Below are 51,169 nucleotides of genomic sequence, written 5' to 3'. Positions count from 1 at the left end.
GCTGCCGCGCCTGCTCGACCGCGCCGCGCTTGAACTCTTCGCTGTATCGTCTTCTCTTCGACATGAACACTCCTTTTGCCCAGTATCGGGCTTTTTAGAAGCGTCCGTAAAATCGGGGTAGAACCCTATGGCTGTCTTGGACAGCGATATCTTCCAGCTCAATCAACATCGGGAGGAGTTGGAATCGGCGCTACATGTGCTTTTCCCTGACGCGGAAATCATGAGCCGGGTACTCAATAAGGAAACAACGTACCAGTATGCCCAGGCAGCCGGGCTGAAAGTCCCAACCACCGTGACGCCAGAGTGCTGGGGCGATGTGGAGGCGATCGACAAGGAGTTGAAGTTTCCTGTCGTCATTAAATGGTCGGACCGTGCGACTATCGGCCCACAGCTCAGGGCCCGTGGCCAGGAGTTGAAGAAGGTGCAGTTTGCGACGCATCGTGAAGATCTGCTTGAGAAGATGAAGGAGTTCCGAGAGTTCGGCGCCTTTCCAATGGTTCAGGAATACTGTCGAGGGCCAGTGCTTGGGCAGATGGTCCTGGCGGAAGAGGGGAGGGAAAGGCTGAGATTCCAGCACCTTCAGGTGCATGAGTTTCCGTGTGATGGCGGCAATGCGACCATTTGCCGTGGGCTTGGACTACACGAGCACGGGGAGTGCTGGGAGGGGACGCGGGCCCTATTGAAAGAATTGCAATGGACTGGACCCGCCCTGGTCGAGTACCGGTATGACGCCCAAGAAGGGACATATACGTTGTTGGAAGTTAATGGTCGTTTCTGGGGAAGTCAGCCGCTCGCGTTTCGGTCGGGCGTACATTTTGCCCACGGTTTGTTGAGACTGGGCACAGAGGCGGGACGATGGGACTCGGTGCCAGTGCAGACGCGAACAGCGATATTTCTGTATCCGGAGATCAAGGGCGTGGTGGCGGTGCTCCGAGGACGCAGCGGGTTGGCCGGGGAAGAGAGTTGGTGGTTTCGAGCCCGATATTTGGGTGAGTTCCTGTCGCGTGTGACGGTCCCGAGAACGATTTTTTACGTGTTCTGGTGGCGAGACCCATGGCCGAGCGTGATGGATTCCGTACATAGCCTTACAGGGGGTTTCAGGAGGGCGGCGAAAGGTGGCGCCGAGTTTCTCGGGCGCATCATAGGCCGTTTTAGGTCGGCTTGATTGAGTGTGATGAAATCTCTGGAACGCAAACGGCGGTCTAAATGTCTTGGTAGTTGACCGTGTGAAGGTTTGTAGGAAAAATGGATATTTCCACGCATGATCAGCCACGTTTTTTGGCTGAAGACTGGGGACGGGAGAGGTGATGCCTTTAGCTTCGGATGATCAGTCGGTAAACCTCCTTTGGACCGCCGGTTGGGATTCCACCTACCGTCTTTTGGATCTGGTGCTTGTTAAGAAAAAAACAGTACATCCATTCTATATCTTATCTACAAGCCGGGAATCCACTCTTCTTGAGTTGGAGACGATGCAGCGTATTAAGTATCTTGTCGGGGAGGTGTCTTCTCTGGCATATGAAAGAATACGTCCAGTAGTAATTGTTTCTAAGAATGATATCGAGGAATATTCGGATATATCGTCAAAATATGAAAAGCTTTCCAGTATAAGGCCTCTAGGAAAGCAGTATGAGACTTTTTCTCGTTTTGTCGAGCAATATGGGGTTGAGGGCTTAGAACTAGGGGTAGAGCATGGGTGCGGAGCATACTACTTTCTGAAGGATGTTGTGGAAAGGGTCTTCACGAGTGACGGAGATCAGTATTGGAGGTTGCCGCTAGATCATCGTGGAGACTTAACTCTATTTCGATACTATAGGATGCCTTTGTTGTTCACGAGGAAAACTGAGATGCTGGAGGCTTCGAAGGAGTTTGGATTTGCTCACATTATGCATGAGACATGGTTTTGTCACAAGCCGAAACGAGGAAAGCCTTGCGGCAAATGTTATCCTTGTTGGGTGACAATGCGATCTGGAATGATTGAAAGGATACCTGCGAACAGACGTGTTAGGCACCATATTAACAACGTGCTCCGACCAATCTATTATGCCATAGTCAGGCGGCGCGACCTTTAACCATCTGAGTGAACAAGTTTAGTTATTACCCGACAGTCGGGGCCTCCGGCTTCGTCGATTATGCCGCCTCGCCTGAGGCGGATTCATCCTCCTGAGGGTAGGCTACGCCTTCACCAAGGGATATTCCGTGTGCTGAAGGGGCAGTGCCCGTTGTCAAACCAGCACCTCCCCCGGCCCCGGATGGCTCAGAAATCCCAACGGACTCGCCGTCAGCCCGTACGCACCGGACTGAAACACCACCACCAGATCCCCCACGTCCGCCCGCGGCAGATCCATGCGGTCGGCGAGCATGTCCAGTGGCGTGCACAGTGGCCCGGTTACGGTGGCGTTCTCCTCCGGGGGCACATCCATGCGGTTGCCGATGGCGACCGGGTAGTTCTTGCGGATGACCTGGCCGAAGTTTCCCGAGGCCGCCAGGTGGTGGTGCAAGCCGCCGTCGGTGATGAGATAGGTGTGGCCGCGGGAGACTTTACGGTCAATGACCCGGGCAACGTAGACGCCGGCCTCACCGACCATGTAGCGCCCGAGCTCCATCACCAGCTTTGTCTTGCCCAGGCGCCGGTGAGCGGTTTCGACGTGATCGTGCAGGTGTTCGCCCACAGCGGCCAGGTCGATGGGCTGGTCTCCCGGGAAATAGGGGATGCCAAGGCCGCCGCCGATGTTCAGAAAGGTCAGGGGTTCCCGCGCCTCTTCGGCCAGGCGGTAGGCCAGGTCGAACGTCTTGTCGTGCGCCTCGAACAGCGACTCCGCGCGCAGGTTCTGGGATCCGGTGAAGATATGGAAGCCCTGGAACGCCAGATCCAGCTCGCGGATGCGGCCGAGCATGTCGGGAACCAGTTCCGCATCCACGCCGAACACCTTGGGCCCGCCGCCCATCTTCATCCCCGAGGCCTTCAGCTCGAAGTCCGGATTGACCCGCACGGCGACCCTGGGCCTATGCCCATGCTGCTCGCCGAGTCTTGCCAGGCGCTCCATTTCGCCGAACGACTCGAGATTGATGGTGATGCCGGTGGTGAGTGCCTGTGCCAGCTCTCCATCGCGTTTGCCCGGGCCGGCGAAGCTGATTTCCGATGGCGGCGTGCCGGTGTCCAGGGCCACCTGCAGCTCTCCGGCCGACGCGACATCAATGCCATCAACGAGCCCGGCCAGATGGTGAACCACGGCCGGCATCGGGTTCGCCTTCATGGCGTAGTGCAGCTCGATCGCTCCCGGCAGCTGGGCGCGCAGCTCCGCAATCCGGTTGCTGATGAGCTGGCGGTCGTAGGCGTAGAACGGTGTGCCCCCAACGCGTGTGGCGAGCGTGGTCAGCGGCACCCCGCCCACCTGCAGCACGCCGTCCACAGCCGGGAACTGCGTCATGAGGATATGTGTCGGGCGCTCCCTCGTCATGGCCGGTCTCCTGCGAACAGTGCTTTCAGCGGCTCCCTCAACCCCTTGCGGTCGATCTTGCCATTGGCGTTGCGTGGCAGCGGATCCCGCCAGGCCTCCACGTGCGCCGGCACCATGAACGTGGGGAGGTCGCGTTTACAGGCAGCGATCAGCGCCTCGGTGTCCAGGGTGGCCTGGTCGCGGCCCTGGGCGACGAGCACGATGGCCTCGCCCAGCGTCGGGTGTGGCACACCCAGGGCTACCGCTTCGGCAACCAGTCCAGTGGCATAGACCACTTCTTCGACCTCGCTGGGGCTGACCCGATAGCCTGACGTCTTGATCATCTCGTCCCGCCGGCCGACGAAATAGAGAAAGCCGTCGTCATCCATGCGTACGGTGTCCCCGGACCACACCGCGAGCTCAGGGGTGGTGATGCCCTGGCTGCGTGGTGGCAATGGCCGGAATCGCTCCGCGGTCTTTTCCGGGGCGTTCCAGTAACCCATGGAGACGAGCGCGCCCCGGTGGACAAGCTCCCCCGGTTCGTTCGGCGCACACGGGGAGCCATCCTCCCGCAGCACCATGATCTCCGCATTGGGAATGGCCTTGCCCATGGAGTCGGGGCGACGGTCCACCTCCTCGGGTGGGAGGTAAGTCGATCGGAACGCCTCCGTGAGCCCGTACATCAGGTAGACCTGCGTTCGCGGGAGTGACGCCCGCAGGGCCTGTACTGTGGTCCGCGGCATGGCACCGCCGGAGTTGGTGATATAGCGCAGGTGGTCGGTCACGTGCCCGGGCCAGTCGAGCTGTGCAAGCTGGATCCATAGTGGCGGGACCGCCGCCAGGCCGGTGATCTGTTCGCGCTCGACGGCGCGGAGCACATCCCGCGGTAACAGATAGTTCATGAGCGAGACGCTGGCGCCGGTGTGAAAGGCCGTAGTCAGCTGGCTCAGCCCATAGTCGAAACTCAGGGGGAGGGCGGCCAGCAGGCGGTCATCTTCGCGATTATCGAGATAGCTCGCCACGCTGCGGGCCCCTGCCACCATGTTGCGGTGTGAGAGCACCACGCCTTTGGGCTGCCCGGTGCTGCCCGAGGTGTAAAGAATGGCTGCCATGTCCGTATCGATACGGCGGCATGGTCGCTGCCGGCTGTCGGCCGTCCAGTCGCCCCAGGCAACCGTGTGCAAGCCTTGTGGCGTTTCGGCGGGCACGCCGTCAGTCACAATCACCGTATGCAGGTCATGACAGCGGCGCAGCTCCTCGCTCAGTTGGCTGAGGCGGTTTGCGGAGGTGATCAGCACGCGCACGTTGCAGTCACGCAGGATGTAGCCAACCTGTGGCGGTTTCAGCAGCGGATTGACCGGCACGAACACGCCGCCGGCAGCGGCTGCGCTGAACAGACCGACAACGGCCTCCGGACGTTTCTCCAGATACACCGCTACCCGCTCATCGCGTGTCAGCCCCAGTCCATTCAGTTCGTGAGCGACGGTGCGGATGGTGTCCGCCAACTGTCCGAAATTCTGACGATGGTCCTTGTGGCTGAGCGCCGGGTTCCCCGGAGCCCGTTCGGCAGAGCGTAGAATCAGGTCATGAATGAGATCGGCCATCAGGCGGTACGGTTCCTTGAGTCCATGATCTGTAGTGTATGGGCCTCTCCGGGGGTTGCCTACACCCGGATGATGCCTGATGACGGAGCAAAGCCCCGGGCCGCACCCGGGGCTTCTGTGTGTACAGCCATTGCGTCCGCTTCAGGCACTGCGGCGCCGGGCGAAGGCGGTCAGGGCCAACAGGCCGAGCCCCAGCATCCCCAGTGTGGCTGGCTCCGGTACGCTGGTGTAATCGGTGATCTTCATCTGGAATGAAGGCCGGGTGTCAGCCGTGCCCTCCGGGAAGAATCCGGTCCCGGAGATACCCTGCTCATAGTCGATGTCGGAGAGCCACCAGTAGTCCGCCCCGTCGATCGGCCCAGTGAGCGTCTCGCCCCCCAGCTGGATGGTCGAGTTCTCCTCTGCCGAACCTGCCACCCGGAGCAGGATGTCAGCAGCGCTATCCAGCTCGAAACCATCGTGCGACACCGAGTCGTTGAAACCAATGCCCTCGACGGCGAAGTTGAGAACGTCGTCCACGAGAGACAGCGAGAACGAGAACCGATCGACCAGCGGACCATCCTCGAGTCCCTGGGCAACCGGTTGACTCTGGCCCCCTTCAGTCAGCCCGATGCTCCAGTTGTTGGGCCGGTACTCGCCCTTGGCTTCGGCGAGCACATCGAATGCGTTTCGTGCGTCAAGGAACTCACCATCACTGTCGAACGCGTTGCTGACCATCAAGCTTCCCGCCATTGCCGTACCGGCATAGGCGGACGCCGCAACGAAAATGCCGAAAGCGGTCGCCGCCTTCATGCCCGAGTGCCTTCTGCGGTGCTGGGTCATGTACCCCCCTTGCGAATGCGTTGTTCTTTTTTGCGCGAGTGCACGGCTCTTGTGCAGGCACCAGAGCTGTGCGCGGCGACACAAAGCAAGAACCTCGCCAGAGTTGCGTCCCCGGTCTATGGGGCGGGTTTGCGAGGGGGGCGCCGTCTCACGTTTGCGACACTGTAAAGTAATTCGACGCCCCGACTGATCCTGCCTGGCAGCGGTCAGGAGCTGGCCGCATGACGCACGGCGACACCCGATTGCGCATGATCACGGTCCAGCCACAGTCCCAGCATCATCAGCACCCACACCAACTCGCCATAGTAGGCCGCGTGCTGGTCGCGTTGCAGGTCCATGAGACGGTCAAGGAACGCGCCCCGGAACCAGCCGTGCCGGCGCAGGCTGCCCAGTGCGTCGCCCGCCATTTCCTGCAGGACCGGTGTGTCGCGCATCCAGACGCCAAACGGCAGACCGAAGCCGTGCTTCTTCTTCTGGATGATGGTGTCCGGCAGAAAGCCGCGCATCGCATCCTTGTAGAAGCAGCGGAGCTGTGCCCGACGGACCTGCAACTCTGGTGGTATCCGGCACGACAGGTCCACGACGCGGTCATTCAGCATGGGAAAGTGCACGTCCGCCCCGGCCAGCGCGGCGGTTCGGCTTACCTTGCAGAGGTCGTTGTCGGCGAGGACGTACTGCCAGTCCAGGTACATCATTCGGTGCAGTGGGTCGCCTTGCCCCGGGGCCGAGTAAACGGCCCGCTGCCGGGCCATCGGTAAGGCGGGGTCGACCTCGGCGAGGAAGTCGGCGTTGAACAGCTCGGCCGGATCGTGGCGATGGAGGAAGTTGTAGCTCTGCAGCCGATCCGGCAGCGGAATCCGGGCCTGTTCGACATAGCGCCGGACCTTGCGTGCGCCCGGGAGTGCCCCCAGTGGGCCGAGCGCCAGGGGCTCCACCACTCCGCGACGGAGCCCGCCGGGGATCCGGCCATACGCCTCGAAGATCTGTTGTTTGCCATAGGGCGGGTTGCCGCCGAAGAGTTCATCGCCGCCGTCACCGGCCAGCATGAGCTCAATGCCGTTCTCGACAGCGCGCCGGGCACAGTGGTAAGCCGGTATCGCTGAAGAGTTTCCGAAAGGCTGATCATAGGCCGCCGCGATCTTCGGAACCGTCGCGGCCACGTCGTCGGGGGTGACGTAGTATTCACGCAGGTCCAGCCCGAAGTGGTCGCGGGCTGCTCGGGCATATTCGATCTCGTCGTAGCCCGGCGCGTCGAACCCGATGGCATAGGCCACGGCAGGATCCTGTTGCGCCTTTGACAGCATCCCGGCCACCGTGGAGCTGTCCAGGCCTCCACTCAGGAATGCTGCGGTGTGCGCGTCTGCCGCGGCGTCGCCGACGGACTGTGCCAGCGCGGCACGCAGTTCCTCGGCGAGTTCCTCCGGTGTGGCGCGCCGGTCCGGGGCGAATGTCGGGGCCCACCACTGGCGGACGGTTGACTTGCCATCGCCCCAGTCCAGCGCGTGGGCCGGGCGCAGGCGCCCGATCTCTTCGTAGATGGAGTCGGGGCTCGGAATGGCATGATGGTAGACGTAGTGGTAGACGGACTGAGTGCTTAACCGTGCATCCACGCCCGGGTGGCTGATGACCGCATCCAGCGTCGAGCCGAAGACCAGGCAGTCGCCCGAGTCGGTGTGGAACAGCGGCATCCGTCCCATGCGGTCCGTGGCGAGCAGTGCCGTCCCCGCGCCGGGGGCCAGCACGGCCAGGACGAAAGGTCCCTCGAGCTGAGCGAGCATGTCCGGGCCGTTGGTCTGCCAGGCATCCAGCAGTGCGGTTCCGTGTCCCGACTGCCGGGCAATCGCCTCCAGGGCGCCCGATTTCCAGCGCGGAGCCCCGGCGATGAGTGCCAGAGTGCCGTTGTCGCCATGCGCGATGTCACCGCCAAGGGCTGCGCCGCCACAGTTGCCGCCGCCCAGGGTGCTCAGCGTGGCCCGCGGGCCCCCCGCCAGAGCAGCACCCATTTCATTGGCATCGCCCCCCCGAGTGCTCGGGCCCAGCCAGCCACAGATCCCCCCCAGCATGCGCGCGTCTCCCTGTTCAGTGGTCTGCGATTGATCCGGCCAGACCGGAGGCTGATAATGCTCTTCAGATGATAGTAAACCTTCCCGGGCTCTTCAGGGCGCGAAAGACAATAGAGATGCTTTGATGGCAACGCTTGATGAAGTGAAGCAGGTAATTGACGACGTGTTGCAACTCAATGGCCGGGTGCGTCAGTTCGACCGCACGACCGGGTTGCTGGGCGAGGTGCCGGAGTTCGACTCCATGGCCGTGGTTTCGCTGGTAACGCAGCTTGAGGAGCATTTCGGCATTGCCGTGGACGATGAAGAGATCAGTGCCGAAACCTTTGAAACCGTGGGTTCGCTGACGGATTTCGTCGACCGCAAGCTGGCGGAGTAGCCGGGCGGCAGAAGCAGGGGTGGAGTGCGTTGGAACCGCAGTTCATTCGGGGGGCGACCGGTTCGCTGTTCATCATGTACCGCGCTGCTGCGGGGGGCGAGGCGAGGGGCGTTGTCCTGATCGTTCCGCCTTTTGCCGAGGAGCTCAACAAATCCCGGCGCATGCTGGCCCTGGCCGCCCGGGCCCTGAATGCAAGGGGCTACGCGACCGTTCTCCCGGATGTCCATGGCACCGGTGACAGCGCCGGTGACTTTGGTGAGGCGGACTGGACGGGCTGGCTGGATGACCTCGCCACGACGCTTGCCTGGCTGCGCCAGCGCCATACCGCGCCGCTCCACATCCTGGCGCTGCGCGCGGGTGCCCTGCTGGCGTCGGATCTGCTGGCCCGTGAGTCGTTACGGCCCGAGACCCTGGTGCTCTGGAACCCCGTGCTGCAGGGGCAGCAGGCGCTGACGCAGTTTCTGCGCCTGAGCGTCGCCGGCAACCTCGCCGGTGGTGGCGGGGAGACCACGGCGGTGCTGCGCCAGAGGTTGGAGGCCGGTGAATCACTTGAAATTGCCGGCTACACCCTGCCCCCGCGGGTCGCGAGCGGCCTTGATGCAGCCGTGCTGGCTCCCGCGCCGGAATCGCTGCCCCGGCGCCTGCTCTGGCTGGAGGTCAGCACGCGCGACGAGCCGGCCCTGTCACCGGCCAGCCAGCGAGCGATTCCCGCCTGGGAGGCCGCCGGGGTGGCGGTCACAAGTGAGGCGGTGCGTGGCGACGCCTTCTGGAATACCGCCGAGCTGGTAGATGCCCCGGCACTGGTTGCCGCAACGGAAGCGGCGTTCTGAATGGTCACCGACGAGCACGCACGCGTTCTGGACTGTGGCGGTGATCGCCTGCCGGCCATTCTGCACGCCCCGGAGTCGGTGCATGCGCGTCTCGGCGTTGTCGTTGTGGTTGGCGGGCCACAGTACCGCGTCGGGAGCCATCGCCAGTTTCTGCTGCTGGCGCGGCACCTGGCGGCACAGGGGATCCCCGTGCTGCGTTTTGACTACCGCGGCATGGGCGATGCCGAGGGTGAGTACCGGGGGTTTGAGCACGCGGGGCCAGACGTCACTGTTGCCGTGGATGAACTGACGGCGGCCTATCCCGACCTGGACGGTGTCGTACTGTGGGGGCTGTGCGATGCCGCCTGCGTCGCCATTCGCCACGCGCCGGACGACGACCGGGTGACCGGCGTCGTGCTGCTGAATCCTTGGGTCCGCACCGAGGCTGGCAGCGCCCGGGCCGTGGTGCGGCATTACTACCGGCGGCGTGTGCTCAGCCCCGACTTCTGGCGCAAGCTGGCCAAGGGCGGGATCAACCCGCTGCGTGTGGTGCGGGGCTTTCTGAGCCTCGTACGCCGCAGTCGTGGGGAGGCATCGACACCACTCTCTCTGCCGGAGCGCATGGCCAACGACTTTGCCCGCTTCCGGGGCAGGGTGTTGCTGATTCTCAGCGGCAACGATCTGACGGCGGACGAGTTCCGCGACACGGTAGCCGCTTCGTCGCGGTGGCGGGAGTTGCTGGCCCGACCCGGTGTGTCCCGCGTGGATCTGGCCGACGCGAACCATACCTTCTCCCGGCAGCAATGGCGCGACGAGGTATCACGTTGCACCGCGGAATGGATTGTTGAGGCCAGGGCCGAACAGCCATAGGCCGTGTGAGCCGTGCCCGCACGCCCGCGCCGGATGCCGCTACAGGCGGCCCTCGACCTGGTCTTCCGGTAGCAGCCCCTTGATGTCGTACAGAATCCCTGAGTCGTTCAGGTGCGCACGTATCGCCGCGGCACCCATGGCGGCGAATTCGCGGTGACCCACGGCGAGTATGATCGCGTCGTAGACACCAAGCTGCGGGGATGCGACCGGGGTGATGGCGTATTCCGACTCCGCTTCGGCCGCGTCCACCCACGGGTCATGCACCTCGACCTGCGCATTGAATGCGCCGAGTTCGCGGATGACGTCGACGGCCCGGGTGTTGCGCAGATCCGGGCAGTTCTCCTTGAAGGTCAGGCCAAGCACGAGAATGCGTGCGCCCACGATGCTGCGTCCGCGCTCGGCCATCAGCTGCAGTACCCGGGTGGCAACGAAACGGCCCATGCCGTCGTTGGTCCGGCGTCCGGCGAGAATCATCTCCGGGTGGTGGCCGATGGCCTGGGCCTTGTGCGTCAGGTAATAGGGGTCCACGCCGATGCAGTGGCCACCCACCAGCCCGGGCTTGAACGGCAGGAAGTTCCATTTGGTGCCCGCTGCTTCGAGGACCGCCTGGGTGTCCAGGCCGAGGCGGCTGAACAGCATGGCCAGTTCGTTGATCAGCGCGATGTTCACGTCCCGCTGGGTGTTCTCGATGACCTTGGCGGCCTCGGCAACGCGGATGCTGCGGGTCTTGTGTGTGCCGGCGGTGATGATGCTGGCGTACAGGGCATCGACAAAATCGGCAGCGGCGGGGGTGGAGCCCGCCGTGACCTTGACGATGTCGAGCACCGTGTGCGCCTTGTCGCCGGGGTTCATCCGTTCGGGGCTGTAACCCGCGTAGAAGTCCCGGTTGAAGCGCAGGCCGGACACCGATTCCAGCAGTGGCACACAGTCCTCCTCCGTGGCCCCCGGGTAGACGGTTGACTCGTAGATCACCACATCGCCGGGTGAGAGTACGCGGCCAACGGTCTCACTGGCGCGGATCAGGGGCCCCATGTCCGGCCGTTTGTAGCCGTCTATGGGGGTGGGCACGGTGACGATGTAGACATTGCAGCCGGCGATGTCCTCCGCCTCGTTGGTGAATGTCAGCGCGGACGCGGAACGCAGTTGTTCGGTGTTCACCTCGCGCGTGCGGTCATGCCCTGCTCGCAGGGCGTCGATCCGTTCGCGACTGACGTCGAATCCCGTCACCGGGTAGCGCTCGGCGAACGCCACCGCCAGGGGCAGCCCCACGTAGCCAAGCCCGATCACCGCAATGCGGCTGGTGTCCAGTGCGGGTGGAGCGATGGCAGTGTTCATCATCGTTGTCACGCCCTACTGCAGGAGGCTGAGCAGGCCGCAGGCGTCCACGACCATCTTTTGCTGGAGCGGCGCCGGCGGCAGTCTCCGGAACTGGCGATGTGCGACGAGCATGACCAGCACGTCGGCTTCCTCCAGTGCCCGTTCTACCCCGACGTGCTCGACGCCAAGCTCGAGCAGGGCCGCCGGCAGCCCGCGCCGGGCATACGGCTCCACCGCGAGGATCCGGCCGACCTTCTCCCGGGCAAGAGTCTGGGTGATGCGCAGGGCCGGGCTCTCGCGCAGATCGTCCACATCCGACTTGTAGGCCAGCCCCAGGCAGGCGATCACCGGGTCCCGCAGCCGCTCCGCCCGCGCACGGACCTGTGTGATCACGTGATCGGGTTTGCCGTCGTTCACTTCGCGCGAGATGCGGATCAGCCGTGACTGCTCCGGCGCCGAGTCGACGATGAACCAGGGGTCCACGGCGATGCAGTGTCCGCCCACGCCGGGGCCGGGCATGAGAATGTTCACGCGCGGATGCCGGTTGGCGAGCTGGATGAGTTCCCAGACGTTGATGCCGAGCCGATCACAGATCACGGAGAGCTCGTTGGCCAGGGCGATATTCACGTCCCGGAACGTGTTCTCGGTAAGTTTCGCCATCTCGGCGGTGCGTGCCGTGGTGGCCAGGACGTCGCCGGAGACAAACTGGCGGTAGAACGCCGTAGCGGCCTCGGTGGCGGCCTCGTCGAGCCCGCCAACCACCCGGTCGTTGGTGACCAGCTCCTGGATGATGCGGCCGGGCAGGACGCGTTCCGGGCAATGGGCGATGCGCACCTGTCCCTCGCTGAGGTCGGGGCGTGCCTCGCCGATCCACTGCGCAACCCGCTCGGTGGTGCCCACGGGGCTGGTGGATTCCAGTATCACCAGGTTGCCCGGTTTGAGGACAGCCGCCATGCGGCGTGTTGCCGCCTCCACGCAGCTGAGGTCCGGCCGTTTGTCCTCACCGAACGGGGTCGGCACGGCGAGGATGAACACGTCCGCCTCTTCGGGGTCGGTGGATGCGCTGAGTTGCCGGCTCTGCACCGCAGAGCGGACCAGGATGTCCAGTTCCGGCTCGACGATGTGTATGTCACCGCGGTTGATGGTTGCCACCACGTCCGGATTCACGTCCACGCCGTGGACCTGAAAACCCCGGGTGGCCAGCAGGCTGGCCGTGGGCAGGCCGATGTAACCCAGGCCCATCACGGTCACGGACTGGTGCAGAAAGTCCTCGTTCAATGGTGTTCCTCCAGCAGGCGTTCCACGATCCGGCCGGCGGCGTGGCCGTCGCCGTAGGGGTTGTGTGCACGCGCCATGCGCTCGTACCAGGCGGGGTCGTCCAGCAGGAGTTCGGTCTCCGCGACAATCCGCTCCACGTCCGTGCCCACCAGCCTGACGGTGCCGGCCTCGACGGCTTCCGGGCGCTCGGTCGTGTCGCGGGTGACCAGCACGGGCTTGCCCAGGGAGGGGGCCTCCTCCTGGATGCCGCCGGAGTCCGTGATCACAATGTCCGCCCGGTCCAGCAGCCCGACAAACGGCAGGTAATCCATGGGTGGCAGCAGGTGCACGTGCGGGTGTTCCCCCAGTGCTGCGCGCACGGGGCCGAGCACGTTGGGGTTCAGGTGAACGGGGTAGACCACCTGCACGTCCGGCCGGTCCGCCAGGTGCCGCAGCGCCTCGCACAGGCGCTGGAAGCCCCTGCCGAAGCTCTCGCGCCGATGGCCGGTGACCACGATGAGCCGCCGCTCCGGGGCGAGGCTCGCCAGGTCGGGATTCTCCGGGGTTACTATGTCGGCACTGCCGCGCAGGCGGGCGACGATGGTCAGCAGTGCGTCGACCACGGTGTTGCCGGTGACGGTGATGCGCTCCGGGGCGACACCTTCGCGCAGCAGATTGTCCCGCGCCCCGTTGGTGGGCGCGAAGTGCAGGTCCGTGAGGGCACCGGCCAGGCAGCGGTTCATTTCCTCCGGCCACGGTGAGTACCGGTTGCCCGTGCGCAGGCCGGCCTCCACGTGGCCGACGGGAACGCGCTGGTAATAGGCCGCCAGCGCTGCCGCGAATGTTGTAGTGGTATCGCCGTGGACGAGAACGCGGTCGGGGCGCTCCGCCTCGATGACCGGGCCCAGGCCCTGAAGCAGCGCCGCGGTCACGCCGGTGAGATCCTGCCCCGGCTGCATGACGCCAAGGTCGTGGTCGGGTTCGATCCGGAACAGCGCCAATACCTGATCCAGCATCTCCCGATGCTGTCCGGTAACACAGATGCGCGCATCTATGCCTGGCGTTTGCGACAGTCGCCGTACAACCGGGGCCATCTTGATGGCCTCTGGCCGTGTGCCGAATACCGTTAGTATCTTGATGGCCTGCCCAACCCTTGGCGCTATCGCCCGTGTCGCTCCGCGTGATGCCTCGCTGCGAGACAGGCGAAGAACACAGGTCGTTTGTATCTGACCAGGCGCTGGTCACGTCAGTGTCGCGTGATGCGCCACATGCTCGCTGACGGCCCCGTTGGTCGTTGTTGTCGAGGCCGCCAGCATGTCGCATGCACCCACGCGACATGCAGCAAGAACGGTGCCGGACTGTACGAAGCCCCGAGTGGCGGGGCATGATCGGGAACCGGGCCGTGCATATGGCCTTGTTGTGTAAAGAAAGCTGACGCTGCCGCTGATGAACCGAGGACGTTGCCAATGTGGTGGAGCGTGTTCGAGCGATTGCTGTTTCCGCCCGCTGGCCCTTTGTTTCTGGTGATCCTGGGGCTTTTGCTGCGGCCCTGGCGGATGGGGTGGTGGTTGGTTGTCGCGGGTGTCGGTTTTCTTTACGCATTCAGTACGCCATTGGTGAGCACCCTGCTTGTGGCCCCGCTGGAGCGCGTGGACCCCCTGGCGATTGAGGATGCGGCTGAAGCCGATGACGCCGTGATGGTCGTGCTCGCGGGCGGGTGGTTCGAGCATGCGCCCGAGTACGATGGCCCCATGGCAAACCAGTGGAGCCTGGAGCGCGCCCACTATGCAGGCCACCTGGCGCGGGAGCTGGACGTGCCCGTGCTGGTCTCGGGCGGCCCGGGCGAGGCCGAGGCACTCGCGCGCGTACTGGAGACCGGTCTGGGTGTGGCGGTGGAGTGGCTCGATAATGATAGTCGCAATACCCAGCAGAACGCCTCCAACAGCGCTGCGATACTGGCTGCTGAAGATTACGCCACCGTGATCCTGGTCACCAAGGCACTCCATTTTCCCCGGGCATTGGCGGCCTTTGAACGCGCCGGCGTCGAGGCAGTCATTCCTGCCCCGACCGGCTACTTTCACCGCCCGGACCCCGAGGCCGGCCCCAGCCCCTGGGATGTCGTTCCCAGTGTCCCCGCGCTCACCCGCAGCGCCATGGCGTTGCACGAATACGTGGGCCGTGTCTGGTACCGGGTACGCTACTGACGCGGGTACCGGTGCTCTGTCAGAACCGGTACAGCAGGCCCAGTGTGGCGAGTTGGATATCGCCCTCACCGGTGGTGTCGGAATCGCCCACGTTCGAGAAATGCATCAGCGATCCACGGATCGACCAGTCCCGGGTTACGTGGTACCGCCCGCTGACGCCGACATTCGGCACCCCCTGGTTTTCCGTCTCGCGGCGGGAGTCTTCCTCAGTGACTGCGTCGACGTCGCGTCGCGTCTTCAGGTAAGCCAGCCCGGCGGAGAAGTCCAGTTGCCAGCGCTCCGCCACCGGCAGGGTGGCAATCAGCCGGGCGCCGTAACCGGACGTCTCCATGGTGTCGGTGCGCACGGTGGCATCACCGGAGCGGAGCCGGGCCTCGTGCTCGCCGAGGTCGAAATAGTTGAATTCCAGCGCGAGGTGGCGGGTGATGGCGGCGCCGGCTGACAGCATGAACGCAAAGCTATCGTCGTCGCTCGAGACGCGTAGCTCGGTGCCATCGGCAATCGCGCGCAGGTCCCGCTCGGCGTCGTCGAGGTCCACGAAGGAATAGCCCAGGTCCGCTCCCAGATAGTAGTGCGGGCGGTCGGCAGCGATGGCCTCCGCCGTGACCAGGAACAGCCCGGAAACAAGCACTGCGGCAAACCGATTGATGTGCATCATTTGTTCTTCCTTGTTGAGAGACCGTGCTCACTGGTGATCGTAGTCCCTTTCGCCGGGTTGGTCGCTGTTGGCAGGCTTTACACCTGACGTGCGCCGTTCGTCGGTTTCTGCTCAGAAGCTGTTGACTCACGGGGTGTGGCCACCTTCTTGCATCTGCCTCGATCGTCGAAGCAAGGCTGTGATCAGGAGTTGGCGCAATGAAAAGAACAAGTACGCGGCTTGGCGTGTGTTTCGCTCTTTGTATCGGCCTGGGAACGGCGCCAGCGGCGTTCTCGGCCGGCTTCATGTCCATGACCAACGGCGAGATCGAGAGGGAGCGGCAGGCCATCATGGCGATGTACGGCTCCACGACCGACCCAGGGTCCGATTACGACGGCGGCACGACGAACCCGGGTGGCTCCGACGGGACCGACAACCCGCGTGACGGGCAAAGCAATCCGGTACCGGAGCCGGGTTCACTGATGCTTTTCGGTGCGGGAATGGTCGCTTTGGGCTACGTGGTACTGCGACGCAAACCGGTGTAACCCGCTCAGATCCGTTTCAAGCCCCGCACCGGCCGGTGCGGGGCTTCGCACCTCCCGCTGGCCGCCCTCCTGTGCACACCTGCCAACGGGGCTCGCCATGCCGGACGACGGCCCGTCGTGGTGTGGTGTATCGTTAATATAATCGTTACCTGGGCGATGACCACAGGAGGCCCATTGCCGCAGCCTGAATTCGAACAACGCTGGCGGCAGCGCTTCAGCGAACGCGGTGCGCGGCTGGATGATGATGCCGGCATTGCCGGGTGGACCCCCACGGGGCTGCAGGCGCGCGTGCGCCAGTTCCGCGCGCTGTGGGAAGCGCAGCAACGGGAACCAGGCCTGTGGCTCGATATCGGTTGTGGCGCCGGCACGTACACGCGGCTCCTGCACGCCCATGGCCATGAACCGGTGGGGCTGGATTACGCGCTGCCGTCGCTGAAGAAGGCCGCCCAGCGGGGCGGCGGGAGTGCGCTCGGTTGGGCGTCGGCCGACATCCGCAGACTACCCCTGCGGGATGGCCAGGCGGATGGCATTCTGTGTTTTGGGGTCATGCAGGCATTGTCCGACCCGACGCCGGCCCTGACCGAGTTGTTCCGTGTGCTCCGGCCGGGAGGGGAACTCTGGGTGGATGCGCTGAATGCCCGCTGCGCCCCCACGATCCTGTCCGAGTGGCGCCGGCGCCGGCGCCGCCAGCCAGCCCATCTCCGCTATGACCACCCGCAGGCCTTTCGACGGGCGGCGCAGGCCGCGGGGCTCGAGATAACGGCGCTGGAGTGGCTGCCCATTGTTCCGGGTTCGCTACAGCCGCTGGCTGGCCTCGTGGAGAGTCGCCCGGCGCGCATGCTGATGCGCGCTGCGCCGCCGCTGGGTTCGACGCTGAGCCACTCGTTCATTCTGAGGGCGAAGCGCCCCTGTCGGGAAGCTTGACAGTTGATGGCCGATGTTTCGCTTGTTCAATGTAGCAATCTGTTATATAGATTCATAATCAAAGGCATAGGGCGTTACTCTGGTCGCGGCAGGAGTCTTGCAAGGTCTTCAGCGGGCGGCGCTGACGCCACCAGGGGTCGCGTTTGCGGATTCCGTCGAATAACCCGAATAACGAGTACGAGGGTGGGGTATGGATGACAACAGGCTTCCGGATAATCATCGCCAGGGCGATGCGCCCCACCCGAGTCCCGTGAGCGGATCGGACGGGCCGCGAAGCCTGTCACGCCGCCGGTTTGGTGTCGCCGCCGTATCGGCCTCCGTGATCATGAGTTTGCATGCTCAGCCTCTCCGTGCGGCTGCCAATTGCACGCCTTCGGGGTGGGTGTCCGGTAACACGTCCCTGCACCCTGAGCTCGACAGCTGTGGCGGGCTGACTCCCGGTTACTGGCGCACGCATGTCTACTGGCCGGCGCAGTTTCAGCGCGGCAGCTGCCTCGACAGCAGTGGCGCTACCGGTGGCGGAACGGAACCGTGCACCAATGGTGTCTACTATGAGCAGGGCGACAGCCTTTTCTGGGACTCATTCTCCGGCGGGGAAGGTGGTGGCTTCGGATACTGGAAGGACGACGAGTACCGATCGAAGAGCCTGCTGGAAGTGCTCTACGAAGACGAAGGCTCTCTGGGCTGGCACGGTGTTGCCGCGCTGCTCAATGCGGCTGATAATCGCATTCCGCTGACCCTCACCGAGGTGGAGGCGATGTTCAGCGCCGCGCTACTGGGCGAAGACTACATCAACCCCTATCTTCCGGAGCCAATGACGCCGGAGCAGGTTCGGCGGTTCTTCGAGGCCACGTATGAAGGGCAGCAGAGCTGGGGGCCGTAGGCGCGGCGCACCAGCTTTGCCTGCGCCGACAGTGATACATGGGTGACATGGCTCGTCCCGATCAGCGTTTCGTTCTCGACCCGGCTGTGCTCTGGCGTCAGATGGACGGCGAGGCCGTGGTGTTTCTGCCCGCCAGTGGCGATACGCACCGTCTGGATCGGTTTGCCACGAACGTGCTCGCGGTGCTCGAAGGCCACACCGCCGGGCTGGATGCGGAGACGGTGCTGCCCTTGATGCGACACGGCGCGGTGGATGACGAGCCCGTGTCAGTGGATGACGTGGCCGCCGTGCTGCAGGATTTCCGGCGGCTCGGACTTGTGGAGCAGCCGGCGTCGTGAGGCTCGCGGAGATCCCCGAGGCGCAGTTGCGCCACAGGCTTGCCGGGCCGGAGGGCGTCACGCTGGTCACCGGACCGTTCAGCACCCGAATCCGCAGCCCTGTTGCGAGCGTGGCGCGCGGTCTGGCAGACCTGTATGGAGATGTCCGTGTCGAGCCTGACGCCGACTGGGCCGATTTTCACGTCCAGGTCAGAGCGCCCCGCACGCCCCGGCGCTGGTTCCGGCCGCAGGTTCTGTTCCTCTCCGAGGGCCGCAGTGTCTTCAAGCCGCTGGCATTCCATCAGGCGTTCCCGATGCTCGAATGGGGGCTCAACTGGTGTGTGACCGCCAACGTGAAACACCATTTGCTGTTCCATGCGGCGGTTGTTGCACGGGAGGACCGGGCGCTGATTCTGCCGGCACCACCCGGCTCCGGAAAAAGCACCTTATGTGCCGGACTGGTGGCCAGTGGCTGGCGCCTGCTGTCGGACGAGCTTGCCATAGTGGACGTGGAAGCCGGCACGCTGACGGGCCTGGCGCGGCCTGTCAGCCTGAAGAACGCGTCGATCGAGGTGATTCGGTCATTTGCCCCTGACGCATTCGTCAGCGACCCCTGCCACGATACACTCAAGGGCACGGTGGCCCACTTGCGTCCACCCCGCGCCAGCGTGGACCGGGCACTGGCCCCCGTGCGGCCCGCCTGGGTCGTTTTCCCCCGATTCGAGCCTGGTGCGGAAACACGGCTGACGCCACGGGTACGCACCTCGGCTTTCATGGAACTGGCCCGGAACGCCTTCAATTACACGGTGCTTGGCCGGCTGGGTTTCCGACGCACGGCGGACCTGATCGAGCGCAGCGTATGCTATGACTTCACCTACAGCCGCCTGGACGAAGCCGTTGCCACGTTCAATGCCATGGAGCCTCCCTCCGCCTGATCTGCTGGCGTCCTGTCTGGCGCAGCCAGCCCGGCTGGCTGCGCTGTCACTGAGGCAGTGGGCGCGGGTGCTGGTCCAGGCGCGGGAGGCTTCCCTGCTGGGCACCGTATGCCATCTGGCGGAGACGCACGGGGGGCTGGAGTCCGTGCCCGAGCCCGTGCGCGGCCACCTCTGGGGCGGCCGCATGGCCGCTGAGCGTAACGCCGAGGCCATACTGTGGGAGCTGCGCTGTCTGCAGCGCGAGCTGGGGTGGGTGAAGATGCAGCCCGCGCTGCTCAAGGGAGCCGCCTACGTGGCGGCGCAGACCCCCAACGCGCCGGGCCGTTTGTGTAATGACGTGGACATCCTGGTTCCGCGCGCCGAGATCGACCGCGCGGAAACGGCGCTGCGCTGGATGGGCTGGATGACCACCCATCTCACGGCCTATGATCAGCGCTACTATCGGGAATGGATGCACGAGCTGCCACCCATGGAGCACATGCGCCGCGGCAGCACACTGGACGTCCACCACAATATCCTGCCCGAGACCGTACGCAGGCAGCCGGATGCAACCAGGCTGCTGGCCCAGGCGCGCCCCCTGGGCGACGGCTCCGGTGCGAGCGTTCTGGCACCGCATCACATGGCGATCCATTGTGCCGTGCACCTGTTTTCCGATGGTGAGTGGGAGACCGCGATCCGTGACCTTTACGATTTCCACTGTCTGGTCAAGGGGTTCAGTGCCGAACAGGGGGAGCTCTTCTGGGACGCCCTGCTTGATGAGGCGGACGCCCTAGCCGTGTCGGTTTACGTGCACCATGCGCTGCGCTGCTCCAGGCACCTGTTGGGCACGCGCGTACCCGGCCGCGTGATCAGTGCGCTGTCGGCACAGGCGCCAGGGCGCCTCCGGCAGTGGGCCCTGGACTGGGTGTTCCTGCATGCGGCCAGCCACCGTTTTACCAGCAGGCGCCCGGTGCGGCATGCCATCAGCCGCCTGGCCCTGTTGTGGCGTTCACACTGGATAAAGATGCCGCCACTCCTGTTGCTGCGTCATCTGTTCTACAAGGCGTTCCTGGCCCCCCGTGATGACGCGGCGGACGCGGTGAAGGAACAGGGAGCCGGGCGACATGGCTAGTGGGTCCGTGGCCAGTTCCCCACAGGGGGGCAGTGACGCCGTTGGCGTGCCGGCGGGCTACGGAACGGCACGCCTGCTGTTGTTGTTCAGTGCCGTGGGGATCATTTACGGGTCGCTGTATCCGTTCCGGTTCGAGTTCGCGCCCATGGCGTTATCCGATGCGGCCGAGGTGTTGCTCACCGACTGGCGCGGCGAATTCCGCCCCGTCAATGTGCTCACGAATGTCCTGCTGTTCGTGCCGTATGGGTTGTTCGGCGCCGTGGCGCTGGCCGCATGGCACTGGCTGCCCCGCTGGCTGTTGCTCTACCTGTCTGCCGCCGTGATCGCTTTCGGGCTGCAGGTGGCACAGCTGTGGTTGCCCGGTCGGGTGCCGACCTTTGCTGATGGTGCGATCAACATGGTTGGCACGGTGGCGGGTGCGACCATTGCCCGCCTGCCGGGCGTGCACGCGCTGATGACCCACACGGGACGGCACGCCCGCCAGGCACTGGCCCTGCCGTTTCTGCTGATGCTCTGCTGGGTGGCGTATCGGTGGTTTCCGTTTGTGCCGAGTGTCGATGTGTTTTCCATCAAGGACGGGTTGCGGCCGCTGTTGCTTGAGCCGGAGCTGCGCCCACTGGATGCCTTCCATAACGCGGTGGCGTGGATCGTCTTTGCCTGTCTGTGGGAGCAGTGTCGGCTGTCGTGGTGGTGGCTCTGGCTGGTGATTCCGGGCGTTGTCGTTGCACAGGTCGGCATCACGGCCAATCCCCTTGTCCTGCACAATGTGATGGGTGCGGCGGCGGCCCTGCTGGTATGGACCGGGTTGCGCTACGGTTTCCGCCGGCCGATCGAGCCCGTGATCCTGCTGTTGCTTGCCATGCTCGTGGTCCAGGGGCTGCGCCCGTTCGAGTTAGCGCAGGGGGCGTTTCTATGGTTACCGTTCCAGGGGTTTCTGCACGGCAACATGACCGTGAATCTGCTGAGCCTCATCGAAAAGCTCTTTCTCTACGGCAGCCTGGTGTGGTTGACCCTGGAGGCAAGCCAGAGCCGTGTCACGGCGCTATTGCTTCCTGCGGTCATGGTGGCCGGGATTGAAATCGCGCAGATCTGGATTGCCTCGCGTACGGCGGAAATCACCGATCCACTGTTGTGCGTTGCCTTCTGGGGGGTGGCGATGGTCGCGTGGCGGCCTTACGCCCAACGGCGCCAGGCGGCGGTCACGAGTCCGTGAGTTGCACGGTATCCAGGTAGAGCCTGTGCGGCTGCTCCAGATTCGTGGTGAAGATGGCCAGCTCCACGATGCGATTCAGTCTCATGGTGCGCTCGGATGGGGCCTGCTGGACGTCCTCGACCGGAATGCGGATGTCGTTCCAGCCCGGAAGGAGCTGAAAGCGCCGGTTGAAACGATCATCGTAGGCCCCCCCGCGACTGAGATGGATGTCATCGCGGATGGACACCGTGACGATCAGGGGCACGGGCTCCGCGTTGTATATGCTCAGACTCAGGGCCTCGAAGTCGGACCAGTCGCCCAGGGAGCGTCGCATGGTTGTGCCAGCGAAGCGCGCCGGCGGAAGGTCGACGCGGAGCGAGCCGTGCCCCCCCCGGGTAACACCGTCATCCTGCTGTCCCCTGGACCAGCGGCGGTGCTCGAACGCCGTGCTGAAATCCGAGAGCACCGGGAACTGCAGTCGAGCAACGCCACGATCCCATAGTGAGGTCACCGGTGCCTGCAGCTCGAGGAAGAGCACCACTGCCACGAGGCCGCCGATGCTTCGCCGCTTGGCGCCGGCCGGCGCCGCCAGCGCGACCGCGATGGCGGCGCCCAGGACGTTCTGCCAGACGTCGCGGAACCCGGCCGTGCGATCGAAAAGCGGCTGAACAAGCTCGATGCTGGCGCCAAGCAGCAGGGCAATGGCCAACACCGCGATGCCGCGTTTGGCAAAACTGTATCGCTGCAGTACCGGTGCCTGGAGTATGAGCCAACCCAGGAGCGCGAAATACAGGAGATGGCCGAAGATGTGGATCTCCGGGGCGAAGACCTGTCGCCATGCGCCGAGATCGATGAAAAACAACGGGGTCATGCCGGCAACGACGGCAAGAGCAAGGTAGTTGCGGGCGTTCATGCGCACGGTATGTGGGCAACCTGTCCGGTTGGTTGATCGTTTAACGTGCCCCGGTCCGCAGGGGAATACAAGCGCGGAGACCAGCGTGGATGCCGACGCAGGCAAGGCAGGCAAAGGATACTCGATACGGGTCCACTGCTGAAAGGGAGAGGCGCACGTCCTGATCGCGGCACCGCCGAGTCCGTCCGCGACGTGCCCCCTGCATGTTGCTTTTCAACGACATTCCCGGGGGCGGTGCCATGCCTGGGATCGAGAGGGTTTCATGCGGGAAGCGGCGGCCGGGAGTGTCGCTGTGTGATTACAGTTTGATCGCCTCCCTCGGAGCGGCGAAACGGATTCGCCAGAATGACCATTCCAAAAACAACAACTTACGACCCTGGCGCAAAAATTGCTTTAGCCGGTTGACTTCGCGCGCGCGCGATGCGAGCGGGGTACTGGCCGATGGCGGCGCCTTGGCGCCATAGGGTAGCCGTCGGTGTCCTTTTCCGTGGGGGGTACCACAATGAACAATCTTTCCGCGATCTACCATGAATCGCTGCTTGCCCAGTGTGCGCAGGATCCCGGCGCCGTCCAGGATGCGCTTCGTCTGCGTTACCAGGTGTACTGTCTTGAGCGTGGCTATGAGGATTACTCGCGTTTTCCTGATCACATGGAAACCGATGAGTATGACGACGCAGCCACACACGTGCTTGTCCGCAATCGATCAGACGGGACCACTGTCGGGACGTCCCGACTGGTGTTCGACGACGGCCACGGATTGCCGATACGAACCCATGGGTCGCGCAGTGTCGAGCAGCAACTCGCTCGCACCCGCCAGTTGAACCCGTCCTGTCGCATTGCCGAGGTGTCCCGTTTTGCCGTCACCCGTACCTTTTCGACATTAATGAGCCAGCAGCAGTCCGTAATGGTCAGCTCCCGTCACGTGACAATGGGGCTGGTGGCGTTGCTGTTCCGGCAGAGTTGGGAGTCCGGCGTGACGCACTGGACGGCGCTGCTGAATGCTGCGCTGATCCGTTTTTTCACCCGCGTTGGCATTCATTTTCAGCCCATCGGCCCGGTCATCAATCACCGCGGTGCTCGTCAGCCGGTCATGGCCAGCCTGGATGCCTTGTGGTCCGGAGTAAAGGCCGAGGGGACTGCGCTGGCCCGTTTGGCAGGGCAGTTGGTCGAGGCGGACGCTGGGCGGTCGGATCCGCGTCGACCGGTGCGGGGCGAGCGTCGGGGGCCTGCGCCGATGATCGAGGATCGCATCGCGTAATCGCCTGCGCTCCGGTTCCGGCCGTCTGGTGTGGCCGACCCTGGTCGGTCGCACCGGTGGCGAGGGGGCGATCAGGCAGGGAGTGTGACCTGTTCCGCAGGCTGCCCCGGCCGTTTCTGCTCTTGTGAGGAGCGGCGGGACAGGTCACTGTTGATTGGCTTGTCGCACCGTATGACGGTAGTCCCGGCAACACCGCGTCCGATTCAATACCGGCGGTTTCGCTCCCATGCGATGGCCGTTCGCACGATGGTCTCCAGGTCGTCGTACTTCGGCGTCCAGGCGAGGTGCCGTCGGATACGATCCGCGTTGGCCACGAGTCGTGCCGGATCCCCGGGGCGTCGGTTGGTATAGGTGGTGTTCAGCGGAGCGCCAGCAACTCGTTCGACCGTTGTCAGTACGTCCCGCACGCTGTAGCCATGGCCGTAGCCACAGTTCAGGGTAAGCGATCTGCCGCCACCACGCAGATGATCCAGGGCCAGTACATGAGCGTCGGCCAGGTCCTCCACGTGGATGAAATCGCGAACGCAGGTGCCGTCCGGCGTGGGGTAGTCGGTACCGAACACACGCATCCCGTTGCGCACGCCGACTGCTGCCTCCGCGGCGACCTTGATCAGCAGGGTGGCGTTAGGTGTGGACTGCCCGATGCGCCCGTCCGGTGCGCAGCCGGCGACGTTGAAGTAGCGAAGGGTGAGGTGCTCCAGTTCACCGGCGGTGGCCAGGTCCTCCAGCACCCATTCCGTGGCCAGCTTTGAGCGCCCGTAAGGGTTGATGGGGTTGAGCGGGCTGTCCTCCGCCACGGTATCGCCAGACGCCTCGCCGTAGACCGCGGCGGTGGACGAGAACACCACCTGTCTCACGCCGTTGGCAACACAGGCTTCCAGCAGGATGCGGCTGCTGTTGGTGTTGTTGCGGTAGTATTTCAGCGGATCGGCGACGGACTCCGGTACGACGGTGTGGGCCGCGAAGTGCATCAGCGTGCCGACGGCGTAGTGCTGCATGAGATCGTTGACCAGTCCGGCATCACCGGTATCCCCGACCACCAGCTCCGCGCCCTCCACGGCTTCGCGAAAGCCGGTGGAGAGGTTGTCCAGCACGATGACCCGTTCGCCGCGCTGCACGAGCTGCCGCGTGACGTGGCTGCCGATGTACCCGGCCCCCCCGGTGACCAGAACAGACGATGCGCTCACGCCCTTCCCCCGCGTTGGTTGTCGTGACCAGACGTCATTATGGGGAGCGTGTATGGCCCCCGCAATGCGGGGAGCGGGCGACAACCTGCCCCAGCTACTGACGCCCCTCGCGTACCTGCGCTGTATTGTCTATACTTCCGCGCTTGCAGCGCAGCATTTACTGCTTGGCGATGTTCGGTAGTTGACAGCGACGCTGCTTCTGGCGCAAAGTACCGCGCTCCAAAATCAGGAGGGGTTCCCGAGCGGCCAAAGGGGGCAGACTGTAAATCTGCTGGCACAGCCTTCGGAGGTTCGAATCCTCCCCCCTCCACCAAATTCGAGAGTGCAGGGCGCTCGAAGCGCCGGCACGGAGCGGCCGCCCGGTGGCGGTACGGGGCACTGACCTTCGGTCGGTGCCTATTGCTCGTTCAGGGAGTTTCGGGTGTCCGGCAGCGATGCGCGCCGCCACTCATGTAGCTCGCGGGTGTAGTTCAACGGTAGAACCTCAGCCTTCCAAGCTGATGATGTGGGTTCGATTCCCATCACCCGCTCCAGAAAGAAGGCGTTGCACTGCCGGCGCCGCGAGAGTTGAACAGGGCCCATATAGCTCAGAGGTAGAGCACTCCCTTGGTAAGGGAGAGGTCGGCGGTTCAAATCCGCCTATGGGCTCCATTAGTTGGTAGAAGCGTGTCCGTGACGAACCGTGGCTGCGGTTCCTGGCGAAGCAAAGGAAAGTCCGGGAGATCTCCATGTCCAAGAGCAAGTTTGAGCGTAGTAAGCCGCACTGCAACGTGGGAACGATTGGTCACGTTGACCATGGTAAGACGACGCTGACTGCAGCCATGACGAAGGTGATGGGTGAGCAGTCTGGTGGTGACGTTCGCGCGTTTGACCAGATTGACAATGCGCCGGAGGAGAAGGCGCGTGGTATCACGATTGCGACGGCGCACGTGGAGTACGAGTCGAGCGAGCGTCACTATGCGCACGTGGACTGCCCGGGTCACGCGGACTATGTGAAGAACATGATCACGGGTGCGGCGCAGATGGACGGTGCGATTCTGGTGGTGTCGGCGGCGGACGGTCCGATGCCGCAGACGCGCGAGCACATTCTGCTGAGTCGCCAGGTTGGTGTTCCGTTCATTGTGGTGTATCTGAACAAGGCGGACATGGTCGACGATCCGGAGCTGCTGGAGCTCGTGGAGATGGAGGTTCGTGATCTGCTGAGCCAGTACGATTTCCCGGGCGACGACACGCCGATCATCACGGGTTCGGCGCTGAAGGCGCTGGAGGGTGACACCTCGGAGATTGGCGCGCCGTCGATCGTGAAGCTGGTCGAGGCGATGGACGCGTTCATTCCGACGCCGGACCGTCCGGTGGATCAGCCGTTCCTGATGCCGATCGAGGACGTGTTCTCGATTTCGGGTCGCGGCACGGTGGTGACGGGTCGTGTTGAGCGTGGTGTTGTGAAGACCGGCGAGGAAGTCGAGATCGTTGGCATTCGCCCGACGGTGAAGACGGTTTGCACGGGTGTTGAGATGTTCCGCAAGCTGCTGGACCAGGGCGAGGCGGGTGACAACATTGGTGCGCTGCTGCGTGGCACGAAGCGTGATGATGTCGAGCGTGGTCAGGTGCTGTGCAAGCCGGGTTCGATCACGCCGCACACGAAGTTCGAGTGCGAGGTGTACATTCTGTCGAAGGACGAGGGTGGTCGTCACACGCCGTTCTTCAACGGGTATCGTCCGCAGTTTTACTTCCGTACGACGGACGTGACGGGTTCTTGCGAGCTGCCGTCGGGTACGGAGATGGTGATGCCGGGTGACAACGTGCAGATGACGGTGTCGCTGATTGCTCCGATCGCGATGGAAGACGGTCTGCGTTTTGCCATCCGCGAAGGCGGCCGCACCGTCGGTGCCGGCGTGGTCTCCAAGATCATCGACTGATCGGAGCCTGCGTAACGCGGAACAATCAGGTAGACTACAGGGCGCGAGACGGGCATGACCCGCTCGCGCCTTGGCTGCTTGGGTTCCGTGTAGCAACGTTCAACAGGCCAGTAGCTCAATTGGCAGAGCAGCGGTCTCCAAAACCGCAGGTTGGGGGTTCGAGTCCCTCCTGGCCTGCCACTCAACAGGATGGCAGGGCGTGTCGCCGTCAAGGCGCTTCCCGATCGGAGTCCCACGGAACCGATGAAGTCCAAGTCAAACACCGAAAACTCGCCGGCTGACACCATCAAGCTGGTGGCAGCGCTCGTGATCCTCGGGGCCGGGATCTTCGGCTTCTACATCTACGAGGATCAGCCGCAGCTGTTCCGGGTGCTTGGCATTCTTGCCGTTGGCGCGGTCGCCGTGGGTATTGCGGTTACCACCAACCCGGGCGCGAATCTCTGGCGGTTCATGCAGGATTCCCGCACCGAGGTGCGCAAGGTGGTCTGGCCGACCCGGCAGGAGACCGTGCAGACGACGATCATCGTGCTGATTGTTGTGGTCCTGGTGGCAATCTTTCTATGGCTGATGGACATGTTCTTCCTTTGGGCTGTCCAGCAGCTGCTCAATCCGGGAGGCTGAGGGCATGACGATGCGCTGGTATGTGGTTCACGCCTATTCCGGGTTCGAAAACAAGGTCAAGCAGGCCATTGAAGAGCGCGTCAAGCGCGCCGGTCTGGAAGAGAAGTTCGGTGACATTCTCGTGCCCACCGAAGAGGTGGTCGAGATTCGCGGCGGGCAGAAGCGCCGCAGTGAGCGGAAGTTCTTCCCCGGTTACGTGCTGGTTCGCATGGAAATGGACGACGAGACCTGGCACCTGGTGAAGGAAGTGCCTAGGGTCATGGGGTTCATTGGCGGGCGCAGTGATCGGCCGGCGCCGATTTCCGATCGCGAAGCCGATCAGATCCTCAACCGGGTGCAGGAAGGCGTTGAGAAGCCGCGTCCGAAGGTGCTGTTCGAGGTGGGCGAGGTCGTGCGGGTCATCGATGGTCCGTTCACCGATTTCAACGGCGCCGTGGAAGAAGTGAACTACGAAAAGAGCCGCCTGCGGGTGGCCGTCCTGATCTTCGGTCGCTCCACGCCGGTGGAGTTGGGCTTCGATCAGGTCGAGAAAACCTGAGCCTGACGCTCGGGTAGAGCGCCGGATCGGGTTCACCCGTTCCGGCGTTGCGTATTTGAACCGGGGAGCCGAAAAGGCGTTCGCACCCACATCAGGAGGCTTTCATGGCCAAGAAGGTTTCAGCTTACATCAAGCTGCAAGTGAAGGCCGGTCAGGCCAACCCGTCGCCGCCCGTCGGCCCCGCGCTGGGTCAGCACGGCGTGAACATCATGGAGTTCTGTAAGGCGTTCAACGCCCAGACCCAGGAGATGGAGCCGGGCCTGCCGATTCCCGTGGTGATTACGGTCTACTCCGACCGCAGCTTCACGTTCATCACCAAGACCCCGCCGGCGGCGATCCTTCTCAAGAAGGCGGCCGGCATCAAGAGTGGTTCCGGTGTGCCGAACAAGAACAAGGTCGGCACGGTGACGCGTGAGCAGCTCGAGGAGATTGCACGCACCAAGGAGCCGGACCTGTCCGCCTCCGACATGGATGCGGCCGTTCGCACCATCGCCGGTAGTGCGCGGAGCATGGGTCTCGAGGTTGAGGGGGTCGAATAATGGCTAAGCTGACCAAGCGCCAGAAAGTGTTCGCCGAGAAGGTCGAGCGCGGCAAGCTGTACCCTGCCGAAGATGCGTTTGCACTGCTGAAGGATCTGCCGGCGCCTCGCTTCTCGGAGACGGTTGAAGTGGCGGTGAACCTGGGTGTTGATCCGCGGAAGTCCGATCAGATCGTGCGCGGTTCCACCGTACTGCCCAACGGCACCGGCAAGAGCGTGCGGGTTGCGGTCTTCGCCCAGGGCGACAAGGCCGAAGCCGCGAAGGAAGCCGGGGCCGACGTGGTCGGCATGGACGACCTTGCCGAACAGATCAAGGGCGGAGACCTGGACTTCAACGTGGTCATTGCCAGCCCTGATACCATGGGTACCGTGGGCAAGCTGGGAACGATTCTCGGCCCGCGCGGTCTCATGCCGAACCCGAAAGTCGGGACGGTTGCTCAGGATGTGGCCGCGGCGGTGAAGAACGCCAAGGCCGGTCAGGTGCGGTATCGCACCGACAAGAAAGGCATCATCCATGCCGGTATCGGCAAGATTGACTTTACGCCCCAGCAGCTGCGCGAGAACCTGGAAGCGCTGGTCTCCGACCTGAACAAGGCCAAGCCGGCGGCTGCCAAGGGCATTTACATGAAGAAGGTGACAGTGGCGTCCACCATGGGTCCGGGGATTGCCCTGGATCTGTCGTCGCTGAGCACCTGAACCAGATCCGCATCGGGTGATGGCGCTGCCATCGCCCGCGCGGTGTCTTGAGGCTGTCGGAAAGCGGCAGCCGTCAGAGACCGCTTGGCGCGGCTCCGGCCGCTTAATCGATCACCCCGGTGGTCGGCCAGCGTAGACGGTGCAGCCCCGGGCAGATCAATGCTGCGGAAGGCGACCGTTCAACCCCGAAAGGGGCGAGCCGGATTATCCGGCTCACACGCGCCTCGGCAACGTGTCGTTGTCGGGGGTCATGGCCAGGTTCCAGGAGGACATTCCCAATGCCAATGAGTCTGGAACAGAAAAAGGCGATGACCGCGGAAGTCAATGCGGTCGCCCAATCGGCCCACTCGGCCGTTGCTGCGGAGTACCGCGGTATCAAGGCGACCGAGATGGACAGCCTGCGCGCCCAGGCACGCAATCAGGGGGTCTACCTTCGGGTGGTCAAGAACTCGATTGCGCGTCGGGCTGTTGAAGGGACGGACTTCGAATGCATGACGGAGGAGTTCTCCGGTCCGCTGATGCTCGCATTCTCCCAGGAGGATCCGGGTTCTGCAGCGCGGCTGGTGAAGTCCTACGCCAAGGAGAACAACAAGCTTGTTCCGAAGTTCGTCTCCATCAGTGGTTCAGTCTACCCGGCCTCCGAACTGGAGCGTCTGGCGAGCCTGCCCACGCGCGACGAGGCTATCAGCAAGCTGATGGCGACCATGAAGGCGCCGACCCAGAAGCTGGCAACCACCTTGAACGAGGTGCCCGGCAAACTGGTGCGGACCCTGGCCGCTGTTCGCGACGCCAAAGAGGCGGGCTGATCGACTTCCGGTTTTCGTCTGATTCTTTCATTACGCAGTCAAAGCCCGAAGGGGCTGATCTGACCGTTTAAACGCAGGAGTTTCAAAATGGCCGTTTCCAAAGAGGACATCCTCGAGACGATCGGTAACATGAGCGTCCTCGAGATCGTTGATCTCATCGAGGCGATGGAAGAGAAGTTCGGCGTCACTGCTGCTGCCGCCGTGGCCGCTGCGCCTGCCGCCGCTGGTGGTGGTGAAGCTGAAGCCGCCGAAGAGAAGACCGAGTTCGACGTCATCCTGAGCAGCTTCGGTGACAACAAGGTCGGCGTGATCAAGGCCGTTCGCGGCATCACCGGCCTGGGCCTGAAGGAAGCCAAGGAAGTCGTCGAAGGCGCTCCGTCCCCGCTCAAGGAAGGCGCGAGCAAGGACGAAGCCGAAGAGATGAAGAGCAAGCTGGAAGAGGCTGGCGCTTCCGTCGAGATCAAGTAAGACTTGACGGCAGAGAGCGTTAGCAAGCTGTGATCGGGATCGGCTGGTGGCCCAGTGGCCGCCGGCCTTTTCCCGTTTCTGGGACAACCGGATGTCCGAGCGGGTTTAAAGTTACGTGCTTCGGCCGTTGTGGCCTGAGTGCGGAAGTTTAAACAACTGTCTCGTTCCCCGGACGAACATGGGTGAGGAACCTCGATGGCCTATTCGTTCACCGAAAAGAAGCGTATCCGCAAGGATTTCGGCAAGATCCCCAATATTCTGGAGGTCCCCTATCTTCTAGCGACGCAGCTGGATTCCTATCACCAGTTCCTGCAACTGGACTCCAACCCGGATCAGCGTGACGAAGGCGGTCTGCATGCCGCGTTCCGTTCCGTGTTTCCGATCAGCAGCTATTCGGGCTCCGCGGCGTTGGAGTACGTGAACTACCGTATCGGTACGCCCGTGTTCGACGTCAAGGAGTGCCAGCTCCGCGGCATGACCTACGCGGCGCCGCTGCGCGCCCTGGTGCGTCTCGTCATTTATGACAAGGACGCCAAGACGGTCAAGGACGTCAAGGAGCAGGAAGTCTACATGGGCGAACTGCCGCTCATGACCGAGAACGGCACGTTCGTGGTGAACGGCACCGAGCGCGTCATCGTCAACCAGCTGCACCGCTCGCCCGGTGTGTTCTTCGACCACGACAAGGGCAAGACGCACTCTTCGGGCAAGCTGCTGTTCTCCGCGCGGGTGATTCCCTATCGCGGCTCCTGGCTCGATTTCGAGTTCGATCCCAAGGACAACATCTTCGTGCGCATCGACCGTCGCCGGAAGCTGCCGGCGACCATTCTGCTGCGCGCGCTGGGCTACGGCCCGGAAGAGATCCTGGATCTCTTCTTCGAAAAGAACACGTTCCACTTCAAGACGGACAGCGTGGTCCTGGACCTGGTCCCGGAGCGGCTGCGTGGCGAGACCGCCCAGTTCCCCATCGAGCTCAACGGCGAGGTGCTGGTGGAGCAGGGGCGGCGCGTAACCGCGCGGCACATCCGCCAAATGGAAAAGGCGGAAATGAAGCAGCTCACGGTGCCGGAAGAGTACCTGGAAGGCCGCATTCTGGCCCATGACGTGGTCGACGCCTCCACCGGCGAAGTGATTGCCGAAGCCAACGCCGAGCTGACGCCCGACAGCATCCAGGCCATGCGCGATGCCGGTATCAAGAAGATCGATACCCTGTTCGTGAACGACCTGGACCAGGGGCCGTACGTGTCCAACACGCTGCGGATCGATACCACGCGCACGCAGCTGGAATCGCTGGTCGAGATCTACCGCATGATGCGGCCCGGCGAGCCGCCGACGAAGGATGCCGCCGAGAGCCTGTTCCAGAACCTGTTCTTCTCGGAAGACCGGTACGACCTCTCCGCCGTGGGCCGGATGAAGTTCAATCTCCGGGTCGGTCGCGACGAAGTGACCGGTTCGGGCACCCTGAGCAACGACGACATCATCGACGTGCTCAAGGCGATGATCGACATCCGCAACGGCAAGGACACGGTCGATGACATCGACCACCTGGGGAACCGCCGCATCCGCTCCGTTGGCGAGATGGCGGAGAATGTCTTCCGGGTCGGCCTGGTGCGTGTGGAGCGCGCGGTGCGCGAGCGGCTGAGCCTGGCCGAGAGCGAGGGGCTGATGCCCCAGGAACTGATCAATGCCAAGCCGGTGGCGGCGGCGATCAAGGAGTTCTTTGGCTCCTCCCAGCTGTCGCAGTTCATGGACCAGAACAATCCGCTCTCCGAGGTGACCCACAAGCGCCGGGTCTCCGCTCTCGGGCCGGGTGGTCTCACACGTGAGCGCGCCGGCTTCGAAGTCCGCGACGTGCATCCGACCCACTACGGCCGGGTCTGCCCGATCGAGACGCCGGAAGGGCCGAACATCGGTCTGATCAACTCGCTGGCGTGCTACGCCCGCACCAACCGTTACGGCTTCCTGGAGACGCCGTACCGGCGGGTGGTGGACGGACAGGTCACGTCCCAGGTGGACTACCTGTCGGCGATCGAGGAGTCGCGCTACATCATCGCCCAGGCCAACGCCCGGCTGGACGAGAACGGCAACCTGGCGGACGACCTGATCTCGATCCGGCACCAGAACGAATTCGGCATGTCCACGCCGGACAAGATCCAGTACATGGACGTGTCGCCGAAGCAGACCGTCTCCGTGGCCGCGGCGCTGGTGCCGTTCCTGGAGCACGACGACGCCAACCGCGCGCTCATGGGCGCCAACATGCAGCGCCAGGCGGTGCCGACGCTGCGGGGCGAGAAGCCGCTGGTGGGGACCGGCATGGAACGTGCCGTGGCCACCGACTCCGGTGTCACCGTGGTGGCGCGCCGGGGCGGAGTGGTCGAGTCCGTGGACGCCGCGCGGGCCGTCATCCGTGTCAACGACGACGAGACGGCGCCGGGCGAGCCGGGTGTGGATATCTACAACCTCACCAAGTACACGCGCTCGAACCAGAACACCTGCATCAACCAGAAATCGCTGGTGAACGTGGGTGACGTGGTGGCCACCGGTGACGTGCTGGCCGACGGCCCGAGCACGGACATGGGCGAGCTGGCGCTGGGGCAGAACATGCTCATCGCCTTCATGCCCTGGAACGGTTACAACTTCGAGGACTCCATCCTCATCTCCGAGCGGGTGGTTCAGGAGGATCGTTACACCACGATCCACATCGAGGAGCTCACCTGCGTCGCCCGGGATACCAAACTCGGGCCGGAGGAGATCACCGCGGATATCCCCAACGTGGGCGAGTCCGCCCTGTCCAAGCTGGACGAGGCCGGTATTGTCTACATCGGGGCCGAGGTGAAGGCGGGTGACATCCTGGTCGGCAAGGTGACGCCCAAGGGCGAGAGCCAGCTGACGCCGGAGGAGAAACTCCTGCGCGCCATCTTCGGCGAGAAGGCGTCGGACGTGAAGGATACCTCCTCCCGGGTGTCCTCGGGCATGGACGGCACGGTCATCGACGTGCAGGTCTTCACCCGGGACGGCGTGGAGAAGGACTCCCGTGCGCTGTCCATCGAGCGCGAGGCGCTGGCGAAGATCCGCAAGGATCTGGACGACCAGTACCGCATCTTCGAGGACGACGCCTTCCAGCGCGTGCAGTCGGCCATTGTCGGCCTGGAAGCCGAAGGCGGCCCGAACGGCCTGAAGTCCGGCAACAAGGTCTCCGAGAAATACCTGGAGACGCTGGATCGGGACAAGTGGTTCGAGATCCGTCTGAAGGACGAGTCCGCGAACGAACTCCTGGAGCGGGTGCAGCAGCAGCTGAAGTCCCAGCAGGAGGCGTTCGAGCAGCACTTCGAGGAGAAGAAGGGCAAGATCACCCAGGGGGATGACCTCGCTCCCGGTGTGCTCAAGATGGTCAAGGTCTACCTGGCGGTGAAGCGCCGTTTCCAGGCCGGTGACAAGATGGCCGGGCGCCACGGGAACAAGGGCGTCATCTCCATGATCGTGCCCCAGGAGGACATGCCGTTCGACAAGGACGGCCGTCCCGTGGACGTGGTGCTCAGCCCACTGGGTGTGCCATCACGCATGAATGTGGGGCAGGTGCTCGAGGTCCATCTGGGCTGGGCGGCCAAGGAGTTGGGGCGCAAGCTCGCCAATATGCTGGACGCCAAGGCCAAGGTGGACGAGCTGCGTCAGGAACTGGATGCCATCTACAACCACAGTGGCCAGACCGTGGACCTGGCGAACCTCAGCGACGAAGAGGTGGTTCGCCTGTGTGGCAACCTTCGCGGCGGGGTGCCCATGGCAACGCCGGTGTTCGATGGTGCCAACGAGGATGAGATCAAGTACATGCTGCGCCAGGCGGGGCTTCCGGAGTCCGGTCAGACCACGCTCTTCGATGGGCGCACGGGCGATGCGTTTGACCGCCCTGTGACCGTGGGCTACATGTACATGCTTAAGCTCAACCACCTCATCGACGACAAGGTGCACGCCCGTTCCACCGGGCCGTACTCGCTGGTCACCCAGCAGCCGCTGGGCGGTAAGGCGCAGTTCGGCGGGCAGCGGTTTGGTGAGATGGAAGTCTGGGCGCTGGAGGCCTACGGTGCGGCGTATACGCTGCAGGAGATGCTGACGGTGAAATCCGATGACGTGAACGGCCGGACACAGATGTACAAGAACATCGTGGACGGCAATCATGAAATGAAGGCCGGTATGCCCGAGTCCTTCAACGTGTTGATCAAGGAGATCCGCTCCCTCGGTATCAATATCGAGCTGGAACAGGACTGATCACCACAAGCGCACCGCTGCCGGGGGAAACCCGGCAGCGGCGTCAGCATTCACGAACGAGGTTGGCGGACGAACGGCTATGAAAGACCTTCTCAATCTGTTCAAGCAGGCCGGCGGACAGCCGGATGATTTCGACTCCATCCGGATCAAGCTGGCTTCGCCGGAAATGATCCGGTCCTGGTCATTCGGTGAAGTAAAGAAGCCGGAGACCATCAATTACCGTACCTTCAAGCCGGAGCGCGACGGCCTGTTCTGCGCCAAGATCTTCGGTCCGGTGAAGGATTACGAGTGCCTGTGCGGCAAGTACAAGCGGCTCAAGCATCGCGGCGTGGTCTGCGAGAAGTGCGGCGTCGAGGTGACGCTGGCCAAGGTGCGCCGCGAGCGCATGGGCCACATCGACCTGGCCAGCCCGGTTGCACACATCTGGTACCTGAAGTCCCTGCCCAGCCGCATCGGTCTGCTGCTGGACATGACCCTGCGCGACATCGAGCGCGTTCTCTACTTCGAGGCGTTCATCGTCATCGATCCGGGCATGACGCCGCTGGAGCGCGGCCAGCTCCTCACCGACGAGGGCTACCTGGACGCGGTGGAGCAGTACGGCGACGAGTTCGACGCCCGCATGGGCGCGGAGGCGGTGAAGGAGCTGCTGTCGAGCGTGGAGCTTCAGGAAGAGCAGCAGAAGCTGCGCGAGGAGCTCAACGCCACCAACTCCGACACCAAGATCAAGCGGCTGTCCAAGCGGCTGAAGATCGTTGAGGCGTTCATCGAGTCCGGCAACAAGCCGGAGTGGATGGTGCTGGACGTGCTGCCGGTGCTGCCGCCGGATCTGCGGCCGCTCGTGCCGCTGGACGGCGGTCGCTTCGCCACCAGTGATCTGAACGATCTGTACCGGCGGGTGATCAACCGCAACAACCGCCTCAAGCGGCTGCTGGAGCTGAACGCCCCGGACATCATCGTGCGCAACGAAAAGCGCATGCTGCAGGAGTCCGTGGACGCATTGCTGGACAACGGCCGCCGCGGTCGCGCCATTACCGGCACCAACAAGCGTCCGCTGAAGTCCCTGGCCGACATGATCAAGGGCAAGCAGGGCCGTTTCCGGCAGAACCTGCTCGGCAAGCGCGTTGACTACTCCGGTCGCTCCGTGATCGTGGTGGGTCCGACCCTGCGTCTGCACCAGTGCGGGCTGCCCAAGCGCATGGCGCTGGAGCTGTTCAAGCCGTTCATTTTCTCCAAGCTGCAGCGGCTCGGGTTGGCGACCACCATCAAGGCGGCCAAGAAGATGGTCGAGCGCGAGGCGCCGGAAGTCTGGGACATCCTCGAAGATGTCATCCGGGAGCACCCGGTGCTTCTCAACCGTGCGCCGACCCTGCACAGGCTGGGTATCCAGGCGTTCGAGCCGGTGCTGATCGAGGGCAAGGCCATCCAGCTGCATCCGCTGGTCTGCACCGCCTACAACGCCGACTTCGACGGCGACCAGATGGCCGTGCACGTGCCCCTGTCTCTGGAGGCGCAGCTGGAATCCCGCGCCCTGATGATGGCGACCAACAACATCCTGTCGCCCGCCAGCGGTGATCCCATCATCGTGCCGTCCCAGGACGTGGTGCTGGGCCTGTACTACATGTCCCGCCACCGGGTGAACGCGTCCGGCGAGGGCACGCGCTTCTCCGACCTGAATGAGGTCCACCGGGCCTACGACAGCGGTCAGGTGGGTCTGCAGGCGGCCGTGCAGGTGCGTATCAAGGAGACGGTGATCGAGGAGGACGGTTCGCGCCGCGAGACCATTACCCGTTACGACACCACCGTTGGCCGTGCGCTGATCTACCGCATCATGCCGGAAGGCCTGCCGTTCGAGCTGGTGAACCGTGAGATGAACAAGAAGTCGATCTCCGCCACCATCAACGCCTGCTACCGCGATGTGGGCCTGAAGGAGACGGTGATCTTCGCCGACCAGCTCATGTACATGGGCTTCCACTTCTCCACCCGGGCCGCCGTGTCCATCGGCGTGAATGACATGGTCATCCCGGAGGAAAAGGGCGGCATTCTCGGCGGTGCCGAGGAAGAGGTGAAGGACATCGAGGAACAGTACGCCTCGGGTCTGGTTACCAACGGCGAGCGGTACAACAAGGTGGTCGACATCTGGTCCCGCACCAACGACCAGGTGGCCAAGGCCATGATGGACAAACTCGGCACGGAAGCCGTGGTGGACGCCGAGGGCAACGAGGTGCGGCAGTCGTCGTTCAACTCCATCTTCATGATGGCCGATTCCGGCGCCCGTGGTTCTGCTGCCCAGATCCGCCAGCTCTCCGGGATGCGTGGTCTGATGGCCAAGCCGGATGGCTCCATTATCGAGACCCCGATCACGGCGAACTTCCGTGAAGGCCTGAACGTGCTGCAGTACTTCATCTCCACGCACGGCGCCCGTAAGGGTCTGGCGGATACGGCGCTCAAGACCGCCAACTCCGGTTACCTGACCCGCCGTCTCGTGGATGTCGCTCAGGACCTGGTGGTCACCGAGCACGACTGCGGTACCGAGAACGGTGTCTACATGTCGCCCATCATCGAAGGTGGTGACGTGGTGGAACCGCTGCGCGAGCGCGTGCTGGGCCGTGTGCTCTGCAACGACGTGCTCGACAGCGAGAGCCAGGAAGTGGCCCTGCCCGCCGGTACCCTGCTCGACGAAGCGCTGGTCGACCAGATGGAAACCATGGGTGTGGACGAGGTGAAGGTGCGCTCGCCCATCACCTGTAACACCCGTCACGGTGTGTGCTCCATGTGTTACGGCCGCGATCTGGCCCGCGGGCATCAGGTCAACGTGGGCGAATCCGTGGGCGTCATCGCCGCGCAGTCCATCGGTGAGCCGGGTACGCAGCTGACCATGCGCACGTTCCACATCGGTGGTGCGGCTTCTCGTGCCGCCGCCGTGAGCGACGTGGAAGTCAAGTCGGCCGGTCGTGTGCGGTTCCACAAGCTGAACACCATTCAGCACCACTCGGGCAACCTGGTTGTGGTCTCCCGTTCCGGCGAGATCACGGTCATGGACGAGCAGGGCCGTGAGCGTGAGCGCTACAAGGTTCCTTACGGTGCCACGGTGCCGGTGAACGAGGGCGATGCGGTGGAAGCCAACCAGGTGGTCGCTACCTGGGATCCGCACACCCACCCGATTGTCACCGAGGTGCGCGGTCGCCTGCGGTTCTTCGACTTCATCGAAGGCGTGACCGTGAATCGCCAGGTGGACGAGATCACCGGCCTGTCCAGTCTCGAGATCACCGATCCGAAGACCCGCGGCAACCAGGAGTATGACAGTCAGCTCCCGGGCGCCAAGAAGGACGAGCGCGTGGCCGCCAAGGACATGCGGCCGATGATCAAGCTGGTGGATGATGACGGCAAGGACGTCATGATCCCCGGCACGGACATCCCGGCGCAGTACTACCTGCCGGCGGGCGCGATCATCAGCGTGGAAGACAACGCTGACGTGGACGTCGGTGACGTGCTGGCGAGGATTCCGCAGGAGTCTTCCAAGACCCGTGACATTACCGGTGGTCTGCCCCGTGTTGCCGATCTGTTCGAGGCGCGCAAGCCGAAGGAGCCGGCGATCCTCGCCGAGATCTCCGGCACCGTCTCGTTCGGCAAGGAGACCAAGGGCAAGCAGCGCCTGATCATCACGCCGCAGGAGGGTGACAGCTACGAGGAGCTGATTCCCAAGTGGCGCAACATCAACGTGTTCGAAGGCGAGCACGTGGAGCGCGGTGAGGTGGTTGCCGACGGTGAGCCGAGCCCGCACGACATCCTGCGTCTGCTGGGCGTGCCGGCGCTTGCCGCGTACGTCGTCAAGGAAATCCAGGACGTCTACCGGCTGCAGGGCGTGAAGATCAACGACAAGCACATTGAAGTGATCATCCGCCAGATGCTGCGCAAGGCCGAGGTCACGGACTCCGGCGACAGCACGCTGCTGCGAGGTGAGCAGGTCGATCGTGCCACCGCGGACGAGATCAACGACGAGCTCGCCATCGGCGAGAAGGCACCGGTGTATTACCAGCCGGTCCTGCTCGGCATTACCAAGGCGTCGCTGTCCACCGAGTCGTTCATCTCGGCGGCCTCCTTCCAGGAGACGACGCGGGTTCTCACCGAAGCGTCGGTACGCGGTGGCAAGGACGATCTCCGCGGACTCAAGGAGAACGTCATCGTGGGCCGGCTCATTCCGGCGGGCACCGGGTTCGCCTACCACGAGGAGCGGCGCCGGCAACGGCAGATGGGTCTGCCGACCTCTGCGGCAGATGCCGAAGCCGAGCTGGCTTCGGAACTTGCCGAGAGCGACAGTGAAGCAACGGAGCGTAGCGAGACGCCGGACGAGTAACACGGCGTTTTGCCGCGGGCCCGCCGGCCTGAAGGGCGGGCCCGTTATTGCCTTCGGAAACCCCCGTCAGCCAAGGGTTTGGTTGACAGGGGGACCCTGTCTGCCTACAATTGCGCACCTTCGACAGGCCGGCTCGTTCGGCCTGTCGTTTGTTTACAGCTTGGAGTGAACGAATTAATGGCTACGATCAATCAGTTGGTCCGCAAGGGACGCCGTAGCAAGACCGCGAAAAGCAACGTGCCGGCGCTCGAGGCCAGTCCCCAGCGTCGCGGCGTATGCACGCGTGTTTACACTACCACGCCGAAGAAGCCGAACTCGGCCCTGCGTAAGGTCGCGCGTGTGCGTCTGACCAACGGTTACGAAGTCGCCTCCTATATCGGTGGTGAAGGTCATAACCTCCAGGAGCATTCGGTCGTTCTGATCCGCGGCGGTCGTGTAAAGGACTTGCCCGGTGTGCGTTATCACACGGTTCGTGGCGCGCTGGACACTGCTGGTGTCGACAAGCGCCGCCAGGGCCGTTCCAAGTACGGTACCAAGAGGCCCAAGGGCTAGTCGGTTCCGTCCCAGTATTCTGAAAGGCTTCGGGTAATATCATGCCGAGAAGACGTGAAGTTCCCAAACGTAAAGTCCTTCCCGATCCCAAATTCGGGAGTGAGCTGCTGGCGAAGTTCGTCAACATGCTCATGAGTGACGGCAAGAAGTCCGTCGCCGAGCGGATCGTGTACAACGCGCTGGACGAGATCCAGGCCAAGGGAAGCGCAGAGCCTGTCGCGACCCTGGAGCAGGCGCTGGAGAACATCCGCCCGACGGTCGAGGTGAAGTCGCGTCGCGTTGGCGGTGCCACGTACCAGGTGCCGGTGGAAGTCCGTCCCGATCGGCGTAACACGCTTGCCATGCGCTGGCTGATCGAGGCCGCGCGCAAGCGCAGCGAAAAGACGATGTCCCAGCGCCTGTCCGGCGAGGTTCGGGATGCCGCGGAGAGTCGCGGCACCGCGGTGAAAAAGCGTGAAGACACGCACCGCATGGCCGAAGCCAACAAGGCGTTTTCTCACTATCGCTGGTAACAGCAAGGGTAATTACCGTGCCACGCAAGACTCCAATCGAGCGCTATCGCAATATCGGCATCATGGCGCACATCGATGCCGGCAAGACCACCGTCACCGAGCGCATCCTGTTCTATACCGGGATCTCCCACAAGATGGGGGAGACCCACGATGGTGCGTCGGTCATGGACTGGATGAGCCAAGAGCAGGAGCGTGGCATCACGATCACCTCCGCCGCTACGACGACCTTCTGGCGGGGGATGGATCAGCAGTACCCCGAGACGCGTATCAACATCATCGACACGCCCGGGCACGTTGATTTCACCATCGAGGTGGAGCGCTCGCTGCGGGTGCTCGATGGCGCCGTTTGTGTGCTGGACGCCAATGCGGGCGTGGAGCCGCAGACCGAGACCGTCTGGCGGCAGGCGAACAAGTACGGGGTCCCGCGCCTCGTGTTCGTCAACAAGATGGACAAGATGGGTGCAGACTACTACCGCTGCATCGACATGGTGCGGAACCGGCTCGGCGCCCATGCCGTGCCGCTGCAGCTCTCCATCGGAGCCGAGGATGAGTTCGCCGGTGTCGTGGATCTCCTGCGGATGCAGGCGATCTACTGGAACGCCGATGATGCGGGGGTCACCTACGAGACCGCCGATATCCCGGACGACCTCAAGGAAACCGCGGAGAAGTATCGCGAAGAACTCGTCGAGGCCGCGGCCGAGGCCGACGAAGAGCTCATGAACAAGTACCTTGAAGGTGAGCTGACCGACGACGACATTCGTGCTGGTCTGCGCAAGCGCACCATCGCCAACGAAATCGTCCCCATTACCTGCGGTACGGCGTTCAAGAACAAGGGTGTTCAGGCTCTGCTGGATGCGGTCATCGAGTATCTGCCCAACCCGTGGGAGGTTCCCGCGGTTGAGGGTGAGCTGGACAACGGCGAGAAGGCGGAGCGGCATCCGGACGACGAAGAGCCGTTCGCCGCGCTGGCGTTCAAGATCGCGACTGACCCTTATGTCGGCACGCTGACGTTCTTCCGCGTCTACTCCGGTGTAATCAGCTCCGGTGACCAGATCTACAATCCGGTCAAGGGCAAGAAGGAGCGTGTGGGTCGGCTTGTGCAGATGCACTCCAACGATCGCCAGGAGATCAAGGAAGTACGCGCGGGTGATATCGCCGCCGCCGTTGGTCTCAAGGACGTGACGACCGGTGACACGCTGTGCGCTGCTGGCAGTCACATCACGCTGGAGCGGATGGAGTTTCCGGACCCGGTTATCTCTGTGGCCGTGGAGCCGAAGTCCAAGGCGGACCAGGAGAAGATGGGCATGGCCCTGGGCAAGCTCGCCCAAGAGGATCCGTCCTTCCAGGTGCGTACCGACGAAGAATCCGGCCAGACCATTATCTCCGGTATGGGCGAACTGCACCTGGAGATCATCGTTGACCGGATGAAGCGGGAGTTCAAGGTCGAGGCCAACGTGGGTAACCCGCAGGTGGCCTACCGCGAGAGCATCCGCAAAGAAGTCGAGCAGGAAGGCAAGTTCGTCCGGCAGTCCGGTGGTCGCGGTCAGTTCGGTCACGTCTGGATCCGTCTGGTGCCGCTGGATCGCGGCGGCGAGTACGAGTTCGAGAACAAGATCGTCGGTGGCGTTATTCCCAAGGAGTACATCCCGTCGGTAGACAAGGGCATCCAGGAGCAGTCCGAGAACGGCGTCATTGCCGGGTTCCCGGTGGTCGACTTCAAGGTGGTGCTGTTCGACGGCTCCTACCACGATGTTGACTCTTCTGAAATGGCGTTTAAGATTGCCGGCTCCATGGCATTCAAGGAAGCCGTGGCCAAGGCCGATCCGGTCCTCCTCGAGCCGATGATGGCCGTCGAGGTGGTGACGCCCGAAGACTACATGGGCGACGTGGTCGGTGACCTTAACCGCCGTCGCGGCACGATCAAGGGCATGGAAGAGGCCCCGGTTGGCCGGATCATCCGCGCCGACGTGCCGCTGAAGGAAATGTTCGGCTACTCCACGGATCTGCGTTCCGCGACCCAGGGGCGTGCCAGCTACGTCATGACCTTTGATCACTACGCGGAAGCGCCTGCGAGCGTCGCTGCGGAGGTGCAGAAAGCCTCCTGAGCGAACCGCTGCCCGCCACCGGAGCGGTGGCCCCGCGGTGATTGGAATTCGTGTCGGCGTCCCTGGCGCCGGCAGCAACAGTACAAGGGGATGAATCGTGTCCAAGAGCAAGTTTGAGCGTAGTAAGCCGCACTGCAACGTGGGAACGATTGGTCACGTTGACCATGGTAAGACGACGCTGACTGCAGCCATGACGAAGGTGATGGGTGAGCAGTCTGGTGGTGACGTTCGCGCGTTTGACCAGATTGACAATGCGCCGGAGGAGAAGGCGCGTGGTATCACGATTGCGACGGCGCACGTGGAGTACGAGTCGAGCGAGCGTCACTATGCGCACGTGGACTGCCCGGGTCACGCGGACTATGTGAAGAACATGATCACGGGTGCGGCGCAGATGGACGGTGCGATTCTGGTGGTGTCGGCGGCGGACGGTCCGATGCCGCAGACGCGCGAGCACATTCTGCTGAGTCGCCAGGTTGGTGTTCCGTTCATTGTGGTGTATCTGAACAAGGCGGACATGGTCGACGATCCGGAGCTGCTGGAGCTCGTGGAGATGGAGGTTCGTGATCTGCTGAGCCAGTACGATTTCCCGGGCGACGACACGCCGATCATCACGGGTTCGGCGCTGAAGGCGCTGGAGGGTGACACCTCGGAGATTGGCGCGCCGTCGATCGTGAAGCTGGTCGAGGCGATGGACGCGTTCATTCCGACGCCGGACCGTCCGGTGGATCAGCCGTTCCTGATGCCGATCGAGGACGTGTTCTCGATTTCGGGTCGCGGCACGGTGGTGACGGGTCGTGTTGAGCGTGGTGTTGTGAAGACCGGCGAGGAAGTCGAGATCGTTGGCATTCGCCCGACGGTGAAGACGGTTTGCACGGGTGTTGAGATGTTCCGCAAGCTGCTGGACCAGGGCGAGGCGGGTGACAACATTGGTGCGCTGCTGCGTGGCACGAAGCGTGATGATGTCGAGCGTGGTCAGGTGCTGTGCAAGCCGGGTTCGATCACGCCGCACACGAAGTTCGAGTGCGAGGTGTACATTCTGTCGAAGGACGAGGGTGGTCGTCACACGCCGTTCTTCAACGGGTATCGTCCGCAGTTTTACTTCCGTACGACGGACGTGACGGGTTCTTGCGAGCTGCCGTCGGGTACGGAGATGGTGATGCCGGGTGACAACGTGCAGATGACGGTGTCGCTGATTGCTCCGATCGCGATGGAAGACGGTCTGCGTTTTGCCATCCGCGAAGGCGGCCGCACCGTCGGTGCCGGCGTCGTATCGAAGATTGTTGAGTAAGCCGATATGACTACCAATCAGAAGATTCGCATTCGACTCAAGGCGTTTGACCACCGGCTGATTGATGTATCGGCCGGTGAGATCGTCGAAACCGCGAAGCGGACCGGCGCCCAGGTGCGTGGTCCGATTCCGCTGCCGACGAAGAAGGAACGCTACACTCTGCTGATTTCCCCGCATGTCAACAAGGATGCCCGGGATCAGTACGAGATCCGGACGCACAAGCGTCTGATGGACATTATCGACCCGACGGACAAGACGGTGGACGCGCTGATGAAGCTCGACCTGGCCGCCGGTGTCGACGTACAGATCAAGCTTTACTGAAGCGTTACGCTAAGCAGGGCCCGGCCGCGCCGACCGGTGCGGCCAGGGCTCTTTGTCTCTGGAAGAGGTAACGATGGCTATCGGAATCGTCGGTCGTAAACGCGGCATGACGCGGATCTTTACCGAGGACGGCGCGTCCGTCCCGGTGACCGTGATCGAGGCCACCCCGAATCGCATCACGCAGCTCAAGAACGCTGACGTCGATGGATATCAGGCGGTGCAGGTCACGGCGGGCACGCGTCGTCCGTCCCGTGTGACCAAGCCCCTCGCCGGGCATTTCGCCAAGGCGGGTGTGGACGCCGGTCGCGGCCTGTGGGAATTCAGGCTTGCCGAAGGTGAGGAAGCGTCGCTGGAAGTCGGCGGCGAGATCAAGGTCGATGCCTTTGAGGCCGGGCAGCACGTCGACGTGCGCGGGGTCAGCAAGGGCAAGGGCTTTGCAGGTGGCGTGAAACGTCACAACTTCGCCACGCAGGACGCCACCCACGGCAACTCCAAGGCCCACCGGGCGCCGGGCTCCATCGGTCAGAACCAGTCCCCCGGGCGTGTGTTCAAGGGCAAGAAGATGGCCGGGCAGATGGGCAACAAGGCGGTCACCGAGGCGAACCTCGAGATCGTCCGCGTGGATGCGGAGAGGAACCTGCTGCTGGTCAGGGGCGCGGTTCCCGGCGCAACCGGTTCCGACGTCATCGTCCAGCCGACGGTGAAGGCCGTTGAAGGGAGGAGCAGCTAATGGAACTCCAGACCCATGGCGGCGGCAAGGTGACCGTGTCCGACGCAGCCTTCGGCCGTGAATTCAATGAAGGCCTGGTTCACCAGGTGGTCACTGCGTATCTGGCAGGCGGCCGCGCCGGGACCAAGGCGCAGAAGAGCCGGTCCGACGTCAGTGGCGGCGGCTCCAAGCCGTGGCGGCAGAAGGGCACCGGCCGCGCCCGCGCGGGGACGATTCGCAGCCCGATCTGGCGCAGCGGTGGCAAGACCTTCGCGGCGCGCCCGCGTGACTTCTCGCAGAAAGTGAATCGCAAGGCGTACCGCGCGGCGATCAGCAGTATTTTCTCCGAGCTCGCTCGCCAGGACCGCCTGGTGGTTGTCGACGCGTTCGAGGTCGAAGAGCCGAAGACCAAGGCGCTGCTGGCCAAGCTGACCGGAATGGGCACGACCAATGCCCTGATCGTCACCGAAGCGGATTCCGACAACCTGTACCTGGCGTCCCGGAATCTGCGCGGCGTTGACGTGACGGATTCCGCCGGCCTGGATCCGGTGAGCCTGGTCGCGTTCGAGAAAGTCGTGATCACGGTGGACGCGCTCAAGCGCGTTGAGGAGTGGCTGGTATGAACCAGGAACGTATGTACGAGATTCTGCTTGCGCCGCATGTCTCTGAGAAAAGCACCGTGGTGGCCGAAGATGCCGGGCAGGTGGTGTTCCGGGTCAAGCGGGACGCGAACAAGCGTGAGATCAAGCAAGCCGTCGAACAGCTGTTCGACGTCAAGGTGACGGATGTGCGCACCGCGCTGATGAAGGGCAAGGTCAAGGGCTTTGGCCGCATCAAGGGGCGCCGTCCTAACTGGAAAAAGGCCTACGTGGCCCTCGAGGCTGGCCAGGACATCGATTTCCTGGGCGGTGAATAACGAACGCACAGCGACGGATAGAAACCATGTCACTGCTCAAGGCGAAACCGACATCACCAGGGCGCCGCTTTGTCGTCCAGATTCGGAACGACGAGCTGCACAAGGGCGCACCGTATGCGCCGCTGGTCGAGAAGAAGTCGCGGACGGGCGGCCGCAACAATGCCGGGCGGATCACCACTCGGCACCGGGGCGGCGGTCACAAGCAGCAATACCGCGTTATCGACTTCAAGCGCAACAAGGACGGCATTCCGGCCAAGGTCGAGCGCCTGGAATATGACCCCAATCGTAGCGCGAATATCGCATTGCTACTTTATGCGGACGGCGAGAGAAGGTATATTATCGCGCCTCGCGGGGTTCGGGTCGGTGCCGCGATCAGTTCCGGACAGGAAGCACCGATCAAGCCCGGGAATGCGCTGCCGATGCGCAGCATCCCGATTGGTACGCAGATTCATTGTATTGAGCTGCGTCCGGGCAAGGGAGCACAGCTTGTCCGCTCCGCGGGAACGTCGGCACAGCTGGTCGCCCGCGAAGGCAGCTACGCAACCATCCGGCTGCGGTCGGGCGAAATGCGGAAGGTGCCGACGGAATGCAAGGCGACGGTTGGCGAAGTCGGCAACCAGGAACACAGCCTGCGCTCTCTGGGCAAGGCCGGGGCCACGCGCTGGCGTGGGCATCGGCCGACGGTTCGTGGCGTGGTCATGAACCCGGTCGATCACCCCCACGGGGGTGGTGAGGGTCGCACGTCCGGTGGTCGCCATCCGGTGACCCCCTGGGGCGTCCCGACCAAGGGTTACAAGACGCGCAAGAACAAGCGGACGGATCAGTACATCGTTCGCGCCCGCGGTAAGAAGAAGCGCAGCTAACAGGTAGAGGTCGTACTCGTGCCACGTTCAATGAAAAAGGGTCCGTTCGTCGATAGCCACCTGCTCAAGAAAGTTCTTGATGCGGCTGACGCGAACTCCAAGCGGCCGATCAAGACCTGGTCGCGGCGCTCAATGGTCGTCCCCGACATGGTCGGGCTCACCATCGCCGTGCACAACGGCCGGCAGCATGTGCCGGTGCTCATCAACGAAGAGATGGTCGGCCACAAGCTTGGCGAGTTCGCGGTGACGCGGACGTATCGCGGCCACATGGCTGACAAGAAGTCCAAACGGTAGGGGTGACTCATGGAAGTCGCAGCGAAACACAGGTATGCCCTGATCTCGCCGCAGAAAGTGCGGCTGGTCGCCGATCAGATCCGGGGTCAGTCCGTGGGCTCCGCCCTGCAGACGCTTGAGTTCAGCCCCAAGAAGGCTTCGGGGATCGTCCGCAAGGTGCTGCTGTCGGCCATTGCCAATGCCGAGCACAATGACGGCGCTGATATCGACGAGCTTCGTGTGTCGTCGATCATGGTTGACGAAGGGCCGATGTACAAGCGGATCCAGGCGCGCGCCAAGGGCCGCGCGAACCGGATCCTCAAGCGCACCAGCCACATCACCGTCAAGGTGGCTGAGGAGTAAACGGGAGCAGTCATGGGTCATAAAGTCCACCCGACCGGATTTCGTCTGGGCGTCACTGAAGACTGGCGTTCCATGTGGTACGCCAAGAGCACCGATTTCGGTGACTACCTGAACACGGATCTCAAGGTCCGCGAGTTCATCAAGAAGAAGCTCTCGCATGCATCCGTGAGCACGATCCGGATCGAGCGGCCGCCGAAGAACGCGCTGGTTACGATCTACACCGCGCGGCCTGGGATGGTGATCGGCAAGAAGGGCGAGGACATCGAAGTCCTGCGTCGGGAAGTGAGCAAGCTGATGGGTGTGCCCGTGCACATCAACATCGAGGAAGTTCGCAAGCCCGAGCTCGACGCCCAGCTGGTGGCGGAAAACGTGGCCCAGCAACTCGAGCGGCGGATCATGTTCCGTCGGGCGACGAAGCGCGCCGTCGGCAACGCCATGCGGCTTGGTGCCCAGGGCATCAAGATCAATGTGGCCGGCCGGCTGAACGGTGCCGAGATTGCACGCACCGAGTGGTATCGCGAAGGCCGTGTGCCGCTGCATACCCTGCGGGCGAATATCGACTACGGCTTCGCCGAGGCGCACACCACGTATGGTGTGATCGGTGTGAAGGTGTGGGTGTTCAAGGGCGAGATCCTGGAGCCGGAGTTCTTCCAGAAAGGGGAAGGCAAGGTGGATCGCGCCGGGGCGACCAAGTAAGGATTAACTAGCCATGTTGCAACCCAAGCGGACGAAATTTCGCAAGCAGCAGAAGGGCCGGAATTACGGGCTGGCGAACCGGGGCGACAAGGTTAGCTTCGGTGAGTTCGGCATGAAGGCCACGACCCGCGGCCCTGTGACGGCGCGTCAGATCGAGGCGGCCCGCCGGGCGATCAACCGCTACGTACGTCGTGGCGGCAAGATCTGGATTCGGGTCTTTCCCGACTACCCGGTGACCTCGAAGCCGCTGGAAGTGCGCCAGGGCAAGGGCAAGGGCAACGTGGACCATTGGGCCGCGCGTATCCAGCCCGGTCGCGTGCTTTATGAGATTGAAGGGGTTTCGGAAGAAGTGGCCCGCGAGGCGTTTCGCCTGGCAGCGGCGAAGCTTCCGGTGAAGACCCGGTTTGTTTCCCGGACGGTGCTGTGATGAAAGCAAGCGAACTTCGGAATAAAGGTATCGGCGAGCTCGAGAAGGAGCTGCTTGAGAAGCGCAAGGAGCAGTTCAATCTGCGCATGCAGGCAGCGACCGGACAGCTGGGTCGGCCTGATCTTGCCAAAGCCGCGCGCCGTGACGTTGCGCGGATCAAGACCGTGCTGAACGAAAAGCGCAAGGCGGGTGAGCAGTCATGAGTGAGCAGACGAAAACCAGGCGGACGCAGGTCGGCCGTGTTGTGAGTGCAAAGATGGACCGGACGATTACGGTCTACTTCGAGCGCATGGTGAAACATCCGCTGTACGGTAAGTTCATCCGTCGTTCGACCAAGCTCCACGCGCACGACGAGAACAACGAGTGTCAGGAAGGGGACTGGGTGTCGGTGGAAGAATGCCGTCCGATCTCCAAGACCAAGTCCTGGAAACTCGTCGAAGTGGTCGAGCGCGCGCGCCGGTAACAGGTTACGGCGACCGGATGCAGTCAGCCGGTGGCCCTGAGGAACAACTGAAGCGGGTAGAACACGATGATTCAGATGCAGACCCTGCTGGATGCGGCGGACAACAGTGGCGCCCGCGAAGTCCAGTGTATCAAGGTCCTTGGCGGCTCCCGGCGCCGGTATGCCGCCATTGGCGACATCATCAAGGTGAGCGTCAAGGAGGCCATCCCGCGTGGCCGCGTCAAGAAGGGCGAGGTGTACAACGCCGTTGTTGTTCGCACCCGCAAGGGCGTCCGCCGGCCAGACGGTTCGGTGATCCGTTTCGACGGCAATGCCGCGGTGCTGCTGAACAACCAGCTGGCCCCTGTCGGTACGCGCGTCTTCGGTCCCGTGACCCGTGAGCTGCGGACGACGCAGTTCATGCGGATTATTTCGCTGGCACCTGAAGTGCTGTAAGCGGAGAGAGGATCTCATGCAGAAGATCAAGAAGGGTGACGACGTCATTGTTGTCGCCGGAAAGGACAAAGGCCGCCGCGGAACCGTCGTGCGCGTGTTGCGCGACGACAACCAGGTGGTGGTCGAGAACGTCAACATGGTCAAGCGCCATATCAAGGCGAACCCGCAGCGTGGTGAGTCTGGCGGCATCCAGGAGAAGGAAGCGCCGGTGGATCTGTCGAATGTGCAGCTCTACAACCACAAGGCTGGAAAGGGTGACCGTGTTGGCATCAAGGTGATGGAGGACGGCCGCAAGGCTCGTTACTTCAAGTCGAACAACGAACCCGTCGACGCGTAGGTGTGGTCATGGTCAGGTTGCAGCAGCAATACAGAAACGAGGTGATCGGGCAACTGCGTGAGCAGTTTAACTTCCGTAATGTCATGGAAGTGCCGCGGATCACCAAGGTGACCGTGAACATGGGTCTCGGGGAGGCGGTCAAAGACAAGAAGATCGTTGATAATGCCATGTCCGACATGGCCGCCCTGACGGGGCAGAAGCCCACGATCACGTATACGCGGAAGTCGATTGCCGGCTTCAAGATTCGCGACGGCTGGCCCATCGGCTGCAAGGTGACGCTGCGTCGGGACGTCATGTGGGAATTCCTGGACCGCTTCATCAACGTGGCGGCGCCAAGGATTCGCGACTTCCGCGGGTTCTCCCCGAAGTCCTTCGACGGACGGGGTAACTACAACCTGGGTGTTCGTGAGCAGATCATCTTCCCGGAGCTTGAGTTCGACAAGGTCGACAAGATCCGCGGGATGGACATCACGATCACGACCACCGCGAAGACAGACGAGCAAGGCCAGGCGCTGCTGGAAGCGTTCGGCTTTCCGTTCCGGAAATAGACGAGGACGATATGGCAAAGGCTTCGATGGTGGCGCGTGAAGAGAAGCGAGCGCGCCTCGTTCGCAAATACGCCGAGAAGCGCAAGGCGCTCAAGGCCGTGATTCAGAACCCTGAAAGCACGGAAGACGAGAAGCTGGATGCGCAGGAGAAGCTGCAGAACCTGCCGCGGAACTCCAGCCCGGTACGGCAGCGGAATCGCTGTCAGGTCACCGGCCGGCCGCGCGGCTACTACCGCAAGTTTGGCCTCGCGCGGAACAAGCTGCGGGAAGAAGCGATGAAAGGGATGATTCCAGGGCTGACCAAGTCCAGCTGGTAATCGTCTTTCACGGCCCGGATACAGACAAGACAGGTAAGTACAGCATGAGCATGACAGATCCTATTGCGGATCTCCTGACCCGCATTCGCAACGCACAGACTGCGAACAAGGCAGAGGTCTCCGTGCCTTCCTCCAAGCTGAAGCAGGCCGTCGCCGGCGTGCTCAAGGAGGAAGGTTACATCGAGGATTTCCGCATCGAAGGCGAGGAGAAGAAGCCGGTGATCGTCATCCGGCTCAAGTACTTCCAGGGCCAGCCCGTGATCGAGCGGATCCAGCGGGTGAGCCGTCCGGGCCTGCGGATTTTCAAGGACAAGACCTCCCTCCCGAAGGTCAACGGAGGGCTGGGGGTCGCGATTATTTCCACCTCACGCGGGGTTATGACCGACCGCGCCGCGCGGACTGCGGGCGTTGGCGGTGAGGTCCTCTGCGAGGTCTTCTAAAGACAGGATCAGATCCATGTCCAGAGTAGCAAAGCAGCCGATCAAGATTCCGTCCGGCGTCGAGGTGAAGTTCGATGGCAAGGACGTGACGGTCAAGAGCAGCAAGGGCGAGCTCAACTTCCACATCCATGACGAAGTCAACGTCGTGGAGGAAGAGGGTGAGCTGCGGTGCAGCGCGGTCAAGGAACGTCAGTCGAGCATCGCGCTGGCGGGCACCACTCGCGCGGTCCTGAACAACATGGTCACCGGGGTGTCCGAAGGGTTCGAGCGCAAGCTGGAACTGCGAGGTGTCGGTTACCGTGCCCAGGCTCAGGGTAATAACCTGAACCTCACGCTCGGGTTTTCCCATCCGGTGAACTACGCCGTGCCGGACGGGATTGCCGTCGAGACGCCGAGCCAGACCGAGATCGTGGTCAAGGGCATCGATAAACAACGCGTTGGCGAAGTGGCCGCACAGATTCGCGCCTACCGTCCCCCGGAGCCGTACAAGGGCAAGGGTGTTCGGTACGTGGGCGAACGTGTGGTCATGAAAGAAGCCAAGAAGAAGTAGCAGGTAGGGATTATGGATAAGAAGGCAGCACGTCTGCGCCGTGCCCGTCGGGGCCGGATGAAGATCCGCGAGCTGGGCACCTACCGGCTGAGTGTCCATCGGACGCCGCGGCACATGTACGCTCAGGTCATCGAGGCCGACGGCAGCAAGACCGTCGCGTCTGCGAGTACCCTGGAGAAGGATCTGCGCGGCA

Annotated in this window: 55 protein-coding genes and 4 tRNA genes (1 of these 59 running past the window's edge); 49 read left to right on the top strand and 10 right to left on the bottom strand. The window is 63.2% G+C overall.

Annotated elements, in window-relative coordinates:
* The first annotated feature begins 127 nt into the window (after positions 1 to 127).
* Together ACNSTU_RS12910 and ACNSTU_RS12905 are read left to right on the top strand one after the other, a co-directional pair.
* Positions 128 to 1,165, top strand: coding sequence for a hypothetical protein (locus ACNSTU_RS12910; protein WP_418212449.1), 1,038 nt, complete (start codon positions 128 to 130; stop codon positions 1,163 to 1,165).
* A 142-nt stretch (positions 1,166 to 1,307) separates the two neighbouring features.
* The gene (locus ACNSTU_RS12905) at positions 1,308 to 2,069 is read left to right on the top strand and encodes a 7-cyano-7-deazaguanine synthase (RefSeq protein WP_418212448.1); all 762 of its coding nucleotides are present in this window, start codon (positions 1,308 to 1,310) and stop codon (positions 2,067 to 2,069) included.
* Between the two features lie 153 nt (positions 2,070 to 2,222).
* Here ACNSTU_RS12905 and ACNSTU_RS12900 read toward each other — a convergent pair whose 3' ends face one another.
* From ACNSTU_RS12900 to ACNSTU_RS12885, 4 genes are all read right to left on the bottom strand, one after another.
* Positions 2,223 to 3,458, bottom strand: coding sequence for a pyridoxal-dependent decarboxylase, exosortase A system-associated (locus ACNSTU_RS12900; protein ID WP_418212447.1), 1,236 nt, complete (start codon positions 3,456 to 3,458; stop codon positions 2,223 to 2,225).
* On the bottom strand, positions 3,455 to 5,041 hold the full coding sequence (locus ACNSTU_RS12895) for an acyl-CoA ligase (AMP-forming), exosortase A system-associated (protein ID WP_418212446.1): 1,587 nt from the start codon (positions 5,039 to 5,041) through the stop codon (positions 3,455 to 3,457). The genes ACNSTU_RS12900 and ACNSTU_RS12895 overlap by 4 nt, the downstream gene beginning before the upstream one ends.
* 141 nt (positions 5,042 to 5,182) lie before the next feature.
* Positions 5,183 to 5,863 (bottom strand): PEP-CTERM sorting domain-containing protein, encoded by a 681-nt coding sequence (locus ACNSTU_RS12890; protein ID WP_418212445.1) that lies wholly within the window; start codon positions 5,861 to 5,863, stop codon positions 5,183 to 5,185.
* 206 nt (positions 5,864 to 6,069) lie between these two features.
* Positions 6,070 to 7,926: an asparagine synthetase B family protein gene (locus tag ACNSTU_RS12885; RefSeq protein ID WP_418212444.1), complete on the bottom strand. Its 1,857-nt coding sequence runs from the start codon at positions 7,924 to 7,926 to the stop codon at positions 6,070 to 6,072.
* Between the two features lie 124 nt (positions 7,927 to 8,050).
* Between ACNSTU_RS12885 and ACNSTU_RS12880 the strand changes: the two genes are divergently transcribed.
* From ACNSTU_RS12880 to ACNSTU_RS12870, 3 genes are read left to right on the top strand one after another with little or no spacing between them, the layout of a single operon-like run.
* Positions 8,051 to 8,302, top strand: a complete 252-nt coding sequence (locus tag ACNSTU_RS12880; protein ID WP_418212443.1) for an acyl carrier protein — start codon at positions 8,051 to 8,053, stop codon at positions 8,300 to 8,302.
* 29 nt (positions 8,303 to 8,331) lie between these two features.
* A complete protein-coding gene (locus ACNSTU_RS12875; RefSeq protein ID WP_418212442.1) occupies positions 8,332 to 9,132 on the top strand; it encodes a hydrolase 2, exosortase A system-associated in 801 nt (266 codons plus the stop codon).
* Positions 9,133 to 9,981, top strand: a complete 849-nt coding sequence (locus ACNSTU_RS12870) for a hydrolase 1, exosortase A system-associated (RefSeq protein ID WP_290636965.1) — start codon at positions 9,133 to 9,135, stop codon at positions 9,979 to 9,981.
* 39 nt (positions 9,982 to 10,020) lie between these two features.
* Here the strand turns inward: ACNSTU_RS12870 and tviB are convergent, their stop codons facing one another.
* From tviB to wecB, 3 genes are read right to left on the bottom strand one after another with little or no spacing between them, the layout of a single operon-like run.
* Positions 10,021 to 11,319: a Vi polysaccharide biosynthesis UDP-N-acetylglucosamine C-6 dehydrogenase TviB gene (tviB, locus tag ACNSTU_RS12865; RefSeq protein WP_418212441.1), complete on the bottom strand. Its 1,299-nt coding sequence runs from the start codon at positions 11,317 to 11,319 to the stop codon at positions 10,021 to 10,023.
* A 12-nt stretch (positions 11,320 to 11,331) separates the two neighbouring features.
* Positions 11,332 to 12,540 (bottom strand): UDP-N-acetyl-D-mannosamine dehydrogenase, encoded by a 1,209-nt coding sequence (gene wecC, locus ACNSTU_RS12860; protein ID WP_418212450.1) that lies wholly within the window; start codon positions 12,538 to 12,540, stop codon positions 11,332 to 11,334.
* 32 nt (positions 12,541 to 12,572) lie between these two features.
* On the bottom strand, positions 12,573 to 13,694 hold the full coding sequence (gene wecB / locus ACNSTU_RS12855) for a non-hydrolyzing UDP-N-acetylglucosamine 2-epimerase (protein WP_290633151.1): 1,122 nt from the start codon (positions 13,692 to 13,694) through the stop codon (positions 12,573 to 12,575).
* 327 nt (positions 13,695 to 14,021) lie between these two features.
* On the opposite strand from wecB, the gene ACNSTU_RS12850 reads away from it, so the two are divergent.
* On the top strand, positions 14,022 to 14,759 hold the full coding sequence (locus tag ACNSTU_RS12850) for a YdcF family protein (protein ID WP_290636963.1): 738 nt from the start codon (positions 14,022 to 14,024) through the stop codon (positions 14,757 to 14,759).
* A gap of 19 nt (positions 14,760 to 14,778) precedes the next feature.
* Here ACNSTU_RS12850 and ACNSTU_RS12845 read toward each other — a convergent pair whose 3' ends face one another.
* A complete protein-coding gene (locus ACNSTU_RS12845; RefSeq protein WP_290633145.1) occupies positions 14,779 to 15,417 on the bottom strand; it encodes an outer membrane beta-barrel protein in 639 nt (212 codons plus the stop codon).
* 197 nt (positions 15,418 to 15,614) lie between these two features.
* Here ACNSTU_RS12845 and ACNSTU_RS12840 point away from each other — a divergent pair, with 197 nt between their 5' ends.
* The 7 genes from ACNSTU_RS12840 (at position 15,615) to ACNSTU_RS12810 (ending at position 21,324) form a co-directional block, all read left to right on the top strand.
* On the top strand, positions 15,615 to 15,941 hold the full coding sequence (locus ACNSTU_RS12840) for a PEP-CTERM sorting domain-containing protein (RefSeq protein WP_290633147.1): 327 nt from the start codon (positions 15,615 to 15,617) through the stop codon (positions 15,939 to 15,941).
* A gap of 156 nt (positions 15,942 to 16,097) precedes the next feature.
* On the top strand, positions 16,098 to 16,865 hold the full coding sequence (locus ACNSTU_RS12835; RefSeq protein ID WP_418212440.1) for a class I SAM-dependent methyltransferase: 768 nt from the start codon (positions 16,098 to 16,100) through the stop codon (positions 16,863 to 16,865).
* Between the two features lie 382 nt (positions 16,866 to 17,247).
* Entirely contained in the window at positions 17,248 to 17,748 is a 501-nt protein-coding gene (locus tag ACNSTU_RS12830; protein WP_290633256.1) for a hypothetical protein, read from the top strand.
* A 38-nt stretch (positions 17,749 to 17,786) separates the two neighbouring features.
* Complete coding sequence (locus tag ACNSTU_RS12825; RefSeq protein WP_290636962.1) at positions 17,787 to 18,086, top strand: HPr-rel-A system PqqD family peptide chaperone; 300 nt, start codon at positions 17,787 to 17,789, stop codon at positions 18,084 to 18,086.
* A complete protein-coding gene (locus tag ACNSTU_RS12820) occupies positions 18,083 to 19,000 on the top strand; it encodes an HprK-related kinase A (protein WP_290633260.1) in 918 nt (305 codons plus the stop codon). Before ACNSTU_RS12825 ends, ACNSTU_RS12820 begins: the two co-directional genes overlap by 4 nt.
* Positions 18,975 to 20,111 (top strand): nucleotidyltransferase family protein, encoded by a 1,137-nt coding sequence (locus ACNSTU_RS12815; protein WP_290633262.1) that lies wholly within the window; start codon positions 18,975 to 18,977, stop codon positions 20,109 to 20,111. The genes ACNSTU_RS12820 and ACNSTU_RS12815 overlap by 26 nt, the downstream gene beginning before the upstream one ends.
* Complete coding sequence (locus tag ACNSTU_RS12810; RefSeq protein WP_290633264.1) at positions 20,104 to 21,324, top strand: VanZ family protein; 1,221 nt, start codon at positions 20,104 to 20,106, stop codon at positions 21,322 to 21,324. The genes ACNSTU_RS12815 and ACNSTU_RS12810 overlap by 8 nt, the downstream gene beginning before the upstream one ends.
* Here the strand turns inward: ACNSTU_RS12810 and ACNSTU_RS12805 are convergent.
* Positions 21,311 to 22,216, bottom strand: coding sequence for a VanZ family protein (locus ACNSTU_RS12805; protein WP_290633270.1), 906 nt, complete (start codon positions 22,214 to 22,216; stop codon positions 21,311 to 21,313). The two genes, ACNSTU_RS12810 and ACNSTU_RS12805, sit on opposite strands and share 14 nt — an antisense overlap.
* Positions 22,217 to 22,691: 475 nt before the next feature.
* Between ACNSTU_RS12805 and ACNSTU_RS12800 the strand changes: the two genes are divergently transcribed.
* Positions 22,692 to 23,474 carry a PEP-CTERM/exosortase system-associated acyltransferase gene (locus ACNSTU_RS12800; RefSeq protein ID WP_418212439.1) on the top strand — a complete coding sequence of 261 codons (783 nt, stop codon included), beginning with the start codon at positions 22,692 to 22,694 and terminating at the stop codon, positions 23,472 to 23,474.
* Positions 23,475 to 23,677: 203 nt separating this feature from the next.
* Here the strand turns inward: ACNSTU_RS12800 and galE are convergent, their stop codons facing one another.
* Complete coding sequence (galE, locus tag ACNSTU_RS12795) at positions 23,678 to 24,661, bottom strand: UDP-glucose 4-epimerase GalE (RefSeq protein WP_418212438.1); 984 nt, start codon at positions 24,659 to 24,661, stop codon at positions 23,678 to 23,680.
* A 228-nt stretch (positions 24,662 to 24,889) separates the two neighbouring features.
* On the opposite strand from galE, the gene ACNSTU_RS12790 reads away from it, so the two are divergent.
* The 35 genes from ACNSTU_RS12790 to rplR form a co-directional block, all read left to right on the top strand.
* A tRNA-Tyr gene (locus ACNSTU_RS12790) sits at positions 24,890 to 24,974 on the top strand.
* Positions 24,975 to 25,120: 146 nt separating this feature from the next.
* A tRNA-Gly gene (locus ACNSTU_RS12785) sits at positions 25,121 to 25,194 on the top strand.
* A 43-nt stretch (positions 25,195 to 25,237) separates the two neighbouring features.
* A tRNA-Thr gene (locus ACNSTU_RS12780) sits at positions 25,238 to 25,312 on the top strand.
* A gap of 77 nt (positions 25,313 to 25,389) precedes the next feature.
* The gene (tuf, locus tag ACNSTU_RS12775) at positions 25,390 to 26,580 is read left to right on the top strand and encodes an elongation factor Tu (protein ID WP_418212437.1); all 1,191 of its coding nucleotides are present in this window, start codon (positions 25,390 to 25,392) and stop codon (positions 26,578 to 26,580) included.
* Between the two features lie 104 nt (positions 26,581 to 26,684).
* A tRNA-Trp gene (locus ACNSTU_RS12770) sits at positions 26,685 to 26,760 on the top strand.
* 63 nt (positions 26,761 to 26,823) lie between these two features.
* Positions 26,824 to 27,201, top strand: a complete 378-nt coding sequence (gene secE, locus ACNSTU_RS12765; protein ID WP_290637286.1) for a preprotein translocase subunit SecE — start codon at positions 26,824 to 26,826, stop codon at positions 27,199 to 27,201.
* Positions 27,202 to 27,205: 4 nt separating this feature from the next.
* On the top strand, positions 27,206 to 27,739 hold the full coding sequence (gene nusG, locus ACNSTU_RS12760) for a transcription termination/antitermination protein NusG (protein WP_290637284.1): 534 nt from the start codon (positions 27,206 to 27,208) through the stop codon (positions 27,737 to 27,739).
* Positions 27,740 to 27,843: 104 nt separating this feature from the next.
* Positions 27,844 to 28,278, top strand: a complete 435-nt coding sequence (rplK, locus tag ACNSTU_RS12755) for a 50S ribosomal protein L11 (protein ID WP_290637282.1) — start codon at positions 27,844 to 27,846, stop codon at positions 28,276 to 28,278.
* Positions 28,278 to 28,973 carry a 50S ribosomal protein L1 gene (gene rplA, locus ACNSTU_RS12750; protein WP_290637281.1) on the top strand — a complete coding sequence of 232 codons (696 nt, stop codon included), beginning with the start codon at positions 28,278 to 28,280 and terminating at the stop codon, positions 28,971 to 28,973. The genes rplK and rplA overlap by 1 nt, the downstream gene beginning before the upstream one ends.
* Positions 28,974 to 29,251: 278 nt before the next feature.
* A complete protein-coding gene (rplJ, locus tag ACNSTU_RS12745) occupies positions 29,252 to 29,779 on the top strand; it encodes a 50S ribosomal protein L10 (RefSeq protein WP_290637279.1) in 528 nt (175 codons plus the stop codon).
* Between the two features lie 87 nt (positions 29,780 to 29,866).
* Positions 29,867 to 30,247 carry a 50S ribosomal protein L7/L12 gene (rplL, locus tag ACNSTU_RS12740; protein WP_091646570.1) on the top strand — a complete coding sequence of 127 codons (381 nt, stop codon included), beginning with the start codon at positions 29,867 to 29,869 and terminating at the stop codon, positions 30,245 to 30,247.
* 195 nt (positions 30,248 to 30,442) lie between these two features.
* Complete coding sequence (rpoB, locus tag ACNSTU_RS12735; protein WP_290637278.1) at positions 30,443 to 34,507, top strand: DNA-directed RNA polymerase subunit beta; 4,065 nt, start codon at positions 30,443 to 30,445, stop codon at positions 34,505 to 34,507.
* Positions 34,508 to 34,586: 79 nt separating this feature from the next.
* Positions 34,587 to 38,861, top strand: coding sequence for a DNA-directed RNA polymerase subunit beta' (gene rpoC / locus ACNSTU_RS12730; protein ID WP_290637276.1), 4,275 nt, complete (start codon positions 34,587 to 34,589; stop codon positions 38,859 to 38,861).
* A 177-nt stretch (positions 38,862 to 39,038) separates the two neighbouring features.
* Positions 39,039 to 39,413, top strand: coding sequence for a 30S ribosomal protein S12 (rpsL, locus tag ACNSTU_RS12725; protein WP_290637274.1), 375 nt, complete (start codon positions 39,039 to 39,041; stop codon positions 39,411 to 39,413).
* Between the two features lie 41 nt (positions 39,414 to 39,454).
* Positions 39,455 to 39,925 (top strand): 30S ribosomal protein S7, encoded by a 471-nt coding sequence (gene rpsG, locus ACNSTU_RS12720; RefSeq protein ID WP_290637272.1) that lies wholly within the window; start codon positions 39,455 to 39,457, stop codon positions 39,923 to 39,925.
* 17 nt (positions 39,926 to 39,942) lie between these two features.
* The gene (fusA, locus tag ACNSTU_RS12715; protein WP_290637270.1) at positions 39,943 to 42,030 is read left to right on the top strand and encodes an elongation factor G; all 2,088 of its coding nucleotides are present in this window, start codon (positions 39,943 to 39,945) and stop codon (positions 42,028 to 42,030) included.
* Between the two features lie 97 nt (positions 42,031 to 42,127).
* Positions 42,128 to 43,318 (top strand): elongation factor Tu, encoded by a 1,191-nt coding sequence (gene tuf / locus ACNSTU_RS12710; protein WP_418212436.1) that lies wholly within the window; start codon positions 42,128 to 42,130, stop codon positions 43,316 to 43,318.
* A 6-nt stretch (positions 43,319 to 43,324) separates the two neighbouring features.
* Positions 43,325 to 43,639, top strand: a complete 315-nt coding sequence (rpsJ, locus tag ACNSTU_RS12705; RefSeq protein ID WP_091645214.1) for a 30S ribosomal protein S10 — start codon at positions 43,325 to 43,327, stop codon at positions 43,637 to 43,639.
* A gap of 73 nt (positions 43,640 to 43,712) precedes the next feature.
* Entirely contained in the window at positions 43,713 to 44,369 is a 657-nt protein-coding gene (gene rplC / locus ACNSTU_RS12700) for a 50S ribosomal protein L3 (RefSeq protein WP_290634270.1), read from the top strand.
* Positions 44,369 to 44,971, top strand: a complete 603-nt coding sequence (gene rplD, locus ACNSTU_RS12695) for a 50S ribosomal protein L4 (protein WP_290634223.1) — start codon at positions 44,369 to 44,371, stop codon at positions 44,969 to 44,971. Before rplC ends, rplD begins: the two co-directional genes overlap by 1 nt.
* Complete coding sequence (rplW, locus tag ACNSTU_RS12690) at positions 44,968 to 45,264, top strand: 50S ribosomal protein L23 (RefSeq protein WP_290634225.1); 297 nt, start codon at positions 44,968 to 44,970, stop codon at positions 45,262 to 45,264. The genes rplD and rplW overlap by 4 nt, the downstream gene beginning before the upstream one ends.
* A gap of 26 nt (positions 45,265 to 45,290) precedes the next feature.
* Positions 45,291 to 46,127, top strand: coding sequence for a 50S ribosomal protein L2 (gene rplB / locus ACNSTU_RS12685; protein WP_290634227.1), 837 nt, complete (start codon positions 45,291 to 45,293; stop codon positions 46,125 to 46,127).
* An 18-nt stretch (positions 46,128 to 46,145) separates the two neighbouring features.
* A complete protein-coding gene (gene rpsS / locus ACNSTU_RS12680) occupies positions 46,146 to 46,421 on the top strand; it encodes a 30S ribosomal protein S19 (RefSeq protein WP_290634229.1) in 276 nt (91 codons plus the stop codon).
* A 9-nt stretch (positions 46,422 to 46,430) separates the two neighbouring features.
* A complete protein-coding gene (gene rplV / locus ACNSTU_RS12675; RefSeq protein ID WP_091645224.1) occupies positions 46,431 to 46,763 on the top strand; it encodes a 50S ribosomal protein L22 in 333 nt (110 codons plus the stop codon).
* A gap of 12 nt (positions 46,764 to 46,775) precedes the next feature.
* Positions 46,776 to 47,459 (top strand): 30S ribosomal protein S3, encoded by a 684-nt coding sequence (rpsC, locus tag ACNSTU_RS12670; protein ID WP_290634232.1) that lies wholly within the window; start codon positions 46,776 to 46,778, stop codon positions 47,457 to 47,459.
* A 13-nt stretch (positions 47,460 to 47,472) separates the two neighbouring features.
* Positions 47,473 to 47,886 carry a 50S ribosomal protein L16 gene (gene rplP / locus ACNSTU_RS12665; protein WP_091645228.1) on the top strand — a complete coding sequence of 138 codons (414 nt, stop codon included), beginning with the start codon at positions 47,473 to 47,475 and terminating at the stop codon, positions 47,884 to 47,886.
* The gene (gene rpmC, locus ACNSTU_RS12660; RefSeq protein ID WP_290634235.1) at positions 47,886 to 48,089 is read left to right on the top strand and encodes a 50S ribosomal protein L29; all 204 of its coding nucleotides are present in this window, start codon (positions 47,886 to 47,888) and stop codon (positions 48,087 to 48,089) included. Before rplP ends, rpmC begins: the two co-directional genes overlap by 1 nt.
* Positions 48,086 to 48,349 (top strand): 30S ribosomal protein S17, encoded by a 264-nt coding sequence (rpsQ, locus tag ACNSTU_RS12655; RefSeq protein ID WP_290634237.1) that lies wholly within the window; start codon positions 48,086 to 48,088, stop codon positions 48,347 to 48,349. The genes rpmC and rpsQ overlap by 4 nt, the downstream gene beginning before the upstream one ends.
* Before the next feature lie 66 nt (positions 48,350 to 48,415).
* The gene (rplN, locus tag ACNSTU_RS12650; RefSeq protein WP_091645233.1) at positions 48,416 to 48,784 is read left to right on the top strand and encodes a 50S ribosomal protein L14; all 369 of its coding nucleotides are present in this window, start codon (positions 48,416 to 48,418) and stop codon (positions 48,782 to 48,784) included.
* Positions 48,785 to 48,800: 16 nt separating this feature from the next.
* The gene (rplX, locus tag ACNSTU_RS12645) at positions 48,801 to 49,121 is read left to right on the top strand and encodes a 50S ribosomal protein L24 (RefSeq protein WP_290634240.1); all 321 of its coding nucleotides are present in this window, start codon (positions 48,801 to 48,803) and stop codon (positions 49,119 to 49,121) included.
* A gap of 8 nt (positions 49,122 to 49,129) precedes the next feature.
* A complete protein-coding gene (rplE, locus tag ACNSTU_RS12640) occupies positions 49,130 to 49,669 on the top strand; it encodes a 50S ribosomal protein L5 (RefSeq protein ID WP_290634241.1) in 540 nt (179 codons plus the stop codon).
* An 11-nt stretch (positions 49,670 to 49,680) separates the two neighbouring features.
* Positions 49,681 to 49,986, top strand: coding sequence for a 30S ribosomal protein S14 (gene rpsN, locus ACNSTU_RS12635; protein WP_091645239.1), 306 nt, complete (start codon positions 49,681 to 49,683; stop codon positions 49,984 to 49,986).
* 44 nt (positions 49,987 to 50,030) lie between these two features.
* Positions 50,031 to 50,426 (top strand): 30S ribosomal protein S8, encoded by a 396-nt coding sequence (gene rpsH, locus ACNSTU_RS12630; protein WP_091645241.1) that lies wholly within the window; start codon positions 50,031 to 50,033, stop codon positions 50,424 to 50,426.
* A 16-nt stretch (positions 50,427 to 50,442) separates the two neighbouring features.
* Positions 50,443 to 50,976, top strand: coding sequence for a 50S ribosomal protein L6 (gene rplF, locus ACNSTU_RS12625; RefSeq protein WP_290634244.1), 534 nt, complete (start codon positions 50,443 to 50,445; stop codon positions 50,974 to 50,976).
* Positions 50,977 to 50,988: 12 nt separating this feature from the next.
* A protein-coding gene (gene rplR, locus ACNSTU_RS12620) for a 50S ribosomal protein L18 (protein ID WP_290634246.1) crosses the window boundary here: on the top strand, positions 50,989 to 51,169 show its 5' portion. The gene runs 173 nt beyond the window's last position; only the first 181 of its 354 coding nucleotides appear in the window; it begins with the start codon at positions 50,989 to 50,991; its stop codon lies off the right edge, out of view.

This window comes from Aquisalimonas sp. APHAB1-3 (genome assembly GCF_048323695.1).
Lineage (GTDB): Bacteria > Pseudomonadota > Gammaproteobacteria > Nitrococcales > Aquisalimonadaceae > Aquisalimonas.
This window is presented reverse-complemented; position numbering and strand designations above follow the sequence as displayed.

What these genes read in the sequence shown, in the direction of transcription:
- rpsH (WP_091645241.1), top strand. Translation starts at nt 50,031, where the DNA reads ATGAGCATGACAGATCCTATTGCGGATCTCCTGACCCGCATTCGCAAC.
- ACNSTU_RS12885 (WP_418212444.1), bottom strand. Translation starts at nt 7,926, where the DNA reads ATGCTGGGGGGGATCTGTGGCTGGCTGGGCCCGAGCACTCGGGGGGGC.
- rplV (WP_091645224.1), top strand. Translation starts at nt 46,431, where the DNA reads ATGGAAGTCGCAGCGAAACACAGGTATGCCCTGATCTCGCCGCAGAAA.
- rplC (WP_290634270.1), top strand. Translation starts at nt 43,713, where the DNA reads ATGGCTATCGGAATCGTCGGTCGTAAACGCGGCATGACGCGGATCTTT.
- ACNSTU_RS12910 (WP_418212449.1), top strand. Translation starts at nt 128, where the DNA reads ATGGCTGTCTTGGACAGCGATATCTTCCAGCTCAATCAACATCGGGAG.
- ACNSTU_RS12850 (WP_290636963.1), top strand. Translation starts at nt 14,022, where the DNA reads ATGTGGTGGAGCGTGTTCGAGCGATTGCTGTTTCCGCCCGCTGGCCCT.
- ACNSTU_RS12805 (WP_290633270.1), bottom strand. Translation starts at nt 22,216, where the DNA reads ATGAACGCCCGCAACTACCTTGCTCTTGCCGTCGTTGCCGGCATGACC.
- rplK (WP_290637282.1), top strand. Translation starts at nt 27,844, where the DNA reads ATGGCCAAGAAGGTTTCAGCTTACATCAAGCTGCAAGTGAAGGCCGGT.
- ACNSTU_RS12815 (WP_290633262.1), top strand. Translation starts at nt 18,975, where the DNA reads ATGCCATGGAGCCTCCCTCCGCCTGATCTGCTGGCGTCCTGTCTGGCG.
- tuf (WP_418212437.1), top strand. Translation starts at nt 25,390, where the DNA reads ATGTCCAAGAGCAAGTTTGAGCGTAGTAAGCCGCACTGCAACGTGGGA.
- rpsQ (WP_290634237.1), top strand. Translation starts at nt 48,086, where the DNA reads ATGAGTGAGCAGACGAAAACCAGGCGGACGCAGGTCGGCCGTGTTGTG.
- ACNSTU_RS12870 (WP_290636965.1), top strand. Translation starts at nt 9,133, where the DNA reads ATGGTCACCGACGAGCACGCACGCGTTCTGGACTGTGGCGGTGATCGC.
- ACNSTU_RS12840 (WP_290633147.1), top strand. Translation starts at nt 15,615, where the DNA reads ATGAAAAGAACAAGTACGCGGCTTGGCGTGTGTTTCGCTCTTTGTATC.
- rpoC (WP_290637276.1), top strand. Translation starts at nt 34,587, where the DNA reads ATGAAAGACCTTCTCAATCTGTTCAAGCAGGCCGGCGGACAGCCGGAT.
- ACNSTU_RS12825 (WP_290636962.1), top strand. Translation starts at nt 17,787, where the DNA reads ATGGGTGACATGGCTCGTCCCGATCAGCGTTTCGTTCTCGACCCGGCT.
- rpsC (WP_290634232.1), top strand. Translation starts at nt 46,776, where the DNA reads ATGGGTCATAAAGTCCACCCGACCGGATTTCGTCTGGGCGTCACTGAA.
- rpsL (WP_290637274.1), top strand. Translation starts at nt 39,039, where the DNA reads ATGGCTACGATCAATCAGTTGGTCCGCAAGGGACGCCGTAGCAAGACC.
- rpsG (WP_290637272.1), top strand. Translation starts at nt 39,455, where the DNA reads ATGCCGAGAAGACGTGAAGTTCCCAAACGTAAAGTCCTTCCCGATCCC.
- rplX (WP_290634240.1), top strand. Translation starts at nt 48,801, where the DNA reads ATGCAGAAGATCAAGAAGGGTGACGACGTCATTGTTGTCGCCGGAAAG.
- ACNSTU_RS12835 (WP_418212440.1), top strand. Translation starts at nt 16,098, where the DNA reads ATGACCACAGGAGGCCCATTGCCGCAGCCTGAATTCGAACAACGCTGG.
- rplF (WP_290634244.1), top strand. Translation starts at nt 50,443, where the DNA reads ATGTCCAGAGTAGCAAAGCAGCCGATCAAGATTCCGTCCGGCGTCGAG.
- rpoB (WP_290637278.1), top strand. Translation starts at nt 30,443, where the DNA reads ATGGCCTATTCGTTCACCGAAAAGAAGCGTATCCGCAAGGATTTCGGC.
- rplB (WP_290634227.1), top strand. Translation starts at nt 45,291, where the DNA reads ATGTCACTGCTCAAGGCGAAACCGACATCACCAGGGCGCCGCTTTGTC.
- ACNSTU_RS12905 (WP_418212448.1), top strand. Translation starts at nt 1,308, where the DNA reads ATGCCTTTAGCTTCGGATGATCAGTCGGTAAACCTCCTTTGGACCGCC.
- rplJ (WP_290637279.1), top strand. Translation starts at nt 29,252, where the DNA reads ATGCCAATGAGTCTGGAACAGAAAAAGGCGATGACCGCGGAAGTCAAT.
- ACNSTU_RS12845 (WP_290633145.1), bottom strand. Translation starts at nt 15,417, where the DNA reads ATGATGCACATCAATCGGTTTGCCGCAGTGCTTGTTTCCGGGCTGTTC.
- tviB (WP_418212441.1), bottom strand. Translation starts at nt 11,319, where the DNA reads ATGATGAACACTGCCATCGCTCCACCCGCACTGGACACCAGCCGCATT.
- wecC (WP_418212450.1), bottom strand. Translation starts at nt 12,540, where the DNA reads ATGGGCCTGGGTTACATCGGCCTGCCCACGGCCAGCCTGCTGGCCACC.
- rplL (WP_091646570.1), top strand. Translation starts at nt 29,867, where the DNA reads ATGGCCGTTTCCAAAGAGGACATCCTCGAGACGATCGGTAACATGAGC.
- rpsN (WP_091645239.1), top strand. Translation starts at nt 49,681, where the DNA reads ATGGCAAAGGCTTCGATGGTGGCGCGTGAAGAGAAGCGAGCGCGCCTC.
- secE (WP_290637286.1), top strand. Translation starts at nt 26,824, where the DNA reads ATGAAGTCCAAGTCAAACACCGAAAACTCGCCGGCTGACACCATCAAG.
- rplP (WP_091645228.1), top strand. Translation starts at nt 47,473, where the DNA reads ATGTTGCAACCCAAGCGGACGAAATTTCGCAAGCAGCAGAAGGGCCGG.
- ACNSTU_RS12810 (WP_290633264.1), top strand. Translation starts at nt 20,104, where the DNA reads ATGGCTAGTGGGTCCGTGGCCAGTTCCCCACAGGGGGGCAGTGACGCC.
- rpsJ (WP_091645214.1), top strand. Translation starts at nt 43,325, where the DNA reads ATGACTACCAATCAGAAGATTCGCATTCGACTCAAGGCGTTTGACCAC.
- rplE (WP_290634241.1), top strand. Translation starts at nt 49,130, where the DNA reads ATGGTCAGGTTGCAGCAGCAATACAGAAACGAGGTGATCGGGCAACTG.
- rpmC (WP_290634235.1), top strand. Translation starts at nt 47,886, where the DNA reads ATGAAAGCAAGCGAACTTCGGAATAAAGGTATCGGCGAGCTCGAGAAG.
- ACNSTU_RS12895 (WP_418212446.1), bottom strand. Translation starts at nt 5,041, where the DNA reads ATGGCCGATCTCATTCATGACCTGATTCTACGCTCTGCCGAACGGGCT.
- ACNSTU_RS12900 (WP_418212447.1), bottom strand. Translation starts at nt 3,458, where the DNA reads ATGACGAGGGAGCGCCCGACACATATCCTCATGACGCAGTTCCCGGCT.
- rplN (WP_091645233.1), top strand. Translation starts at nt 48,416, where the DNA reads ATGATTCAGATGCAGACCCTGCTGGATGCGGCGGACAACAGTGGCGCC.
- ACNSTU_RS12890 (WP_418212445.1), bottom strand. Translation starts at nt 5,863, where the DNA reads ATGACCCAGCACCGCAGAAGGCACTCGGGCATGAAGGCGGCGACCGCT.
- rplW (WP_290634225.1), top strand. Translation starts at nt 44,968, where the DNA reads ATGAACCAGGAACGTATGTACGAGATTCTGCTTGCGCCGCATGTCTCT.
- nusG (WP_290637284.1), top strand. Translation starts at nt 27,206, where the DNA reads ATGACGATGCGCTGGTATGTGGTTCACGCCTATTCCGGGTTCGAAAAC.
- rplA (WP_290637281.1), top strand. Translation starts at nt 28,278, where the DNA reads ATGGCTAAGCTGACCAAGCGCCAGAAAGTGTTCGCCGAGAAGGTCGAG.
- rplD (WP_290634223.1), top strand. Translation starts at nt 44,369, where the DNA reads ATGGAACTCCAGACCCATGGCGGCGGCAAGGTGACCGTGTCCGACGCA.
- ACNSTU_RS12880 (WP_418212443.1), top strand. Translation starts at nt 8,051, where the DNA reads ATGGCAACGCTTGATGAAGTGAAGCAGGTAATTGACGACGTGTTGCAA.